Consider the following 56,242-nt stretch of genomic DNA (forward strand, 5'->3'; position numbering starts at 1 on the left):
GGCACAGCGCAGTGGCCAGTTGCTCGACTCCGCACCGCAGCCACGCTGGGCGGCGATCACCTGGCTGATGTACCACAGCGCCAGCATGGGGCCGCTGCTCGGCCAGCGCGTGCACTTCGAGTGCTTCGAAGCCACGCCCAACCCGGCTGCGCTCAAGCGCTACCGCAGCCTTACCGAAAGCACTTTCGCGGTCCTCGACCAGCAACTTGCCAGCCACCCATGGCTGGCCGGCGACCACTACTCAATCGCGGACATCGCGACTTTCGCCTGGCTGCACATCGCCGCCCTGGTGGGCTTCGACTTCAGCCCGCACCGCCACCTGACGCGGTGGTACCAGCAGGTGGAGCAGCGCCCCGCCGTGCAACGCGGCATCCGCCTGCCTGCCCCGGCCACCGGCCCATGAATGCCCACAACCCAGGAACAGCCATGAACGCTAAAACCGCCACCTGCGGCGCCAACGCCAACGCCTTCGCCCACCACCCCGGCTACCGGCGCATGTTTGCCCCAGATCACCTGACCCTGGGCATCTTCATGCCGCAGCGCTTCTATGACGGCGACCTGCAGGCCCTGGCCGGGCAGGCGCGGCTGGTCGGCGAAATCGACCGCCTGGGCTTTGCCGCCGCCTGGGTGCGCGATGTGCCGTTGTTTGACCCGGCCTTCGGTGATGCCGGTCAGGTATTCGACCCGTTCACCTATCTGGCTTACCTGGCCGCGCACACCCGGCAGATCGCCCTAGTGACCGGCAGCGCGATCTTTGCCTTGCGCCACCCGATCGACCTGGCCAAGGCCGCCACCACCGTCGATACCTTGTCGGGCGGGCGCTTGGTGCTTGGCATTGCCTCGGGCGACCGGCCCGTGGAGTTTCCGGCGTATGGCCTGGACCACGGCAGCCGCGGCGAGCGCTTTGCGCACAGCGTGGACTACTTCCGCCAACTGTTGGCCGAGCACCCAGGGCCTATTCAGTCGCCGTTGGGCCAGCTCAGTAACGCCCGGCTGTTGCCCAGGCCTGTGTCAGGGCGCATCCCCCTGGTGGTGACCGGCTCGTCGCGCCAGACCCTGCAGTGGCTGGGCGAGCACGCCGATGGCTGGCTGACCTACCCCGACGCCACCCATAACATCCTGGGGCCACGCCGCCTGGCCGAGAAAATCCGCGCCTGGCGCGAAGCGATCCCGGGCGGGGGGTTCCGCCCGCACATGACCAATGAATGGATCGACTTGGACGACGACCCCAAATTCCCGCGTACGCCGCAGCAAGGCGGCTATGTACTGCGCACCGGGCGCAACGGGCTGATCGACTTGCTTGGCGAGTGGCGCGAGGCTGGGGTCAATCATGCGGCCTTGGGCGTGCAGATGGCGCGGCGCCCGGCCCGGGAAATCATTCAGGAACTGGCCGAAGAGGTAGTGCCGCTGTTTCCGGCGCTGGCCGGGCCTGCGCCGCAGTCGCAAGACTGGTAAAGCGTGCCAGGCAACGCAAATGTGCAGCGGACGGTGTGGGGCTTGCCCGCGAAGCAGGCGCCGCGGTGGATGGCACGGGCTTCGCCCGTGTTCGCGGGCAAGCCCGCTCCCACCCGAACGGTGTAGCCTCCAAGGCTATCGCCGCACCTGTGGAAGCAACTGTCTCGCGCAATTTATAAAAATTGACTCATTACGTGGGAGCGGGCTTGCCCCGCGAACACCGGCGAAGCCGGTGCCATACAACGCGTAGCCCCATTCGCGGGACAAGTCGGATCGCCGCACCGCCGCTTCCCACCCGAACGGTGTAGCCTCCAAGGCTAGCGCCGCACCTGTGGGCTTGTTCAAATGTCTGGGGGCAACCCATGCTCTGGGAGATCACCCAGCCCTTTGGGCCGCGTTGTCGAGCAGAGAACAAAGTTCGTAAGCGAGTTGCTGACCCTGTGGGAGCGGGTTTACCCGCGAACACGGGCGAAGCCCGTGCCATCCAAGGTGGTGCCTGCTTCGCGGGTAAATCCATTCCTACAGAAATCACGCTGCGCCTTGAGCCTGCGCTGTACTTTCAGGCTTTGGTAGCGGTTGCTCTCGCCATGGCGTGACCGTCCGGATCATCGCGTTGTTGCAAGATGAAGACCCGCATACCACTACAAGACAGTTGCTCCCACACGGGCACTGCTAGAACAGTGAAATGTGAGGTTTTCTACAGAAGCGGGCTTGCCTGTGGCATTGCCGCGAGCCACTGCATCATCAACTGTGCCAGCACTTGAGGCTGTTCAAGCGGGATCATATGACCGGAGCCTTGAATGATCTCGAGGCGTGCGCCCGGGATCTGACTGCATAAGGCTTCAGCCTCTTCAACTTGCCTCAGCGCGTCCTGCGCTGCCGCAATCACAAGTGTCGGGCACTGGATCTGATGAGGCCCCACATCCGCTCTGGTCAGCAGCGACTGTGTGGCAAATACCGCATGCCCCATGCGTGCCCCCATCTCACGAATCCTGCCAGTCAGGGCGTTATCCGCAGCACGCTGCGGATGCACCGACTGCCTGATGGCAGTCAGGCTCAAACCGCGAAACTGCCCGTGAGCCGACGCATCGACCGCCGCTTGCTTGGCTTTCTGCCGCTCGGGCGAATCTTCACGCAGGGAGGTAGCGATCAGTATCAGGGCAGCCACACGATCTGGGCACTGCTGCACGATTGATCTCGCCACATAGCCCCCAAGGGAAAAACCAACGAGGACGAAACGAGGCGGCGCACTTGCCACGACACGGCGGGCGATCTGCGCAAGGGTTTGCCCCTCGAGCAGGTTGGCCCGGTGGACCTCACACGTAGCGGGCAGGCTCTCGACCACTTCATCCCAGAGCGTTTCGTCCAGCATGAAGCCTGGGATCAACACCAGGGGGAGCGCGTTTTCAGGGGGCATGTTCTTCACCAGGCAAATCCAAACTGCAGCATACGGGCCAACGCTGATCAGTTACACAGCGGGTCGCGCAACGCATCGGCAATGTGTGTGTATAACGCATCGGCGGCGCGTGAACCTGCGGAGTCTCGACTGCGGGTCAGTACCACCTCCGCCACCGGCAGGTCCGGCAGGCCGTGCCGCAGGTCGAGCACCTTGAGGTGCGCCGGCAAGCTACAGCGGGTGACCACCGCCACCGCCAGGCCACTGTCCATCGCCGTCAATTGGCCGCTGACGTTGGGGCTGTTGTAGACCACGCGATACTCCCGGCCCAACCCGGTGATGGCGGCGAGTATCGATGTGCGCAAGCGATCGCTGAGCCCGTGCACAGCGATCGGCAGCGGGCTGCGCTTCCACGCCTCATGCTGCTCGGCGCCGCCCCATACCAGCGCTTCCCTGAACAGCAGTTCGCCGCGCGATGGCGCGTCACGGGTCAACAGCGCCAGGTCGATCTGGCCACGGTCAACCTTTGCCCACAGGGTGGCTGAGTCCTCGCAGGCCAGGGTGACCTCGACCTCGCCAAAGCGGGTCATGAAACTGCGCAAGGCCGGCATCAGGTAGGTCACGGCATAGTCATCCGGCACACCCAGGGTGACGCGCCCGGACACCGCACCGCCGTGCATCGCGTCTACCATCGTCGAGTGAGCCTCGAGCAACTTGCGCGCGTGGCCGAGCAGGTCGTAGCCGGCGGGGGTCAACGACAGCTGCCGAGGCTCGCGCTTGAACATCGGCCGGCCGAGGCTGTCCTCGAGCTTTTTCAGCTGCATGCTCACTGCCGACTGGGAGCGAGCGACCTGACGCGCGGCTGCCGTCATCGACCCGCTGTCCACCACGGCCAGAAACGTACGCAACCAGTCGATCTGTAAATCCTTGGACTGCATGGTGGCGCGCTACCATTCGATAATCGAATGCCTTGTATAACAGATATTCGCTTTTCTGGAGTATCCCTGTGCCAGCACACTTGTCGCTACAACGACAGCATCAGCACAGCAGTGAGTACGTCCCATGCCCCACCTGCACACCCGAAGCGAAATCTTGCGAGGCGCCAAAGATGCGCTCCCCGTCATGTTCGCGGTCGCGCCCTACGCCATGGTCCTTGGCGCACAAGCCTCTCAGGTCGGCCTGTCTTTGGCTGAAGTGGGCGCGATGACGGGCCTCAACTTCGCCGGGGGTTCGGAGTTCGCCGCTATCAAATTGTGGGCGGCGGTCCCGCCAATGCTGACGATCGTGCTCATCACCCTGCTGATCAACAGCCGGCACATCGTCATGGGCGCCGCCTTGGCGCCGTTTCTGCAGCACCTGCCTAAACGCAAGGTGATTCCTGCGTTGTTCTTCATGGCCGACGAAGGGTGGGCGATCAGCTACGCCGACACCCTGCGCCGTTCGCAGGGCCAGCAACTGCCAGCGTTCAGTTGGCCGTACTACTGGGGCGCCTGCCTGCCCTTCTACCCCGTCTGGGTCGGTTTTGCCTTGATCGGCGCGGCAATCGGCCCGGCGCTCGGCAATATTGAAGCTTATGGCTTTGCCATGGCCTTTCCTGCGGTGTTCATCGTGCTGCTCAGGGGCATGTGGAAGGGGCCGCGGCTGGCGTGCGCGTGGCTGGTCAGCCTGCTGGTGGCGATTCTGGTGTACCTGACGGTGCCGGGGGCCTGGTTCGTGTTTGCTGGCGTGATCGCGGGCATGCTGTTTACCTACCTGCGGGAGGTCATGCAATGATCAGCGCGGCGGCTTTGCTGACAATACTGGGCATGGCCTCTGCCACCTATGCAACACGGCTGGCAGGTTACCTGTTGCTGCGCAAGCGCAAGCTCGGGCCGCGTGCCCGCGCCGTCATGGAGGCAGCACCGGGCTGCGTGCTGATTTCGGTGATCGCCCCACACTTTGTCTCGCCTCATCCTGAAGAGTTGATTGCGCTGGGCATCACGCTGGTTGCCGCATGGCGCTTGCCGATGCTGTTCACCGTCGCGATTGGCGTGGCGTCGTTGGCGGTACTGCGATTGTATTGGCAGTGAGAACCTGGATCTTGCCCTTCTGCGCGACAAGGACGCTGCATGCTCGTCAACTCGGTCCGCCTAAGCCCCTCCTGCGCCAGCTTCGAGTGACTGATCTGCTTAAGGCAATGCTTGCATCACCTCGGCAACCATCTTCTGCGTACTGTTCGTACCGTCAACCCGCAACACTTCAGACTTCTGCTCTGCCAACCACGCCTCGTGCCACGCTCGGTTGCGCCCCGAGAAGTTAGGGTCGTCATACTGCGAGGCCCATTCGCGGAAGGCCGTGTGGATCCCGTGCATGTCGCCACCCGGTGCAATCCGATCGCCAAAGCGCTCTTTTTCACGCGCGGCCAGCCGTTCAAGGCGAATGGGCGTGGGGGTGACGACGAACACGGTCAGGTCGACGTGCGCAAGCAGCGCATCGCCCCACACCATGCAGGAACCGGTCAGTACCCAATCTTGGTCACCGAGCTTTTGCTGGATCACTTTCACGCGGTCAGGGACAGGCCGCTTGGTCGTGAAAGGTGGGTCGGTGGGCATCCAGTAAGCATCATCGACATCGACATGCCGCGCACCCAGCACGGTCGCGAGGTTTTGACCCAAGGTGGTCACACCGGCACAGGAAGCACCCGTAATGTAGATTCGCAATTGTTCCTCCATGAATGCACGTCGAATTCGGGGCCGCACTATACACCCAACCTGCGCAAGACGCTGAAGCCGACGGCTGGCATCGGGTCAGCGTCAGGAACAAATGGCAGCCTCAACGCTCCATGACATAAGTACCCGGCGCAGGGCAAAGCGGCCGGTACTTGCGCGAGCCCAGCTTCTTTGGCGCCACCAGGCTTTCGCCGGAACGCTGCCCAATCCATTCGCGCCAATGCGGCCACCAACTGCCTTGCTGGCGCTCCCCGGCGTGCTGCAGCCAGGTTTCCGGCGCCTCGGCGGCGGCGGGCGCCGCGTAGTAGAACGACTTGGGGTTGCCGGGTGGGTTTACCAGGCTTTGCAAGTGGCCGGCATTGGACAGCACGTAGGTCGTGTCCTCGCCGAACAGCCGGGCGGTGCCGTAGCAGCCTTGCCAGGGGGTGATGTGGTCGGTAGTGCCGCCCACCACATAGGCGCCCACCGTTACCTGGGTCATGTCGATCAACTCGCCGGCAATCTCCAGGGTGCCGGGGATGCTGTAGGGGTTTTGCTGGATGAGGTCGAGGTAGTCAGCGTGCAGCTGAGCGGGGAGCCGCGTGGTGTCGTTGTTCCAGGCGAGAATGTCGAATGCCGGCGGCGGGTTGCCCAGCAGGTAGTTGTTGACCCAGTAGTTCCAGATCAGGTCGTTCGGGCGCATCCAGGCGAACATGCGGCCCATGTCCTGGCCACTGAGCACACCCTTGCGCCGGGAGCTGGCCTTGGCCGCGCGCAGGGCGGACGGCGTGGTGAACATACCCAAGGTGGTGTCGTTAAGCGCCGACGCCGTGTCGAGTACGCACACGGCCCAGCTGGTATTGGCCACCTTGTGGCCCTCGCCACGGGCCGCCAGCCAGCCCAGGTAGGCCGCCAGGGTGATGCCGCCCGAGCAGGAGCCCCACATGTTTACATCCGGGCTACGGGTAATTCGACGCGCCACGTCCACCGCCTGATCGAGGCACAGCGCATAATCGGACAAGCCCCAGTCGCAGTGCTCGCGGGTGGGGTTGCGCCAACTGATGACGAACAGGCTCACGCCGCTGTCCTGTATCCACTTGACCAGGCTTTTTTCCGGCGACAGGTCGATGGCGTAGTACTTGTTGATTTGCGGCGGCGACATGACCAAGGGCCGGGCAAAGACCTTTTCGGTGGTGGGCGCGAACTGCAGCAGCTCGAACATTTCACAGCGAAACACCACCTCGCCCTTGGCCGTGGCGATGTTTTCACCCACCGTGAATGGCGTACTGTCGACCTGCCTCGGGAGGCCGCGGTTGTTCAGCATGTCCTGGCCGAAGTGGCGGATGCCCCTGGCCATGCTCATGCCGCCTGTGTCCACCAGTTTGCGCAGCGCCGCGGGGTTGGTCAGCGGGGAGTTGCTCGGTGCCAAGGCATCGGCCAGCTGTGCTGCGACGAAGCGGGCGCGGCTTTTTTCCAGCGGGGCCAGGTCGGTGGCCTCGATGAAGCGGGTCAGCTCTGCCTGGCCAGCCAGGTAACTCTGCAACAGTGCGCGCAGAAAAGCGTTGGATTGCCAGGCCGGGTCGGCGAAGCGCTTGTCCTTCGGGTCTGGCGCGATGCTGGTGTTGCCTGCGACGATGCCGCGCAGCGCCTTCAGGTAGCCCCCCACATGGGCACCCGCCTTGAGCGGCGAGGTGCCTACGGCCTTGAGCAGGTAGCCGGCTGAACTGGCCAGGTCGGCCGGGCGCAGGCTGACCAGGGGGTTGCCTGCCAGTGGCTGGCTGGGGGTGACGGTCTCGTTCGTTTGCGTGGATCTGCTCATGGCGGCTCTTGATTCCGGGCACGGTTGTGTTGTGCTCCGACTCTAAGGCAGCCGTGGCTGCGGCCACTTCTCATCGCACGACAGCGGTTTTTCACTTCATGACGAGGGAGCGATCTGACCGAAAGCACCGGCAAACTCGGTGCCATCCACGCTATGGTCAACACGACTCCCCGAAAGAGCAATCACGGCTAGGCACCTCGATGCCTGGACACAGGATGCTAGCGCTCACCGCACCTTCCAGAGGCTCCGTTCGTTGACTGACTCACAGCACAGCCCTACCTACGCAAAACGGTTCGAAGCCGTGCTTGCCTACATCGACAACCATCTCGAAGATGACCTGTCGGTGAATGCACTGAGTCGCATCGCCAACTTCTCGGCGTTTCACTTTCATCGGCAGTTCACGGCGTTCATGGGCGTTCCGGTTTCACGCTATGTGCAACTGATGCGGCTTCGACGCGCGGCGCACCAATTGGTCGCCTCGCCCGCAACGTCCGTGCTGGAGGCCGCATTCGGCGCTGGTTTCGAAAGCCCCGAAGCCTTTTCCAGAGCCTTCAAGCGTGCCTTCGGCATGGCGCCGAGCGTGTTCGCCAAGGCCCCGAACTGGCAGGCCTGGAGTGCGGTATTCGTTGTTCCCCATCGTTCCAGGAGTATCACCATGCAGATCCGTATCGTGGATTTCACCGAAACCCGCGTAGCCGCGCTCGAACACCGAGGTGCGCCCGCCCTGGTCGGCGAAAGCGTCGCGCGTTTTCGCCAATGGCGCATGCACAGCGGCCAATCGCCAGTGGCCAGCAGCCGCACCTTCGGCATCCCCTTCGACAACCCCGACACCACACCGTTGCAAGCCTTCCGCTTCGCCGTTTGCGGCGAGATGGACGAGGCTGTGCAGCCCAACGATTTCGGCGTGCACGAACGGCTTATCCCGGCAGGGCGCTGCGCGGTGATTCGGCATACCGGTTCGCCTGACTACATTGGCGAAACCATCTACCCGCTTTATCGTGACTGGTTGCCGTCGAGCAACGAAGAGCTGCGCGACCATCCGCTGTTCTTCCATTACCTGAGCGCGTACCCGGAAACGCCCTTGGAGCAATGGCAAACGGATATCTACGTCCCGCTGAAGTAGGCCGTGCCCTGCCCGCCCGGTGCCGGGCCACCGAGCCCCCACGCATGAGCCTCTTCGATAAAGTGCAGCACTGCACGCGAACGCTCGTCAATCCGTGAAATCAGCGAAAGTTCACTGACCATTTCCGCTTGCGCCAGGGGCACGATGCGGATGCCCGGCATGGTCAGCCGGGTCATGGTTTCGGGCACGATGCTCAGGCCGATGCCGGCGGCCACCAGCCCGGGAATACTCATCAGCGACGGCACATACATGATGTTCTGCGGGTGCAACTGGTGCTGCCGGCACGCCTGGAGGGTGTGGGAGGTCAGGCCGATGCCGGTGCTGTCCTGGAGAAACACGAACTTTTCGTGGCGCAGGGTCGACAGATCCCCGCTGAAGCGATCGGCCAATTCATGGTTGTCCGGGATGAGCAGGACGAGCCTGGACTGGCTGAATGGATGGGTGCGCAGACGGTCCGGCAGGTGGTCCTTGAACACCCGGGCAAAGGCCAGGTCGAGTTTGTGGTCGAGCAACATGTCGAACTGCGCGCGAATACCGGCGTCGACCAGCGACACCTTGACCTCGGGGAACGTGCTGAAGTAATGCCGGAGCAATTGCGGCAAATTGGCTTCGAACAATGCCGAGTGGTAACCGATGTTGATTTCGCCCACCTCCCCCCGCTTGGCACGCCGGGCCGCAGCCATTGCCCGTTCGCTGGCCTCGATGGACTGCCGCGCGTGAGGCAGGAACGCCTCGCCAGCAGCGGTCAACGCCACGCCGCGGTTCTCCCGCCGGAACAGCGTCAGCCCGAGCTCAGACTCAAGCGTTCGCATCAATTGGCTCAGTGCCGGTTGTGCAATGCCCAGTTGCTCTGCCGCCCGGCTGAAATGCTGCAGGTCAGCGGCGACAACAAAGGCTCTCAGGTGACGCAGTTCCATAATCGCTACCCATAAGGCTGGCTTATCTATTTATCGTGATTTCGATAATTATTCTGCAAGCAGGATGCGCTAACGTCTATTCACTTCGACGATTCCTTTCCACTGCATAGCCCGAGCGGAATCGTGTGGGTATTCCGACACCATAAAAACAATGACGAGCCCCTTATGAGCACAATCAGTGACGCGCCTCATGATTCGCGCATGCCTCGCAAAGCGGTGACCGCCGCGACCATTGGCACAGCCCTGGAATGGTTCGACTTCACGTTGTATGGCGCGATGTCCGCGACCATTCTGCCCAAGTTGTTTTTCCCGGCCATGGAACCCACCGCAGGCCTGCTCGCTTCGCTGGCAACGTTCGGTGTCGGCCTGGCCGCGCGGCCCTTGGGCGCCATTACCTGTGGCTACCTCGGTGACAAACTCGGCCGCCGCAACTTGATGCTGGCCACCGTTACCATGATGGGCCTGGCTTCGGTACTGATGGGGTTGTTGCCCACCTACGGCCAGGTGGGTATCTGGGCGCCGATCCTGCTGGTGCTGCTGCGGATCATTCAAGGCTTCGCACTGGGTGGCGAGTCCACTGGCGCGCAACTGATGGCGCTGGAACACGCCTCCCCCGACCGTCGCGGGCGCTATTCCGGCATGCTCGGCCTGTGCTCACCCCTTAGCCAGATTTTGGCCAACGGCGTATTGATGGGCCTGGCAGCGACGCTTTCAAGCGAGCAATTCGAAAGCTTCGGCTGGCGAATCCCGTTCCTGATGAGCTTCGTCCTGGTAATCGTCGCGATTTTCATCCGCCTGAAAGTCGATGAAACCCCGGCCTTCGTGGCCTTGAAGAAGGCCCCGCTCAAACAGGAAAAGAGCCCACTCACATCAGCCGTGAGCAGCCATTACAAAACCATCCTGCGACTGATGCTGTTCTTCTGCTCACCCGCTGCGCTGTTCTACTTGATCGTGATTTTCTCCCTCAGCTACCTGACCAAGCACCTCGGTTTTAGCCAATCGACAGGGTTCATGTCGCTGATGGTGGCTAACATGTGCGCGATTTTCGGTGCGCTTGCCGGTGGTTATCTGTCCGATCGTTGGGGGCGTAAAAAGGCGCTGGCATTGGGTTCGTGCATGACGTTGCTGATTCTGTTCGTCTACTTCCCAATCCTCAACACCCTGAACGTCCCCGCCATCATGGCAATCATGGGGCTGTTCCTGGGCTTCACCCAGTTCCAAAGCGGCATCCAGCCTGTGGCCTTCGCCGAAGCGTTTCCTACCCAGGTCCGCTACTCGGGCTCGGCACTGGCCTACACAGGCGCCAATCTGGTGATCGGTGGCCCAATGCCGATGATCGCCGTGTGGCTGATGAGCCAGTCGAACAACTCGCCATGGCCGCTGGTGACGCTGTGCGCGGTGATCAACCTGATCTCGCTGGCGATGATCATCACCGGCCGGGAAACCCGCGGCATCGACCTGAACGCCGTCGCCGAAGACGACGCCGTCGAAGCCCGCGCTACCACCCTTCTTTCCAAATAACGCAGCAGGACAATCATGAATCGCACCGTTTTCATCCTTAACGGCCCTAACTTGAACCTGCTGGGTCGCCGTGAGCCGCACATCTACGGCCACACCACGCTTGAGCAAATCCGCCAACGCAGTGAAAGCCTGGCGCTGGAACTTGACCTGATATGCGACTTTCGCCAAACCAACCACGAAGGCGTCATGGTCGACTGGATTCAAGAAGCCTTCGAACAAGGCGCTGCAGTAATCATCAACCCGGCCGGCCTTTCGTTTCACTCGATTCCAGTACTGGATGCGCTGAAATTACTCGACACACCGCTGGTCGAACTGCACCTGTCGAACATTCATGCACGGGACGAACTGCACCGCCACTCGATCATGTCTGGCGTGGTCAATACAGTGATCTGTGGCATGGGCGCTGACGGGTATCCCCTCGCAATCCGAGCTATTGATGCTTTACTGCGGCGTCGGGCAGCCAATAATTAACCGCCCTTCACCGGACGCTGACTGGCTGGCCCTTCGGCAACTTCGGAACGTCGCGCTTACACCCTGAACCGCCCTACCAGCGCTGTCATTTCCCCCACCAGGCCCGACAGCGCCTGGCTCGCCGCACGGGTTTGCTGCGCCCCGGTCGCCGACTGGTTCGACAACTCGCGAATGTTCAGCAGGTTCCGGTCCACTTCCCGCGCGACCTGGGCCTGCTCCTCCGCCGCACTGGCGATCACCAGGTTGCGCTCGTTGATCTCGCCGATGGCGCTGTAGATACCTTCCAGCACCTGCCCCGACGCCAGAGTAATGTCCAGGGTCGACTGGGCCCGGCTGGTGCTGGCCTGCATTGAGGCAACCGCGGCTTCGGTACCTTGCTGCACGCGCCCGATCATCTGTTCAATTTCCTGGGTCGATGCTTGTGTGCGGTAGGCGAGCGTACGCACCTCGTCCGCTACCACCGCAAAACCACGCCCGGCCTCACCGGCGCGGGCGGCCTCGATGGCGGCGTTGAGCGCCAGCAGGTTAGTCTGCTCGGACACCGAACGGATCACTTCCAGCACCTTGCCGATGTCCCGCACCTGCCCCACCAGCTGCTCCAGGTGCCCACTGCTGGCCTGGATCTCATGGGTCATGGTCTCGGTACCGTCGATGTTCTCGTTGACTTGCCGGCGGCTTTTTTCGGCCAGTTGATTCGATGCCTGCGTGGTCTCGGACGTGGAGACAGCATTACGTGCGACCTCCTCGACCGCTGTGGTCATTTCGGTGACGGCAGTGGCAGCCTGCTCCAGCTCCTGGCCCTGCTGGCGCAGGTTATTGGCGCTTTCCTCGGTAACGGTGTTCAGCGCCGTCGCCGCGTCAGCCAGCTGTTGTGTGCAGCTGCTGAGCTTGCCGAGGGTTTCGCGCTGGCTCTGCTGCATGCGCTCCAGTTCGTGGAACAGCTGGCCGATTTCGTTGCGCCGCTGCACCACCACCGGCACGCTCAGGTCGCCGCCGGCGATGCGCTGAAAGTGCTGGCCAGCTTCACGCAATGGGTGCAACACACGTTGTGCGATGAACGCCCAGCACAGCGCCGCCAGCAGCAACGTCACACCCAGCAGCCCCAGGCTCAGCAGTTGTGCGCGCTCCAGACGGCGGTCGGACTCGAGCATGATCTGCTGGCTGCGCTCGCTCAAGGTGGCTACCAGTTGCTGACGCAGCCCCTGCAGGCGGCCCATGGCATTGCCGGCATCGGTGTTGACCTTGAAGTACTGCTCCAGCGAGCGCTGCCGCACCGCCTCACGCTGCCCCGCCACCGCCTTGGCGTAGTCGGCGAAGGTGGCCTGCAGTTCCTTGGCCGCCGCATGCAGCGCCGGCTCGCGGGCGTTGCCGACGAACTCATCGACCAGTTTCTGGCTCTTGTCGTTCAATTCGACCGACAGCGCCATGCGCTTGTTCGCACTCTCGTCATGACCGCCCAATTGCTCGATGAAACCCGAGGACACGTTGGCGCTGGCGCGGATCGCCATGAGCAACGCATTGTTCAACCGGTCCGACTGGTGCGCGGTCTGGTCCAGTTCGCTGATCTGCTCATCGCTGCCCACCGCCGCGCGCCAGGCGCTGACGGTGGAGAACAGCAAGGTCAGGCTGAACAGCGACAGCACCCAGAACATTCCGGTGCGGATCTTCAGGTCGGCAAACATACGGGCAGTACTCCTCATGGTCCTGTTGGCACCCCTTCTCATCGGGATTTCGATGGCGGGTGAGCAGGTATCGGAGTGCCCGCTGCGGGCTTGAGTGGCCCTGAGGCGCTTGTGTGCGGTAACCGCACGATTGTTGCCGGCGCCTTGCATGTGGCGGCGCATACGTGCAAGGGTAAAAAAGGAACGTCAGTCATCAGAAAAGGAAGATAAGCACCTTATGCTTGGAATCACACGTATCCATCGCTACGTGCGCCCATTGCCTGCAAGCCAAGCAGCAGCCAGTGGGCGTGACGTCAACGTCAAACCAGGCGCCCGCCTGGCCGCGAAGCTTGCCACCCTCCTCTGCACACCCCGCGCCGTCCCGCCCTACCTCTGGGTCAACCCCGAGCGCCCCCCTGTCGATCGCATGCCCCCTACCTGACCGCCCACACGCCGTCATCGCACCGGCCTCGCCATTCAGTGGCTGAAGGCGGGATGTCTCACGCAAAAAAAGGGGCAACACCCAATGATCATGTTTCAGGGCAAGAAAATTCACAGCGCCATCTTCGACATGGATGGCACGATGTTCGACACCGAGCGCCTGCGTTTCAGGACGCTGAAGCAAGCTTCACTGGAAATCTTCGGCACCGCCTTGAGCGAGCAAACGCTGATCGGCTCGCTGGGCCTGAGCGCGAAAAAGGCCGAGGCCCTCGCCAAGGCTCACAACGGCGATGACTTCCCCTATGCGCAGATCCGCCAGCGCGCCGATGAGCTCGAACTGGCGTACGTGCGCAACCATGGCGTGCCGATCAAAGCCGGCCTGCTCGAGGTGCTGGAGCGCCTGCGCAAGTCCGGCCTGACCCTGGCGGTCGCCACGTCCAGCCGCCGCGCCATCGCCGAGGAGTACCTGATCAACGCCAACGTGCTCAAGTACTTCGACATCACCGTTTGCGGCGACGAAGTCAGCCAAGGCAAACCCCACCCAGAAATCTTCCTGCACGCCGCCCGCGCGCTCAATTGCCAACCCGGCCAGTGCTTCATGGTCGAGGACTCGGAAAATGGCCTGCTCTCAGCGATCCGCGCCGGGGGCCAGGCAATCCTGATCGAGGACATCAAGCCGCCCGCGCCCGAGGTCAAGGCCGGCGCGCTCATGGCCTACCGTGGCATGCACGCGTTCCTCGCCGACTTGAGCGAGTGCGTGCCCGACTTGGGCATGCCGGCGCTCGACGAGGCGTTCCCTGCCTCACTGAACCAGTTCCGCGTCGGCATCCACGGCTTCGGCGCCATCGGGGGCGGCTACCTGACCCAGGTGCTGTCCCATTGGGACGGCTACACACGCCCCTGCGAAATCATTGCCGCGACCCGTTCGCGCATGCTCCGCGAATCGGTCGCTGCGTTCGGCCGCTACAGCGTGCGCTACGGCGCCACCGCGTTCGACCAGACCATCGACAATGTGCGCATGATCGACATGGACGACGAAGAGGCGGTAATCGAGATGTACAACGCCGCCGAAGTCGTCGGCATGAGCCTGCCCGAGCAGGCCATCGCGCATCAGGCCAAGGTCATTGCCAAGGGTTTGCTGCGGCGCTTCGAACGCAGGGGGCGGGAGCTGACCGTACTGATCGTGTTGAACAAGATCGGCGGTGCGGCGTTCGTCCGGCGCCAGGTGCAGGCGCAGTTGGCGCTGCTGTGCACGCCACAGGTGTGCAAGCAGGTGCTGGAAAAGACCCATTTTGCCGAAACGGTGGTCAGCCGCATCGTTTCCAAGATCAGCAATGACGCGCTGGTTCGGCAGTTACGCATCAAGTCGCAGATCTTCAAGAACAGCCTGGAGGATGAGCCAGCGGTCACCCGCAAACCCGCCACGCCAGCCCCTGAATACGAACGGCTTATCGGGCACTTCAGGCCCTTTGCACAATCCAGCAGTGCCATGAGCCAGTTGCACCTGATCCTGTTCAACAGCGAGCCCGACATGCCGCTGTACGTGGAGCGTGGCAGTGATTTGCTGGAGCGGCTGCGCCAGGTAAAAACGGTCGCAGACATTACCCAGATCCAGATCATCAAGAACCGCTTATGGAATGGGCCACACGCAATCATCGCCTGGTATGCGAGCCTGCTGGGGCACACCTGGGTCGGCCAGGGCATGGGGGACGCCCGCGTCAGTGCGCTGGCGCAGCGCCTGATTCATCAGGAAGTGGCGCCAGCGTTGATGGCCGAATACCCGCAGATGTCAGAGGTTGTCAGCAGCTTTGCCAATGCGTTTCTCGAACGGTGCAAAACCTCGTTCAAGGACCCTTGCGTGCGGGTTGGGCGCGACCCCATGCGTAAATTGCAGCGTAACGAGCGCATCCTCAGCAGCATCGACCTGGCCCGCAAGCATGGCATTCAAACGCCTGCGCTGGCGTTTGGGGCGGCGCTGGCCATTCACTATGCGCTGCACGGCAACGCTAGCAAGGATCGCGAAGCCCAGTTGATCAAGGCGCTGTACACGGCCAGCGGCGAACGTGTCGAAGCGGTGCTCACCCATGACGGGGAGTATCAGGGCAAGCCTTATCCGGGGCTGGACCCGGTCAGGGATGCCGAGCTGGTCGAAAGCATTTCGGCCAACTTCCGGCTGTTGCTGGAACGGGACAGGGCTGACTGGGCACTGCCCGCTGCGTTGGCGCGGGGGTCGTCCGAGTGTGGTAGGGCGTCGGCCAAGCATTGGCTACCGGTTGCTTGAAGCGGTTTGGTAAGGGCGGTGTGTCGATGTGTTCGCCCTGACATCGTCAGCGCCTGGGAAATCGAGCGCCGCCCGCGCGGCGCATCGCGAGCTCTGCTCGCTCCTACGTTTATTTCGGGCCAATCATGCCTGGGGGATTGGCGCGCGAACGGGCGCATGACGCGATGGTGCGTCGTACAAACCCGGCGGTCGCGCGCGCGTGTCACAGGCGTTACTGGCCAAAAACAAACGTAGGAGCGAGCAGAGCTCGCGATGCGCCGCGCGGGCGGCGCTCGAACTCACAGGCGCCGCAAATGTCGAGGTGAACGACTGACTGACTCAACACTGACCACCGCCAGCACTAGGTCGCAAACCGTCGACCGGGAATGACCGCTTTCGACCCTTTGCAGTCGTTCGGGGTGTCTACCAAACCAAGGGCGATTCATACTGCCGGGTGGATAGGTGCTCTGAGGCGTGTAGCCGGCTTGGGAAAAGACAATCCTCGCTGTGCAGATGGGCTTGATGTATCCAGGCCTGTAGGGCCAGCCGAGTTTGCTCTGTAATCTCAAACTGCACGGGGCGCTGAGTTTTCTGCTGCATCAGAACCACTCTGCTAAGGACGTGCACCATGTCGACACACACCGCACGGCAAAGTGCTTGTGGCTGGGTTTGTCGAAGGCCACCTGCACCTGGAAAAAGCCAACGTGATGCAGCGCAAGGCCAACCGTTCCGGCACCTTGAAGGAAGCGATCGCTGTCACCGCCGAACTGAAGCCCACACTGACCCGTGAGGATATCCGCGAACGTTCGATCCAGGTGCTGCGCGCACTGGTTCAGGCCGGTACCACGCATGTGCGTGCCCATGCCGAGTTCGACCCGCCCAAGGCTTCACCGGGCTCGAAGTGGTGCTGGAGTTGCGCGAGCAATTCCGCGAGGTGATCGACATCCAGGTCGTGGCGTTTCCGCAAGAAGGCATTCTCAAGCTGCCTGGCATGCAGGCCATGATGGCCCAGGCAATGGAGATGGGGGCCGATGTGGTGGGCGGCATTCCCTACAACGACGTGTCGCCGCTGGAGCACATAGATTTCGTCTTTGACTTGGCCAAGCGCTACGGCAAAGACATCGACTTGCACCAGGACTTCGCCGATGACGCCGAGCACATGACCATCGAGTACGTGGCACGTCGAACCATTGCCGAAGGCTACCACGGGCGCGTCTGCGTTGGGCATCTGACCAGCCTGGCCGCCGCCTCGCCAGCGCGACGGGCACAGGTGATTGCGTTGCTACGTGAGGCCGACATCAGCGTGATGTGCCTGCCCGCCACCGACCTGCACCTGGGGGCTCGGGGTGACAGTCACAATGTCAGACGCACCCTGACACCGGTGCGTGCACTGCGCGACGGCGGTGTCACGGTTTGCCTGGCCACCAACAACATCCGCAATGCATTCACACCGTATGGCACTGGCGACCTGTTACACATTGCGCAACTGGCCATTCCCGCCTGCCACTTGGGCGGCGTGGATGATCAGGCCACCGTGTTGTCGATGCTCACGACAAACCCTGCCAAAGCCATGGGGTTGAAACGCCACGGTTTGGCGGTGGGCAATGATGCCGACCTGGTGATGGTCGATTGCCGGGCTGTGGCCGATGTCATTCTCGACCTGCCGACACGGCTGATGGTGCTCAAGCGCGGCAAGGTGGTTGCCACGGCTGAGCATCGTAGGTCAGTCGCATTTTGAGGCCATCTTGAAGAATTCGTAATCAAGCGGGCTCATTTATCCCCGTGGAGAAGAGCACTGGCTGCGTCTCAGGAAGGTGGCATTGGATCGAGAGCGGCCACTGGCAAGGTGGTAGACGTTTCGTTTCTACAGCCAACGCCTGACCTGTTTGCAGTACTGCGCAAACTCCCTCCCGAAAAGGCTGGCAAGGGCCCGCTCCTCCGGCCCGATCTGGAAGCGGTTCATGTAGATCACGAAGCCCAGCACGCCCAGCAGCGCTGGCGGCCAGGCGAGAAAGATCGACCAGGCTATCAGCACTGTGGCGAATCCTAAGTACATGGGGTTGCGGGTGTACCTGTAAACGCCCGAGCTGACCAGGGCCGAAGCCGTTTCAGGCTTCAGCGGGTTGACTGTGGTACGTGCGTGACGGAAGGAAAGCACGCCGGCCAGGCAAACCGCTACGCCTGCCAGCAATACCAACAGCGCAAGGCCAATGCGCCATTCGAGAGTCAGCTCCAGTGTTCCCGGCAAGTGTCGAGCTGCGAACCACGCCAACAGGCCGAACAGGGTAGCGACCAGCGGCGGAGGAATACGGTTGTCCATGATGAATGCCCGGTAGAGAGAAACTGGCTACCAGCGTGAGGGTTGTAGCCACTTCAGGGTCAAGCCGCTTGTGTACGATAGAGACCTCAGGGGCTCATATAACTTTCACCGCGCGCCCAATGAACTTCACCGGGCCCGTTGGAGCACCGGTCGGGGAGCCGCCCGCTTTCTCAAGGGTCAGCTCGAACAGCTGATTCGGCTCAAGCGCAGGCAAGCGCGTCAGCGGCACGCGGTACTGTTCGCCCGGTTTGACCAACCCCAGCGAAACAGGTGCGCGCCACTGCTCGCCCTTGGTCCAGAACTGCAGGGTCATGCCTTCGGGCACATCGTCCACGCCAAGCGGGATCAGTTCGATCATGCTCGCATCGTTGGCTTGCACTACCCACCCCGGGGCCTGCCCCGACGGCGCTACCAGCACCACCATGTAGGTGGTTACAGGCGGTGTCTTGGTCAGCAGCGCCAAGGCCAGAAGCAAGCTCGCGGCCAACCCCGCAGCGCTCAAGCCCTGCCAGAGTCCAAGCCGCTGCCACCAGCCAGCGCGTGGTTGCCCGGACGGTTGAGCCTCTTCAAGGCTGCGCTCGATCCGGCCCCACAAGCGGTGGCTTGGCGTGATGGGTTCAGCCTGCGTGGTCAGTTCGAGCAGGCGGGCCTCCCAGGCATCCACTGCGGCGCGTACGGCCGGCTCCGTTTTCAACCGGTCCTGCATGGCAGCACGCTGCTCGCCACTCAAGGTACCCAGCACGTACTCGGCTGCCAGGTCGTCCAGGTCCTCGGCGCTGTCATCACCTGGGGTACGCTTCATGTCATGCACTCCCGCAGGGCCTTCAGGCTTCGCTTGATCCATGCCTTCACGGTGCCTAGCGGCGCACCCAGCAGCGCTGCGATTTCGGCATTGCTGCAACCGTCCACATACGCGTGCAGGATGCAACGCTGGGGGGCGGGTTGCAGTTGCTCAAGGCAGCGATAGATTTTCGCCGAGCCTGACCACAATTGCAGGTCGTCCAGCTCCGGGGCCAGGGTTACAGCCGCGATCATGCCAGTCTCGTCCAGGTCGGTTTCCCAGCGGCCGTCACGCACGAAGTTCAGTGCCAGGTGACGGGTAATGCTGTAGACCCAGCCCCGGGCTGAACCGCGCGACGGGTCATAGCTGGCAGCACGTGTCCAGATACGCACAAAGGCATCGTGAACGATATCCTCCGCGCTCGCCTGATCGCGCGCGATGCGCCGTGCGACGCCCAGCAAACGCGCCCCCTCATGCTCATAGAGCGCCTGCAAGGCACGGCGGTCTCCTTGGGCACAAGCGGCAAGACAGCCCTCGAAATCAAATGGAACAACGGGCGAATTCAAAATGGGGTCGTTCCTTCATCATGAAACCTGGACGGTGCCCTGCCTTACCGGCCTGGGGCACGTCCAGCAGCGTAGATGATCAATCGCTGGCCTGCCGCTCAAGCCCTCGTCACTTGGCCGACCAGAACACGTAGTCCGCCTGGTACTTGACTACTTGTTGCGCGCCTTTGCTCTGCGCCGTGCAGTCCATGGCAGGCGCTACGCCACCGCGCGTCGCCAGGCGCTGGATGTAGCTGACCCCTTGCATCGCGCCCTTGCCCTCGGCAGGGTTGGCCTTGACCAGTTGATACGGGATATCGCCTTTGGCCGCCGGGGCGACGGCAAGCTGGGTGCCGGTCACTTTCGAACCGTCCTTGGCCTGCCAGGTGGCCGGAGGACCAAAGTAGTCACCTACAGGTTTGCCGCTGCGATCATTGAGCACCGCCTTGGGCCCGACGAAAAACCACTCCGTCTGGCCTGGCGCATTGGCCTTGTCGCGGCATTGGTAGGTGATCTCACCGACACCGACGGTTTCCAGCATGATGGCGTGGCCGTCGGGTACCTTGACGGCGTCCGGGACGCCCGACTGGGCATGGGCGGGTGCAGACGCAAGTACAAGGCAGGCGGCGAGCAGGGAGAAAGCGGGCTTGATGATCATGGGGCGAACTCCGTGGGGTCATGGGTCAGGCAATCACCGACTGCCTGATAAGAACTACCCATCGAGAGCCCTTCTGGATGCACTGGCGCAAAAATATTTTTGCATGCTCGTAATCGATACCGTGCTGACGCCGAAGCAGGCGTGCAGGCTTGCAACGGTCCACTCATCAGGCCGAGGCGGTTACGCTGGCGTTTTCCACCTGCACGGAAGCGCCAGTGAAAGAGGCATACCAAGGAAGCTGCTTGTGCGCAGCGGTCAGTTACCTGCTGCTTACCCCGCCAAAGGCCGTGAGCCACTGCCATTGCAGCCAGTGCCGCAAAGGGCACGGGGCAGCATTCGCTTCTTACGGCAGTGTTCCTCGCAGCATGCTGCGCATCCTTCGCGGCGCCACCAGTATCAAGGCCTATGCGTCCTCGCCGCTGGTAGCGCGGGAGTTTTGCGTGGAGTGCGGCTCGACCCTGTTCTGGTCACGCACCCAAGGTGAGTTTGCCGACTGGATATCGATAGCGCTGGGCACGCTTGATACGCCTGTCCTGCCCAAGCAGCAGAAACACCTTCACCTCGATTCTGCTGCCTCGTGGTACGCGCCCTGCAGCGCAGTGCCTCAAACTGACTGAGATTGCAAAGCATCCTGATACCCCTATAATTGCGATCAATTCTTATCCGCACTTTATAATCAGGAAGATCCAGGTGCCCTACCCCCAGCCGCCCGCATCAGCCCGGCATGATGAGATGCACGCCCTGTACCGCGACCACAGCCAATGGCTGCAAGGCTGGATTCGCAGGCGCCTGGGTAATGCAGACCGGGCGGCCGATATTACCCAGGACACCTTTCTGCGCCTGATCAGCAGCGCGCTACGCCAGCCATTGGCAGAGCCTCGCAGCTTTCTGGCCACCGTGGCGCGGCGAGTGATGATCGACCAGCTGCGCCGACGCAACCTTGAGCAGGCCTACCTGGAGTTCCTCGCCAGCCAGCCGGTACTCGAAGAGTGCTCGCCCGAACAACGCCTGCTGATGCTGGAAACCCTGATGCAACTGAACGCCATGCTCGACGGGCTGGGCCAGAAAGTGCGTGACACCTTTCTGTACGTGCAACTCGATGGCCTGACCTACCCAGAGGTCGCCCAGCGCCTCGGTGTGTCGGTCAGTTCGGTGACGAAGTACATGGCCAAGGCCACCGAACGTTGCCTGCTGTTCGCTTTTGATGCGCAACTGTGAACCCCGCCGACCAGCGCCAGGCCCTGCGCGAAGCGGCACACTGGCATGCGCGCTTTCTCGCAGCGCCTGACTGCGCCGAAAACCGGGCACAGTGGCAAGCCTGGCTTGACGAAGCGCCTTTGCACGGTTGGGCCTGGGGGCGCCTGGAGCAATTGCAGGCAGGCCTTGCGGGCGTGCATGGCCCGCTGGCACGGCATACCCTTGCCGCAGGACAGATCGGGACGGGACGGCGTAAGGTGCTCAAGACGCTGGTGCTCGGTGTGGGGCTGGCCGGGGTAGCCTGGACAGGCTATCGCAACGCCCCCATCTGGTTGGCCGATGTGCGTACCGCGACCGGCGAACGCCGCAGCCTGACCCTGCAGGATGGCACGCGGTTGACGCTCAATACAGCCTCTGTGGTCGATATCCGGTACAGCGCAGAGCAGCGCCTGATCGTCCTGGTCGAAGGCGAAATCGCCGTACACACCGCCGCTGACTCTCGCCCGCTGCGGGTGCGCACGGTACATGGCGACATGCGCGCCCTGGGCACTGATTTCACCGTGCGCCTGCATGCCGACTGCACCGAGCTGTCCGTTATCGAACACGCCGTTGCGGTGCACAACGCCGCGAGCGCCCATGAGGTGCGGGTTGAAGCAGGCATGGCCCTGGCCTTCGACAACGGGCTGCTGCCAGAGCCACGCCCAGCCGAAATGGCTCGCACGGCATGGCGCGATGGCCAACTGGTGCTCGACGGCTGGCCGCTGCGCCGCGCCCTGGCCGAACTGCAGCGCTACCGCCCCGGCGTGCTGAGTTGCAGTGACGACGTGGCCGGGCTGCGTCTGGCTGGGGTGTATCCACTGGACGACACCGACCGCGCCCTGGTGGCGATTGCCGAGGCGCTGCAGCTGAAAGTCAGCACCTGGACTCGCTACTGGGTCAGGCTGATGCCTGCCACGTCGTGATGTCAGGTGAAAATATTTCTCAACCGCATTGTCGGATTGGCCTCTCTCGTTCGAGCTCTCCTGCAAACCGCCCAAACAGGCATTTGAAGGAGCTGTCATGCCTAGAACAACAAGCTGCCCATACCCACGCCGAAAACACCTCACCTCCCTGCTGCTTGGCAGCGCCATCGCAGTGCATGCCGGGCTGCTGGCCCCGCTGCTGTCGACGGGCGCCCAGGCCCACGCCGAACAGGCCAGCCGCGTCTACGATATCGCCCCAGGGCCGTTGATGACGACCCTGAACCGCTTCGCCCGCGAGGCCGGGGTGCTGCTGTCGTTCGATGCGGCGCTGACCCAGGGACGGCAGAGCAGCGGGCTGCGCGGTGGCTACAGTATCGAACAGGGGTTTGCCCAACTGCTGGCCGGCACCGGGCTACAGGCTTTGCTGGTGGGCAACAACTATGTGCTGGTGAGCCAGGTTGATGCAGGTTCGGCGCTGCAACTGGGCGCAACCAGCATCACGGGTGAAGGTTTGGGCCTGACCACCGAGGGAAGCGGCTCTTACACCACCGGCGAAACTGCCGCCGCCACACGCCTGAACCTGAGCCTGCGCAAAACCCCGCAGTCGATCAGCGTGGTCACCCGCCAGCAGATGGACGACCAGAACCTGCAAAGTGTTTCCGAAGTCCTGAAGCAAACGCCCGGTGTCACGGTCAACCAGGAAAGCTCCGAAGCCTTTACCTTCTATTCGCGCGGTTTCAAGCTGGATAACTACCAGTTCGATGGTGTGCCCAGCCTGTCCTCCGACGGCGGCTCATTGCGCGACAACTACAGCATCGGCAACAGCCTGGTCTATGACCGGGTCGAAGTGCTCAAGGGCGCAACCGGCCTGGTCAACGGCGCCGGCAACCCTTCGGGGGTCATCAACCTGGTGCGCAAGCGCCCCACTGCCGAACTACAGGGCCATATCGGCGCAGGCGCCGGGTCCTGGGACAAATACCAGGCCGACTTCGACCTTGCCGGCCCGTTGACCGACAGCGGTAATGTCCGTGGCCGCATGGTGGCTGGCACCCAATCCCAGCACAGTTACGTCGAGTACCTGACCGGCGAGCAGAACACCTTCTATGGCGTGCTGGAAGCCGACCTCAGCGAGAGCACCCTGTTCACGCTTGGCTACGACGTGCAGAAAAACTACGACAACGGCAGCACCACCGGCGCACTGCCCGCGTTCTTCCTCGATGGCCGTACGGTCAAGTTCGACCGTGACACCAACGCCGCCGACCGCTGGACCTGGCGCAACCAGGAAACCCAGCGTGCCTTTGCAGAACTTGCCCATACCTTCGATAACGACTGGGTACTCAAGGGCGTGCTCAGCAGCCGTGATTACCGCTCGCGCGAGCTGATCTCGGGCATCAGCAGCGAGGCCATCCAGGCAGACGGCAGCATTTCCCATGGCTTTATCGGCGGCAACATCGACCCCGATACCGGCGCCGTGAACAACAACGGCACCGCGAGCAAATTCAACACCACCAGCAAGGAAAAAGGCCTGGACCTGTATGCTCGCGGCCCGTTCTCGCTGGGCGGACGCGTGCATGAAGCCGTGTTCGGCTACAGCATCGCCCACACCAAATCCACCTCCAAGCGTGATGATGGCGTGACCAATGGCGTCATCGACGACGTATTCCAGTGGGACGGCTACGGCGATACCCCGACCAACTTTGAATGGTGGTCCACCTTTGATATCGAAGCGCGGCAGAAGGTTGGCTTCGCGGCCACCATTCTCAAACCCACCGACGCGCTGGCAGTTATCCTGGGGGCACGGATCGTCGACTACAAATGGGACATCGACACGATCAACGCCATCGGTCGCCGCCTCCCGGCCAGCGCCACCAACTCCAGTGAAATCGTGCCTTACGCCGGCGTCACCTACGACCTGGACCAGTACCACACCGTGTATGCCAGTTACACCGACGTGTTCAAGCCGCAGGCCTACAGCCTCGGTACGGACGGCAAGCCCATCGACCCGCTCACCGGCGCCAGCTATGAGATCGGTATCAAAGGCGCCTACTTCGAAAACCGCCTGAATGCCAGCCTGGCCCTGTTCGAGCTGAAGCAGGACAACTTCGCAGTGCTCACCGGCGGCACCACGCCAAGTGGCGGCGGCGCCTACCGGGCAGCGCAAGGCGTCACCACGCGCGGCGTCGAGCTGGAAATGAACGGCGAACTGATGAAGGACCTGCAAGTGATGGCGGGCTACACCTTCGCCGAATCCCACGATGCGGATGACCAGCGCGTGGCGACCAACCAACCGCAACATCTGCTCAAGCTGGCGACCAACTACCGCCTGCAGGGCGAATGGCGCAAGTTCACCGTGGGCGGTAATGCGTATTGGCAGAGTTCGACCTTCTTCAAGCCAAGCGATGAGGACTGGTACGCGATCGACGACCCGGCTGCCAAGTTCGAACAGAAGTCCTACGCGCTGGTGGGGCTGGTAGGTGGCTATGACTTCACCCGCAACCTGAAGGCTACCCTTAACGTCAACAACCTGTTCGACAAGCATTACTACAGTGGCATTGGCAACTACGGCACGGTTTTCTATGGGGCGCCGCGTAACCTGATGGTCAATGTGAAGTACAGCTTCTAGGATATTCCCAAGCACCAGACCGAAGCCCCCGGCACCACGACGCCGGGGGACCGTGCCCATGATGGGTTCACTGCGCGTAAAGGGTCACGACAATTTCCAACAGAGCAATCACGGCTAGGCACCCCAATGCCTGAACAGCGGATGCTAGCGCTCACCGCACCTTCCGGAGACTCCGCTCGTTGACTGACTCACAGCACTGCCCTGCCTACGCGAAACGGTTCGAAGCCGTGCTTGCCTACATCGACAGCCACCTTGAAGGTGACCTGTCGGTGAACGCCTTGAGCCGCATCGCCAACTTCTCGGCGTTTCACTTCCATCGGCAGTTCACGGCATACATGGGTATCTGTTCATGCCCATGGTCGCCTGGTTGGTGCAATCGGTTTTTCTCAATGTGCAATTCCCTGCCATACCGTTCTGGGGCTGGATGTTGGTCAACATTGGCCTGACCACGCTGGTGAACGTCCTGGGGCTTAGCCTTGCCGACCGGACAAACAAATTGCTGACAGGGTTGGGCATCGCCCTTGTGTTGCTGTTTGTGGTGCTGTGCGTTGTCCACCTGGCCCATCAGTCTCCGGTAGCCCTGACCGCGCCACTCTGGAACCCCAGTAGCACCTTCCTAGGTGTGTCAGCAGCGGCGGCCGTGGCGGCCTATTCCTATCTGGGTTTCGATGCAGTCACTACAATGGCCGAGGAAACGCGCGACGCGAAGCGCAACATCCCGCGCGCCGTGGTGCTGGTGATGGCAACGGCAGGCCTGCTGTTTGCGTTGGTGGCGTACATCATGCAGCTGGTCCATCCCGGCGGCGTATTCGAAGATGCCCAGATTGCTGCTTATCTCATGTCCGTCGAAGTGGGCGGGCAGATATTTGCGGATTGGCTGAACCTCGGTTTGATCATCTCCGGGTTTGCTTCGGGCCTCATCGTGCAACTCAGTACCAGCCGCCTGCTTTACTTCATGGGCCGGGCCGACATACTGCCCAAGAAGTTCTTCGGCACGCTCAGCCCGAAGACCCAGGCTCCGGTGTTCAACCTGCTGTTCACCGCCGTAATCGGACTGCTGGGTTTGAACCTCACGCTCGAAATGGCGACCTCCTTCATCAACTTCGGTGCCTTCCTTGGGTTCACCGCAGTGAACCTGTGCGTCATCTGCTACTTCTACCGCGCTCGTCGGCGCCAGAGCCTCGGGCTTGTGAGTTATCTGTTGTTTCCACTGCTGGGCATGTGCGTAAACCTGTATCTGGTGAGCCAGCTGAGTGCGACCGCGATCGTCATTGGGCTCTGTTGGCTTACCCTCGGCGTGATCTATCTCACCTGGCTGACACATGTTTCGAAAAATCCATGAAGGAAGTGTTTCATCCGTTCGGTATCAAGATGACCGGACATGATGGACATATTCAAGATCCATTGCACGCAGCGTTGAGAGACCGAGGCTACATCCACAACAAGGTCAGGAAAAAGCCAATCATGGGTTTCCTATGTACAGACCACTTTGAGCCACTGACTGTCCACCATGGGTCGAAAACGGTCGCCAATGCATATCCGCCCCCCATCGCCCCTCATCAGCCAGCCGCCGCCGCTCTGCACAGCGCCTTTCATCGATCTCACTGATGACTACTATCAAGCCGCGCGCCTGTGTAGTTGCCCATCCCCACCCGTATAATCGCCTCCAATTTCCCCCCTCCTCCTCGTCTTTCAGGCGACTTCCCCCTTGGAACCCAGCACCATGCCAAGCGACAGCCAGGCCCCTAGCGGCCTTCCCGAACATAATCAACAAAGCGTCAAACAGCAGTGGCTGGCGATTCTTTCGGTCGCGGTGGGTGCCTTCGCCCTGGTGACCAGCGAGTTTCTCCCAGTAGGCGTACTCAACGATGTCGCCAGCGACCTGGGCATCAGCGCCGGCCAGGCCGGGCTGATGGTTACCCTGCCCGGCATCATGGCCGCCCTCGCCGCCCCCTTGTTGTCTGTAGGCATTGGCGCCTTGGACCGTCGTTACCTGCTGATCGGCCTGACGCTGATCATGATCATCGCCAACGCGGTGGTGGCCTACGCCAGCGACTTCAACCTGCTGCTGTTCGGCCGTGTGCTGCTAGGCATCAGCATCGGTGGCTTCTGGGCGACGGCCATTGCCCTCAGCGGCCGCCTGGCGCCCAAGGGTGTGGGCGTTGCGCAGGCCACGTCGATCATCATGGTCGGTGTGACCCTAGCCACTGTCCTGGGGGTGCCCGTGGGCACCTGGTTGAGTGGCCTGATGGGCTGGCGCATGACGTTTCTGGTGACCGCGTTGGTGGGCGTGCCGGTGCTGCTGGCGCAGGTCCTGCTGTTGCCGCGGCTTAACCCAGACAAGGCCATTCGCATCAGTGACCTGCCGGCGCTGTTCATCAATCCGCAGGCGCGGGTTGGCTTGATCGCGGTATTGCTGATTGGCCTGGCGCACTTTGCCGCCTACACCTATGTCGCGCCTTTCTTCAAGCAAAGCGCTGGCTTCGATGGGCCGACCATTGGTTCGCTGCTGCTGCTCTATGGCGTTGCGGGTGTCATCGGCAACATTTTCGCCGGCTTCGCCGCCAACCGAAGCGTACGTCATACCCTGATGCTGGTCGCCCTGATGATAGGCGTCAGCACCGCGCTGTTCCCCTACTTTGCCACCGGTATGACCGGCGCGGCGATGCTGATCGCACTGTGGGGCTTCGCCTTCGGCGCCTTCCCGGCGTGCGCCAGTATCTGGATGTTTGTCGTAGCACCCAAGGATGTCGAACGCGGCATGCCACTGTTCGTCGCTATGTTCCAGGTGATCATTGCCTTGGGCTCGTTCTTCGGTGGGCAGATCGTCGACCAGTTGGGCACCGCAGTATTGCTGAGCTTGGCCACGGCACTGGTGGGTTGTGGTTTTGCGACGGTGCTGGTGCTGGGGCGTAACGTGAGTAACCGATTGGCGGTTCAACCCTGCTGATAGGGGCGCAAGCTGCCAACGGCCTTTGGCAGCTTGCGCCTTTGTGTGCCGCACTCGTATACAGGTCTTTTTGGGCAGGCAGCAGACGCCGCGGCCGCAGGGCGACGGCGGTGCGTCGCTGGCGCCCTTCAATCATGAGGTAAAATAAAGTTCATCTCAAAAATAATGAGATTGCCTCATATTCCTTTACGCCTGAAAATCCCCCTATCGTTTTTTGCGCCGGCTCGCAGGTTACCTGGCGAAGCCCACACTGCGTAAACGCACCGGAAAGCTCTGGTGCACTGAACAATTAAGGGATTAAGGCACCGCACCAACATGAACAACACGCTTGCTTTTGCTATCAAGAGCGTCTGTTTCGATGAGCACTACCAGCCCTCGGACAACACGCGCATCACCACCAACTTTGCCAACCTGGCGAGAGGCACCAGCCGCCAAGCGAATTTACGCAACACCTTGAAGATGATCGACAATCACTTCAATGCACTGGCGCATTGGGACAACCCCACCGGCGATCGTTACACAGTAGCGCTGGAGATCATTTCTGTTGAGATGAACCTCGATGCTGAAAGCGGTGACCCGGCCCTGCCGCTGATCGAACTACTTAAAACGACCGTCATTGATAAAAAAACCAACACGCGTATCGATGGCATTGTCGGCAATAACTTCTCGTCCTACGTGCGCGATTATGATTTCAGCGTGCGCTTGCTGGCCCACAACAAAGGCCGGCCCACCTTCAGCACGCCAGAGGATTTCGGCGACCTGCATGGAAAACTGTTCCAGTGCTTCGTGAACTCAGCGGCCTACACAGCGCATTTCAACAAGCCACCGGTTATTTGCCTGAGCGTTTCGAGCAGCAAAACCTATCAGCGCACTGAAAACCAGCACCCTGTACTGGGGGTCGAGTACCAGCAAGACGCGTATTCGCTGACGGATGAGTACTTCAAGAAAATGGGCTTGAAGGTTCGCTACTTCATGCCGCCAAACAGCGTTGCGCCGCTGGCTTTTTACTTCGCCGGCGACCTGCTGGGTGATTACAGCAACCTTGAACTCATCAGCACCATCAGCACGATGGACACCTTCCAGAAGATTTACCGCCCCGAGATTTACAACGCGAACGCGGTCGCTGGAAGGTCCTATCAGCCCAGCTTGCAGCACCAGGACTATTCATTGACGCGCATTGTCTATGATCGCGAAGAGCGCAGCCGACTGGCGATTGAACAAGGTCGGTTCGCCGAAGAGCACTTCATCAAACCCTACCACGCCGTACTTGAGCAGTGGTCCGCCAATTACGCTCATTGACGCTTCCCACGTTCAAGGTCTTTTACTATGAAAAAGCTGTTACCCACTTCAACCGCCGGCAGTTTGCCTAAACCGTCCTGGCTCGCACAACCTGAGACACTTTGGTCGCCTTGGAAGCTGCAAGATGAGGCCCTGATCGAGGGCAAACACGATGCCTTGCGTTTGTCATTGCACGAGCAGCAAGTTGCAGGCATTGACATTGTCAGCGATGGTGAGCAAACGCGACAGCACTTTGTCACGACGTTTATTGAGCACCTCAGCGGTGTCGATTTCGAGAAGCGTGAAACCGTTAGAATTCGCGATCGCTATGACGCCAGCGTGCCGACGGTTGTCGGGGCTGTGGCTCGCCAGAAACCGGTGTTTGTCGAGGATGCCAAGTTCTTGCGTCAGCAAACCAAGCAACCCATAAAATGGGCACTGCCAGGCCCCATGACCATGATTGATACGCTGTACGACAGTCACTATAAAAGCCGTGAAAAGCTGGCCTGGGAATTTGCCAAAATTCTCAACCAGGAGGCCAAGGAGTTAGAAGCCGCTGGGGTCGACATCATCCAGTTCGATGAACCTGCATTCAATGTCTTCTTTGATGAGGTGAACGACTGGGGGGTGGCCACCCTGGAGAGGGCCATTGAAGGGCTTAAATGCGAAACGGCCGTGCATATCTGCTACGGGTATGGCATCAAGGCCAACACCGACTGGAAAAAAACCCTCGGGTCAGAATGGCGGCAGTATGAAGAAGCCTTCCCCAAGCTGCAAAAATCCAGCATCGACATCGTTTCGCTGGAATGCCACAACTCCCGCGTGCCGATGGACCTGATTGAACTGATTCGCGGTAAAAAGGTGATGGTTGGCGCCATTGATGTGGCAACCCATACCATTGAAACACCCGAGGAAGTCGCCAACACCCTGCGCAAGGCCCTTCAGTTTGTCGACATCGACAAGCTCTACCCGTGCACCAACTGCGGCATGGCGCCGTTACCGCGTCACGTTGCCAGGGGGAAATTGAGTGCGTTGACTGCAGGCGCTGAAATCGTCCGCAGAGAGTATGCGAACGCATAGTGAACTCACGGTATACGTGGTTTACGGGGGGCCGCTTCAGGCCCTCCTTGGCACACTCGATCAGCACTTACTGCTCAGGGTCTTTATGTCACTTCCCACTGCTGCAATCGAACCGTCGCGGTTTCGCGAAGCCCTCGGGCACTACGCCTCCGGCATCACGGTGATTACATCGCACCTTGACGATGAACCGATTGGCTTCACCTGCCAGTCGTTCTACAGCGTGTCGATGAGCCCGCCGCTGGTGTCGTTCAGCGTAATGTGCAGTTCTGCCAGCTACCCCAAAATTCGCCAGGCAGGTCGATTTGCGGTCAATATCCTGTCGGGTGAACAAGCCAAGGTGTCCAACCAGTTCGCCCGACGCGGCACGGACAAGTGGCACGGGATCGACTGGAAGAAATCACCGCTCGGTAATCCGGTCATTGCCGGCAGCCTGCACTGGCTTGATTGCGAAATTCACGCCGAGCACGTCGCAGGTGACCACCTGATCGTGATCGGTGAAGTGAAAGCGCTAAACCCGCAAGCCGCTGCTACCACGCAGCCATTACTGTATTTCAAAGGCGAGTATTGCCACCTCCCCACAGCAGCCGCCTGAAAAGGGTTGACTGCGCTGCAACCCGCAGCGTCGATTCAACTTCCCGCTCTGTGTTCTTCCCAGCCTTGGCCAATCCCTCTACAATCGAGAGTGTTTCGTATTTGCATCCTCCGCCGGCTGGGAGAGGGAATGTCCACAATGCCACCCGACGCAGTACCTCATGAGCATCTGCATGCGCTGTACCGTGACCACAACGTGTGGTTGCGTAGCTGGTTGCGCCATCGGCTGAACAACTCAGCGGATGCTGCGGACCTGGCTCAGGACACCTTTGTGCGCGTGCTGCTGGCCCGCACCGCCAGCAGCCTGAAGGAGCCTCGGCACTACCTGGCGACCATCGCCCGCGGCTTGGTCATCGATTTGTACCGGCGGCGCAGCCTGGAACAGGCCTACCTCGAAGCCTTGCAACTGCGCCCCGAAGCGTACGCCCCTTCGGCAGAAACCCGTGCACAGATCCTGGATAGCCTGCTCGCCATCGATCGCTTGCTCGATGGCCTAGGCACGCGTACCCGGCAAATTTTCCTGGCGGTGCAACTGGACGGGCTGTCCTACGAGAAAGCCGCTGAACGCTGTGGGGTATCGGTGAGCACCGTGCGCAAGCACCTGGCCCGCGGCCTGATGCATTGCCTGCTGCTGGACGAGGTATGAAGCGCGCCCTGGCCCAGGCGGTGGACTGGTATGTGCGCCTTAACGAAAGCACGGTCAGCCCTGCCACCCACAGCCAGTGGCAAGCCTGGCTGGCGGCGGACCCGCAGCACGCACAAGCCTGGGCCCGGCTTGAACACTTGCAGCAGCGCTTGGCCCAAGCCCCTGCGGCGGGAGGTGCGGCGACCCTTGAACAAGCCCGGCAACAGCGCCGTGCGGCGGTCAAGATGCTGGCGCTGTTGCTCGGGGTCGGCGTGGTCGGTTGGCAGGGTTATCAGCTTTCGCCTTGGCAGGCGGACTACGCCACGCGCGTGGGGCAACGCCGCCACCTGACGCTGGCTGACGGCAGCCGCTTGGTGCTGGACACCGACACCCAAGTGAACCTGCATTTCGATGGCCAGCAGCGGCTGATCGTGCTGAAGCAGGGCGAAATTCTGGTGGAAACGGCCAAGGATGCACGCCCACTGAGCGTGCAATCGGCCGAGGGCCGAATCCTCGCCCTCGGCACGCGCTTTGCCGTGCGCCAGGGGCACGGCAGCACCCGGGTCACGGTCGAGGCGCACGCCGTGGAGGTCCAACCAAGGCTGGCGCAGGCACAGGTGATGCGTGCCGAAGCGGGGCAAACCCTGACCTTTACCGCAGACCGAATCGGGCCACTGCACCCCGCCGCCGCGCAAAGTTCAGCCTGGGCGCGAGGCATGCTGGTGGTGGTCGACTGGCGCCTGGACGACGTGCTCGCCGAGCTTTCACGCTACCGCCCCGGCTACCTCGGTTGCGCGCCCGAGGTCGCCGGTTTGCGGCTGTCCGGCACCTTCCTGCTGGATGACAGCGAGGCGGTGCTGGCCAATCTGCAGGACTCCCTGCCCGTGCAAATCCGGCGCCTGACCCGTTACTGGGTGCGGATCGAGGCGGGTGTCGCATGAAACAAACTTTTTCGCGTGAGGGGTAACAGATTTCAATTTCTGCTTCGGCTCTAGCTGCACATGCGTAAAAAACGCAGCCATTGCCAACCCCAACAGGAAGTTGTTCATGTTCGTACCCCCCTCCCGACTCGCCTGCGGTATTCACCGCGCAGCGCTCACCCTGAGCCTGGCCGGCTCGCTGCTGGTGCTGCCCGCTGCCTGGGCGCAAGCACAGCGCTATGACATCCCGGCTGGCAGCCTGGCCGAGGCCCTCAGCCAATTCGCTGCCGCCAGCGGGGTCATGATCACTTTCAGCGCCGAAGATACCGCGGGCCTCGGCTCACCAGGCCTGCAGGGGGATTTCGAGCTGCACCAGGGATTTGCCCACTTGCTCCAGGGCAGCGGCCTGCGGCTTGTGCAGGCGGGGAACAAACGGTACGTGCTGGCCAAGGCCGAGCGCGGCGCCGCCTTGGAACTGGGCGCCACCAGCATCAACGCCGCAGGCCTGGGGGCCACCACCGAGGGCACTGGCTCGTACACCACAGGCCAGAGCAACACGGCCACCAAACTGCCGTTGACCCTTCGCGAAACCCCGCAGTCGATCAGCGTGGTTACCCGTCAGCGTATGGATGACCAGGGGCTGAACGACATCACCGAGGTGTTGCAGCAGACGCCGGGATTATCGGTGCAGAGCCTTGGCAGTGAGCGTTTCAACATTTATTCACGTGGCTACTCGGTTGATAACTACCAGTTCGACGGCATCCCCACCACGCTGGATATCGCAACCCAGATGTCGGCGCAGAGCCTGGCCGACATGGCCATCTACGACCGTGTCGAAGTGCTGCGTGGCGCCACTGGGCTAATGACCGGCGCGGGCGACCCTTCTGCCACGATCAACCTCGTGCGCAAACGTCCTACGGCCGAATTCAAGGGCCACATCACGGCTGGCGTGGGTTCGTGGGACAAGTACCGTAGCGAAGTCGACCTGTCCGGCCCGTTGACGCCCACCGGTAACGTGCGTGGGCGGATGGTCGCGGCTTACCAGCAGAACAACAGCTTCATGGACCATTATTCCCAGGAAAAGCAGATTTTCTACGGGGTCCTCGAAGCCGACCTGACCGACACCACGTTGCTGACGGTGGGTGCCGACTACCAGAAAAACAACCCGCAAGGCTCGTCTTCGGTGGCGTTCCCGCTGTTCCACAGCAATGGCGAGCAAACGTCGTTCTCGCGCTCCACCAACAGCGCCGCGCGCTGGAGCCACAACCCGCAAGATGCCCTCAACACCTTCGCAAGCCTCGAGCAGAAACTGGCGTATGACTGGACCCTGAAGGCGTCGGTCAACCAGATGTATATCAAGCGTGACGACTACAAACTGGCCACCGCCAGTTGGGGCTTCCCCGACGAGAGCACCGGCGCAGGTGTACGCCTGTATGGTGGCGCAGGCAGCACCTGGCAGAAACAGACCGGCCTGGATGTGCAAGCCCAAGGCCCGTTCCAGCTGTTCGGCCGCCAGCATGAGTTGATCGTCGGCTACAACTATTCACGTTACGAAAACCGCCATACGCCCACCCGGGGTACCCGCATCGAAGGCACCTTCGTCAACGTCTACGACTGGGACAACTACACAGACAAACCGGTAATGGGTGGCGGCAAGCTTTACGATGGCGACACCGTCATTCACCAGACCGGCACCTACATTGCCACCCGCCTGCGCCCGACCGATGAACTGTCGGTTATCCTGGGTGCGCGAGTCAGCAAGTACGACTACGACTACGACCTGACCTACCCGGCGACGCCCCTCAGCAACCGCACGACCGACTACAAGGAAAACGGCGTTGTTACCCCTTACGCCGGTGTGGTCTATGACCTCAACGACATCCACTCGGTGTATGCCAGCTGGACCAGCATCTACAAACCACAGAGCCTGCGTGACGCCGACGGCTCAAACCTCGAGCCGCGTGAAGGCGACAACTACGAGGTGGGCCTGAAGAGTGAATTTTTCGACGGTCGCCTGAATACCAGCATCGCAGCCTATGAGGTCAAGCAGGACAACCTGGCCGTGCTCGACGAAGGCAAGACCGTCAACAATGATGGTATGACTGCCGCGTACAAAGCCGTGAGCGGCGCCACCACCCGTGGCTTTGAAGTCGAGGCCAACGGCGAGTTGATGCCCGGCTGGAACGTCTCGGCCAGCTATAACCACGGCATCACCAAGGACCGGGATGGCGAGCGCTTGAACACCGAAGCCCCGGCCAACATGGTGAAGCTGTGGAGCACCTACCGACTACCGGGCGACTTCGACCGCCTGACCGTCGGCGGCGGTGCCAACTGGCAGAGCGGCACCCACATCACCGTCACGCCAAGCATCGCATTGGGCACGGTCAAAGCCAAACAATCGCAGTTCACCGTGGTCAACCTGATGGCCCGCTATCAACTGACCGACCAACTTTCCACGACGCTCAACATCAACAACCTGTTCGACAAGAAATACATCAGTGCGTTGGATACCACGTTCTACAGCGGCTATTACGGCGAGCCGCGCAACGTGATGTTGAATACCCGATACGATTTCTGAGCAGCCTCATGGCCTGAAATAAGGGGCCGCTGCGCGCCGAGTGTGTGATTTTTGCTGCTGAGCCTGCGTCTGAAACGCTACCCCTCGCTGTCGAATGGGGAGTGATAACAGGGCCTTCCATGCAAACGCTGTTGAACGAGATTCTCGACGAAGTGCGCCCCTTGATCGGCAAGGGCAAAGTGGCTGACTACATTCCTGCGCTGGCCGACGTGCCAGCGCAGCAATTGGGCATCGCAGTCTATGGCAACGATGGCAGTTATCACTGCGCGGGTGATGCCCTGGTGCCATTCTCGGTGCAGAGCATTTCCAAGGTATTCAGCCTGGTCCAGGCAATTGGCCATTCCGGTGAAGCCATTTGGGAGCGGCTTGGGCATGAGCCTTCAGGCCAGCCATTCAACTCGCTGGTGCAGCTGGAGTTCGAGCGCGGGCGCCCACGCAACCCCTTTATCAATGCCGGTGCGTTGGTCATCTGCGATATCAACCAATCGCGCTTCGCAGCCCCCACGTTGTCGATGCGCGATTTCGTGCGACGGCTCTCGGCCAACCCCCATATTGCGATCGATACCCGCGTCGCGGATTCGGAGTATCAATTCCGCGCGCGCAACGCGGCCATGGCTTACCTCATGCAGTCCTTTGGCAACTTCCATAACGACGTCGAGACGGTGTTACGCAGTTACTTCAGTTACTGCGCGCTGCAGATGAGCTGCCTCGATCTGGCCCGCGCCTTCTGCTTTTTGGCCAACGACGGGTTCTGCAAGCACAGCGGCGAGCAAATCCTGAGCCGACGCCAGACCCAGCAGGTGAACTCGATCATGGCCACCAGCGGGTTGTATGACGAAGCCGGGAATTTCGCCTACCGCGTGGGGTTGCCAGGCAAGAGTGGCGTGGGTGGCGGGATTGTAGCAATCGTGCCGGGCCAATTTACCGTATGCGTGTGGTCGCCGGAGCTGAATGCCGCGGGCAACTCCTACGCGGGCATGGCGGCGCTCGAGTTGTTGAGTTCACGTATCGGGTGGTCGGTGTTCTGACGCATTACGTGGGAGCGGGCTTGCCCCGCGAACACCGGCGAAGCCGGTGCCATGCACCGCGTAGCCCCATTCGCGGGGCAAGCCCGCTCCCACAAAACTATTCCGACAGAGCCTAGTGTGCGTGCGCCCAAGCACTGGGCCTGCGCGAAGACGCTCCCGGACGCTTCTTGATGTCTTAAATCATGACTATATGCGTCGTTTAAGACATATCAATTTCTCTGCATCATGGCTCCACACCCAATCAACGGAGCTGGACCATGACCCAGGAATACAAAGGCACCGCCCTGATCACAGGCGCATCTTCCGGCATCGGCGCGATCTACGCCGAACGCCTGGCTCAACGTGGCTACGACCTGGTTCTGGTCGCCCGCAATCGTGATCGCCTCAATGCCCTCGCCAGCCGTATTACCAACGAGACCCAGCAGAGCGTGGAAGTCTTCCAGGCGGACCTGGCCAGCTCAGCGGACTTGGCGCGCGTCGAGCGCAAATTGCGCGAGGACGCCAGCATCAACCTGTTGGTTAATAACGCCGGCATCGGCACACACACCATCTTGATGGAAAGCGATGTCGAGCGCATGGCCGAGATGATCACGCTCAACGTCACCGCACTGACACGGCTCACCTACGCCGCTGCTCCGGGCTTCGTCGCTCGCAAACAGGGCGCAGTCATCAATATTTCCTCCATCGTCAGCCTGGCCCCCGAATTACTGAATGGTGTGTACGGCGCAAGCAAAGCCTACGTAACGGCCTTCACTCAGTCGCTGCACAAGGAGCTGGCAGAACATGGCGTCAGAGTTCAAGCGGTGCTGCCAGGCGCCACAGCGACCGACTTCTGGGAGATCGGGGGGCTGCCTGTCGAAAACCTTGATCCCAACATCGTGATGTCAGCCAGCGACCTGGTGGATGGCGCCCTTCAAGACTTCGACAACAGCGTCCTGATCTCCATCCCTTCCATGCACGACCTGCAGCATTTCGAACGCTACGAAAGCAGCCGCAAAGCGCTGTTCGGGCATCTTTCCAGCAACACACTCGCACCGCGTTACGGCGTTTGATCAAACAACTTGAGCGTGGCGAAAGTCTTCTTCGGATTAGCTAGTTTTTGAGGTACACAAAGGGCGTTAGCCTGGCATCACTCTCTGACCTGTAAAGGACAACGTCACATGAAAGCCATAGTTTTCCAAGAAGCTGGTTTGCCCATTCACGATGCTCGTTCCCTGTTCGAAACAGACCTGCCCACGCCCACGCCTGGAGCTCGCGATCTGCTTGTCGAGGTTAAGGCTATTGCAGTGAACCCGGTAGATACGAAGGTACGAGCTCGCAGTTCCAGCCAAGCGGTTCAGGTGCTGGGTTGGGATACCGTCGGCATCGTCCGTGAAGTGGGCAGTGATGTGTCACTGTTCAACGTGGGTGACGAAGTATTTTACGCCGGCGCAATCGATCGCCCGGGCAGCTACAGCGAATTTCACCTGGTCGATGAGCGCATCGTCGGCCACAAGCCGCGTAGCTTGGACAATGCCAGTGCCGCAGCTTTGCCGCTGACCTCCATCACTGCCTGGGAGCTGCTGTTCGACCGACTGGGCGTGCAGGAAAACGGGGGTGAAGGCCAAAGCCTGCTGGTGATCGGCGCCGGTGGCGGCGTTGGCTCGATACTGGTTCAGCTGGCTCGCAAACTGACTCAACTGACCGTCATCGGTACAGCGTCGCGGCCAGAGACCCAGTCTTGGTTGCAAGAACTGGGCGCCCACCATGTGATTGATCACTCCGCCTCAATCCCACTGCAACTCGAAAACCTGAAACTCAACCCGGTCGACTACGTCATCAGCCTGACCCATACCGATACCTACCTGCCGCAGCTCGTTGAAGTGCTTCGCCCACAAGGCAAACTGGCGCTGATCGATGACCCCGCACAACTGGATGTCATGCCGCTCAAGCGCAAATCGCTTTCGCTGCACTGGGAACTCATGTTCACGCGATCGCTTTATCACACTGCAGACATGATCAAACAGCATGAGTTGCTGAACAGAATTTCGGTGCTGGTCGATAACGGCGTGATCCAGACCACCATCGGGGAACACTTCGGCAAAATCAGCTCGGACAACCTGAAGCGCGCCCATGCTCTGATCGAGAGCGGCAAAGCCAAAGGCAAGATCGTTCTCGAAGGTTTCTAACCCGCTGGTACATTCGCGACTCAGGCGCCAAAGACTGGGCGCCGCCCTTGATGCATGGCCACCCCCATGATTCGCATGTTGCTAGGGCCTGGGCTGTCCGCACCTCTTACGTAGACGGTCAGCACGAGCAACAGGTGGTTGAAGTCGAATGACAGGTGCACGCTCTCCCAAATATGAATCCGATCAATACCCATTGATCGGATTCGACAAATGGCTACACAAAACGGTTGAAACAGTAGCGGTAACAAAACGTCGGGGATTTCTGGGCAAGCGGACATCTGTAACCGGGGCCGCTTCGCGGCCCATCGCCGGCAAGCGCGGCTCCCACAGGTACAGCGCATGCCTGAAGGCTGGTGATATTCCGGTGAGAGCCGGCTTGCCGGCGATGAGGCCTGCACTGACAACAGAGCTTTGGATCAGTGTCCGCCTTGGGTCGATTGCGGCCAGTCATGACCGTCTGCTACGACCCATTGCGGTCGTTCACGAGCGACGTGGGCTGCAGTTTCCGTTTCCCGGGCTGACAGTTCAGTTTGCGGCGTTGTTCATCTGCTGAAGTTCAAGTTGCTTGGCAGCACTGGCCTCAAGGTTTGCACGCTCTTCATCCAGGTACCGATAAATGCTTTGCAGGTTGGCGATCTTCTGCTTGATCTCTGCCATCTTTTTTTCAATTAGCCTGGCGCCGTCAGCACAGTCAATCAGCTGGTTCCGCTGCGCATTCAGAATCTCGCCAATTTCCCCAAGGGAAAACCCCATGCTTTGCGCGCGCTGGATAAAGTCCAGATCGTGCAGCGTTTGCTCGGTGTAAACGCGATAGTTGTTGGTTTGCCGCAGCGGTGAGATCAGGCCAAGTTGCTCGTAGTAACGCAGCGTATGGCGGCTGGCGCCGCTGCGCGCCTCAAGTTCGCCGATTTTCATGACAATACCGCTTGACCCTAGAGTTGGGTCGATAGTTTACGCTTTGTTTCTCACCTTCAACAAGGAACAGGGAAATGAGCGTGGAGTGCTTTGTTACAGGCGGAACGGGCTTTGTTGGCCAACATTTGGTGGCGAACTTAAGTGCAAAAGGTCACACCATCAGGGTGTTGATGCGTCGCCCAGAGCAATTGGCTGCACTGCGCGAGCACGTCGCTAATTTGGGCGGGTGCGCCAGCCGGGTGTTTGCCGTAGCGGGCGATTTGGAACGGGACAACCTCGGGCTGAGTCCTGCTGACCGTGAAGTGCTAAGGCACGCCAGCGTCATATTCCATCTAGGCGCCCACTTCGCATGGGGGCTGTCAGTGGAGCATTCTCGTGCGGTAAATGTGGAAGGTGCAAAGCGCGTGGCGCTTCTGGCGGCAGAGCAAAAAAGCCGTTTAGTCATGATCGGCGGCTTCATGCTGAAAAATCATGAGCACCTGCAACGCATCGGAATTGATCCTCGTCGTCCGGAGTTGACGAATTGGTCTGCCGTCTATCGACGTGTGGGTGGTTACGAGGGCAGCAAGCTGGAGGCGCATTTTGCGACCCTGGCGCTCATGTCTGCCAAGGGTGGGGAGATTACCGTTGTCCACCCTGCGACGGTCTGTGGCCACAGCCGCACGGGGCATATTCTTGAGGGGCAGCCACTGGTGGCGCTGATACGCAACCTTGTGCAGGGAAAGCTCACTGCTGTACCCGGTACCGCCAAGCACTGGCTGCCACTGGTGACCGTCGATTATCTGGCTGAGCTGGTGGCAGTTTGTGCGTTTGACCCAGCCATGGTAGGCCAGGAATTGCTGGCACTTGATGACCAAACCCCAAACCTGCGAGAACTCCTGATGCAGGTTGCACAACCGTTGAGCTTAAAGTCTCCCAAGCATCACATTCCCCTCCCATTGTTGAAGCTGCTATTGGCTATTCCCCCCGTCGCGTCGTTCTTGCACACAAAACCCGAAGCCTTGGACTTTATCCAGACCACACGTTTTGATACAACGGCGGTCGAGCAATTTGCAAAACGGCATAAAATTGCCAAACCGGATATCCGTCAGTCATTGCAGCACACGGCAGCGTTCGTCAATTCCTATTGCATCGCCAAAAGCTAGGCACCTGACTTCTCCTCCTCAACATTTATGCCGTCGATGCTGGCGGAATTCTATCGAACGACAACTCAGCGACAGGGAGCGTCAGCCATGCAATCAACTTTCGGCAAAGGCGCCATATTTGCACTTTCCGCTGCAGCACTGAACGCAACAATCGGTGTACTCAGCAAAGTACTCATGAGTAATGGCTTCACCGCCAGCAGTGTCGCTGTGATCAAGACCGTACTGGGGTGCATGCTTCTTTCGATCTTACTGTTTTTCCTCAAGCGCCCTGCGGTGTCGACCCAATGGGCTCAGGCGGCTATCTGTGCATTCCTTGGCATCTTTGTGCTGTTCCATTTCGAAACGTCCGCCTATAGACACTACGCTGCGGCAGGTGTGGTAGTAGTGCTGATGGCCAGTGCCTCAATTTCGTCGATCATCCTAGGGCGCATTTTTCTCAAGGATGCCATCACTGCGAACGCTACCCTAGGCGCCGCTTTGGCTATCGCTGGGATTTCGGTGATCTTCGGTGGCGACCTGCAGCAGGGCTTTAGCCTGCAAGGTGCTGCGCTCGCCTCCATTGCCGGCTCCGGCTATGGGGCTTTTTCGGTTGCCATGAAGCGTATGGGAGTATCGGGAGGGCTGCACTTCACCCGTCAGTTGTTGTTCTTTGGCAGCCTGTATCTGCTGATGCCAGCTGCCGCCGATGGTTTCGCGATCGGCGAGTTGTCGCCGCTGGCGATCGCGGCGCTGCTGGCGCTGGCCACGCTGCCGACAATCCTCGGCTTCTTCTGCACCACCAAAGCCATCGAGTACCTGAAGCCATCCCAAGTGCAGGCACTGGAGCTGACGGAGCCACTGTTCGCCGCGCTGCTGGCATTTGTAGCGCTTAACGAAGTGCCGCCCCACAGCCTGTACGCGGGAGCGGCACTGATCATCGTCGGCCTGTGCTTCTCCAATGAACTGATTCGCTTGGGCGGCAAAGCATCCGCCCCTTCCACTTAGTAAACTATTTCGGGCTGCTGATTACGTGAGTGGCGCGAGTGTCTTGAACCGACCGTTTCTGGCCGGTTCCTGCCCTTCGTTGCTCATTAAAATTGATCCTGTCTTAGGGCGCGATCCAACCCGCCTGCCAATGCTCGCCTTGCAAAATGAAGCGTGCCCGTTGGTGGATGTCCTGGGTAAGATCGAGCCACTCTATTTGTCGTAGGTGGACAGCCAGTACAGCGAAATTTTTGAAACCCTCCCTGTTCGTTTCATAGGCTACAGAAGGTGAAGAAATCGACTCGCCGGGTATGCGCCCATGGCGAAAGAGCGCTTGAGTTCTTCCCCGTGCCTGCTCCCAGTGCTTGGCAAGGAGCGACACATCAGACACAGGTTCACCTAGGCCTTCAAGCCGAAGCTGACGCTTGCCAGACGGGTCGACGGCGGTAATACCGACTCTAGGTTCGGCCAGTATCTCTGCAAGCTTCGCCGACCGCTTGTCCACATAAAAGATGATCGACTTCGTAGACTCATCCGCATGGCGCAAGACAACGGTGCTTACCTTAGGTTGCCCTTCAGCATTGACCGTGGCCAGTTGCATCAAGCGAAAGGGATTTGGACTACCGCCAACCGGTATAGCTAAATTTGACCATACCTCAGCCAATATCAGATCAAGCATGGCAATCGCCCAAAATGAAAAAGGGCCGCGTACGGCGTGCGGCCCGGAGGCACTCAGACGCTGCGTGTAACGCCGCCATCGACCTTGATGTTCTGGCCAGTAATGTAGGCTGCCCCTTCGCTCGCCAGGAAGGCGACAGTGGCGGCAATCTCCTCACTGGTGCCATAGCGTTTAAGCGGCACACCTTCTCGACGCTGTTCGGTAGCAGGGAGACTGTCGATCCAACCAGGCAGCACGTTATTAATGCGAATGTTGTCAGCGGCGTACTTGTCCGCATAGATTTTGCTGAACGACGCCAAACCGGCACGGAACACTGCCGAGGTAGGGAAGAGTTCGCTTGGTTCGAACGCCCATGCAGTAGAAATGTTGATGATTGCACCGCCTTTCTGGCGCTGCATGTACGGGGTCACCAGCCGCGCCGGGCGAATGACGTTGAGCAGGTAGGTCTCCATACCCTGGTGCCAGTCTTCGTCGCTGATTTCAAGAATGGGTGCCCGCGGACCATGGCCGGCGCTGTTAACCAACACATCGATACGGCCCCATTTCTGAATGACTGCGTCGACTAGGCGCTGCAGGTCTTCATTTGACTGGTTACTGCCGGTTACACCAATACCGCCTAGCTCTTGCGCCAGGGCCTCGCCTTTGCCAGACGAAGAGAGAATACCGACCTTGAAGCCGTCGGCAGCCAATCTACGTGCTGCCGCCGCTCCCATGCCGCTACCACCGGCAGTGACAATTGCTACTTTTTCTACTGACATACATCCCCCTAAGTGAGGCGTTGACGGGTTGTTGGTGAAATGAGACTAGCACCGCTCAGCACGTCTCAGAGAGACAACAACCCTTCTTCCTGCCAGTAGATAATCTATAGCCTCGCCTGTTCAAGTAGCCACGTTCGGACGGTTTCCAGGGCCGCCGGCTGGTGAGCGTTTCGCGGCCAGACCAGATAATAGGCTTTGTCCAAGCTCATTTGATGCGCCATCGCCAGCGCTAACCTTCCTGCCTCTAGGTCTGCTTTGACGAAGTGGTAGCTGGCCAATGCCAGCCCTTGTCCTGCTGCTGCAGCCTCGATCGCAAGTACCGTTTGGTTGAACCGCACATTTTTAGAGGGTTGGCGGATGGGGCTCTGGAAGGCCTGATCTATGAACTCAGGCCAGAAACTGTGAGCGTCATGCAGCAGGGTGTATTCCTGCAGTTTTTCCACGCTCTCTGGCCGACCCAGTTGTTCAAGCAATACCGGGCTAGCTACCGCAACTATACGTTCAGTCAGAAAAAGCTCGGCATTGAGCATATTCTCGAAAGGTGCACGTCCGTAGCGGACAGCGATGTCAGCTCCACCAGGCCGAAATTGCGAAATGCGGTCAGTGGCAAGTACTTGCAGATCGATCTGAGGGTGCGCAACTGAGAACGAGGACAGCCGAGGGATTAGCCACTTCGCCGCAAAAGTAGGCGTGACGCTGACCGTCAGCTCCAGCCCCACTGGTTTGAGGGCTTGCGTGGCCGTAGTGATCAAGGCGAATGCCTCACGAACTGCCAAGCTGTAGCCCTTCCCGGGTTCCGTTAAGCGCAGCCCTCTCGGCAACCGCTCAAACAACTTCAACTCCAGGCTCGTCTCAAGCCCTCGTATCTGCTGTGCCACAGCGGCCTGAGTGACACCTAGCTCGTCGGCGGCCAGCCGAAAATTCAGATGACGGGCAACCACCTCGAATACCCTGAGCGCGTTAAGGGGAGGCAACAAGGTATGTCCGTTCATAGTATTTTTTCTAATGACAGCGAAGGATTTAATGCCGCTTTGGGAGGATGATAGGCGCTGCCTATAACGCCCACGGACTACATCTAGTCCTCTTTCGTCCACTCCAAAGTGCCAGGGAACCTCGCTACGAAGCGCGTGCCGGCCTCAGGCGTAGAGGTTACTGATAACGTCCCGTTGTGACCCGTTACGATTTGGGATGCGATATACAAACCGAGCCCCAGCCCCTCCCCGCGGCCACCGGCTGCCGACCTTTTAAACGGTTGAAACAGTAGCGGTAACAAAACGTCGGGGATTTCTGGGCCATGGTTCATCACTGACAGCACTATATGATTTTCTTGCATGCTTGCGGTCACCTCTATCGGAAGATCACGCGCCCCATGAGCCACTGCATTGCCCAAGAGGTTTGAAAGCAACTGCCCCATTCTCCCAGCATCACAGAAGACCCCAGGTGAAATGATCACCTCTTGACGGATGTTGACGTTGGGATGACTCGTCATGATTTCATTGATGACGGCACTAAAAACGTCACCCAGGTTGTCCACTAACGTCCGTTTGACCGGAATGCCTCCCCCCAGCTTTCCTCGAGAAAAATCCAGGACATCTTCAATCAAGTTGTTCATCCGCTGCGAGCTTTGTCGTATTGCAGTGGCAAGCTGCTGCTCGCGACCGGCAGGAAGCTTAGCCTCCAGTAGATCGGCGCTCATTCTGATAGCGCACAGTGGCGAACGGAGGTCATGCCCCAGTACGGCAATGAACTGCTCCCGGACAACGCCTGTCTCAGCTGCACTTGCCAGTTCAATCGTTTTGGTCTCAAGGTCCGCCAAAACGTCGAGTTGAACAGCTATTAACTGGGCGAACAGCGTTAGCGTTTTGCACACCGCCTCTTCATCAAAATGGGCCGGAACCTCATCGATAGCACAGAGCGTTCCGAAGAAGTCTCCGTTTGTCCTGGTGATAGGAATGGAGACGTAGCTTTCTAAGCCGTATGTCTGAGGGGTGTGGTGGGTTGAGTACACCGGATGCTCACTGGCATTCCTGAATATAACGGGTTTGCGGTGCTGACGAATTTCGTGGCAAATCGTCGTTTCCAGCACCAACTCACCGCCAGGTATGAGCCCAAAATCAATAGAATCATCGACAGCGCAAGCCACCCATTTTGTCTCGGTGACACGCGCAATTGCCGCAAAGCGCATGCCGGTAACATGCTTCACCATATTGAGAATAAGCGGGACGGCCTCGATCTTGGCAATCGTACTGATGTCGTGTGAAAGGTCAGACGGATAAGGCATCAAGATCGCCGATTGGGTGAATGGCAAATTGGAATTAAAGCGTAAGCCCCTGCGTTTGACAATGAGCCGGGAAAAGCGTCGGGGCCAAAAGCGGACGAATCATCAAACCGGCAGGATGCGCGTCCAGTAACGGGTAAGTTGCTGGATTCGGATGGGTAACGAGCGGGCAATCGTGTTCAATGTCAGCTCGATATTACCAAGCGAATACGAGCCCGACACCCGCAAATGGCTGACCTCGGGCGCGCAGCCAAGATAGCCGGGGCAATAGCGCTGCAACTCATTGATCAGTAGGTCCAGCCTCCAGCCTTCCACTACCAGCCGCCCCTGGGCCCAGGCCTCTTCGGCTGTTTTCAACGCCTGCGTGCCCAACAGTCGCTGACGATCAAACGTCACCGATTGCCCTTCCTCGATCACGACCTCATCGGTGGTCTGCTCAGGGCGTACCGCAACGGCATGCTGGTAGACGCTAAGACGCGTCAGCCCGTCTAACTGGCGCACGGCGAAACGAGTGCCCAATGCGCGCAGCTCCCCCTGGGCACTGCGCACCAGGAACGGACGGGAGTCCTTGCCGGTGGTTACGTGGATCTCACCCTCCCGAAGGATCAGCAAGCGCGTGCTGGCATTGAACATTACATCCAGCGCGGTATCGGTATCCAACACCAGCAAGGTGCCGTCAGCAAGCGCCTCTTGGCGCTGTTCTCCGGTGCGGGTTTTGAGATCGGCCATCCATTTTGGCGCAACGTCATAGCCTTGCCATGCCAATGAACTCGCGCCGGCGCCGAGCAACAACCCTTTGAGAAGGGTGCGGCGATTCGGCCCGCTCTCGCGTAACGTGGACTTTTCCATGACCGCCCAGGCCAACTGCTGCGGCATGCTGCCAAGGCGCGCCTGCAATTCGGTCAACTGCTGCCATGCCCATTCATGCTCCGCACTTCGGCAGTGCCAGCGCTGCCACTGTGCGCGCAGCGCCGGGTCGTCAGGGTTCGCGGACAGGTGTGCGAACCACTGCGCAGCGTGGCGAAGCGCTTGGCGCTGGGCGTCCTTGGTCACCAGGGATTGTCCAAGAGATACAAGAGGCAGCGTTCGGTGGCTCGGGCCATATATTTGGTCACTGAGCTGGCGGACACCTGTAATTGTTCCGCGATCTGAGGGTAGGTCAGCCCTTGCACTTGCGACATCAGGAACGCCGTTTTCGCCTTCACGCCCAGGCCGTCAAGCATGCGATCCAGCTCCAGCAGTGTCTGGAGCAAGGACAGCTGTTCCTCGGCAGAAATCTCGAACGACTCAGGCTGCGCGGCGAGCACTTCGAGGTAGGCACGCTCCACCGACTGACGGCGAAAACTGTCGATCATTACCCGCTTGGCGATAGTTACCAGAAAATGCCGTGGCTCATTGAGCGTGGCCGCCAGGGGTTCACGGCGCTCGGCGAGCAGCACGCGAAGAAAGGTGTCCTGGGCGAAGTCTGCCGCCGCCTGCGAACACCCGGTACGCTTGCGCAGCCAGCTGATAAGCCAGGGTTGATGGTCGTTGTAGAGCGTCGCGATAGGGTTGCCAGACGGCATGTCGAAGCCAAGCAGAGAATAAGAATTAATCTCAATATAGTGAAATGGTGGCCTGAGGGCAATCGACTTTTGGGCCAAAAAACAGGCCAAAAAAAATAATTTCAAAACGCGTTGTCACTTTACGCTCGGCAGCGCGACTCCTTTTGCAGACACCTCATAAAATGCCAACAATCGCATCAGGAGAAAGCATGCAGCATCCCCTTCCAGGCTTCTGCACCGCCACGTTGAACACCCCAAGCGCCCTATGCCTTGCCCTAATGGGTGCATCGTTGTTGATGGCCACTCCAGCAATTACCCGTGCGGCTGAAAGCCAGGTAACAGCCCGTACCCTGCACCAGCAGGAATTTGTTATCGAAGCCGGGTCTCTTGCCACTGTGCTGAACAGCTTTGCCACCAAAGCAGGCGTTGTCTTGTCGTTCGACAACGGCCTGACCGAAGGCAAGCAGAGCCGGGGCATCAACGGCCGCTACAGTATCGATCAGGGCTTTTCTGTGTTGCTGAGCGGGTCTGGATTGCAGGCAGTTGCCGGTGGGGATAACAGCTATGTGGTACTGCCGGCTGCACCGTCGGGCTCATTGCAACTGGGCGTGACCAACGTGACAGGCTCGGGGCTGGGCGCCATCACCGAGGGGTCGAGGTCCTACACGACAGGTAGCACCAACACAGCGACGCGGATGAATCTCTCGCTGCGCGAAACGCCGCAGTCGGTCAGCGTCGTCACACGTCAGCAAATGGACGATCAAAACATGCAATCCCTGGAAGACGTTGCCAGGGCTGCGACGGGAATCAACACCACCAAGGATTTTGGTACCGAACGCTCACGCTATTTCTCCCGCGGTTTCCAGGTCAACGACCTGCAATACGACGGCGTACCGACCAGCATTTCCGAAAGCTACTCGATGGACGTGACCTCTGTTAACAACATGGCCATCTACGACCGGGTAGAGTTTGTTCGCGGCGCAAACGGCTTGATGCAGGGTGCGGGAAACCCCTCGGCGGCCATCAACCTGGTGCGCAAGCGGCCAACGGATACCTATAAGCTCAAAGCAGAAATCGGCGGCGGCTCCTGGGATAATTATCATAGTCAGATCGACGTAAGCGGGCCGTTGAACGAACAGGGCACGCTGCGTGGCAGGACCGTACTGTTATACAACGCCGGCAATAGTTTCGTAGACCGTGCCGACAAAGAGAACCAGCTGTTCTACGCCATTGGCGAAGCCGACGTGAGTGAAGATACGACCGTGACTCTCGGCACCGTCTTTCAAAAGGATTATCACGGCGGTTATGACTGGGGCGGCTTGCCCACTCAACTCGATGGCAGCTTCTATCCACTGTCGCGCTCGGCGTCCTTTGCGCCAAGCTGGGCCCACCTGAACAAAATCAATCGCACGGTATTCGCTGACATCAAGCATACGTTCAACGATGACTGGAAACTCACCGTCAATACTAACCTGATGTGGTCGAATGCCGATTTCCTCGGGCTCTACGGCAACAATATTGGTAACGACCAGTTCCGCCTGTCCACCAACGACACAACATACGACGACGAACAAATAAGCCTTGATGCCGCGCTGAACGGCGCTTTCTACCTGCTCGGCCAGCGCCACGAACTGGTGTTTGGCGCTAACGCGCGCAAAGACCGGTTCATCAACGAGTCGCGTTACAACAACAACCCAAGCGTCGTCGATATTCTGGGTTTCGCCCCTTCACACGTGGTCGCGCCCACCTATAGCTACGAACGCATCCAGTACCGCAACGTACGCAAGGACAAAGGGCTTTATGCCGCCACCCGGTTGAACCCCAGCGACGACCTGCATGTGATAGTGGGCAGCCGTTTCAGCTGGGTTGACTACGCGTCTGCTGACTATGACGACCGTTTCAAGGAAAACGGAAAAGTCATTCCTTATGCGGGCGTCGTGTATGACCTGACTGACAATGCCTCGGTTTACGCCAGCTACACCGAGATTTATCAGGTTCAAAGCAACTACGACATCAACAACACACTGCTCAACCCTATCACCGGCAGCAACTACGAAATCGGCCTAAAGAACGAGTTCTACGACGGGCTGCTCAATACGTCGGTGGCGGTATTTCAGGTTGACCAAAGCCATTTACCTCAGGCGGTTGCTGGCGCAGACCGTATTTGCGGGCAAGGGCATAGCTCAACGTGCTACGAGGAAGGCGGCAAGGTGCGCAACCGAGGTTTTGAAGTAGAGGCTTCTGGCGAGATTCTCCCCGGTTGGAACGCCGTGCTCGGCTACACCTACAGTCACCCTGAATATGTCGGCGGAACCCGCAAAGGTACCGACTACGCCACCGAAACCTCCCCGCGCCGATTAGTCAAACTGGCCACCAACTACCGTTTGCCCGGCGAATTGGACAACTGGCGCGTGGGCGGCAGCCTCTATCATCAGAGCAAAGTCTACCTGGGCAACGTGGAGCAAGGTGCATACAGCCTGGTCGATCTGAACGCCAATTACCAGATCAACAAGAACCTGAGTGCACAACTGAACCTGAACAACGTGTTTGACAAGCATTATTACGCTGCCGTCTTTAACTCGAACCTGGGCAACTATTACGGTGAGCCGCGTAACTTCGCTGTTACGCTACGGTACGAAAACTGACGTGGCCTGGTCTCGCCGCAGCCATGTGATGTGCGGCGAGATTGCAGACCTGTACTGAACAGCAGTGGATGGCAGGTTTGGGTCGATAGCGGTCACTGGCGAATGGCTGCAATCGAACCCAAGCTGCCAGTTGGGGGGCTTTGAATCCCCCCTAAAGCGCTTCCTGAAAATCAGTTACCACTTACCAGAATGTGCCACGGAGGGTCAGCATGTGATTGCGCTCGTCGCCATACCAGTTACCCGACGCCGAAGAGCCTAACGTTGCGTAGTAGGTCTTGTCGAAGATGTTGTTGGCGTTGTAGGCCAAGGTCCAGTGATCATCGATCCTGTACTCGACCAACGCATTCCACACCGCGTAACCACCCTGACGGTAGTCATAGGCTTCGTTGCGCAACACGTTACCGGCGCTGTCGATCACACTGGCGGTCCCGCTGACCAGGTTGGCACTCTGCACGGTCACGCCACCACCGACCTTGAAGTCATGGAACTGGCCCGGCATCTGGTAGGTGCTCCACAGCTTGAACTGGTGCTTGGGGGTGATACTGCTGAACGCCGTGTTGTCCTGGCGGTTGCGGTTGTTGTTGTAGGTGTAGCCGGCCAGCACGTTCCAGTCCGGCAGGATCTCACCGGTCAGCTCCATGTCGATGCCCTTGCTGACCACTTCGCCCTGGGTAAGGTAGCAGCAGTTGCCACCGAACAGCACGTTGGTGAGCTGGTAGGCCGGATCGACCACCGCCTCGTTGTTTCGCTTGGTGTAGTACAGCGCAAACGAAGCATTCACTGCGCCATTGAACAGCTCGCCCTTGATCCCGGTTTCGTAGGTCTTGCCCTTCATCGCCTCGATCGAGCTGCCTGGCAGCGGGCCCTGCAGCTTGTTCTGCTGTGGTTTGTAGATCTCGGAATAGCTGACGTAGGTCGACCACTCGTCATTCAGGTCGTAAACCAGACCGCCATAGGGCACCAGCTTGGTGGGTTCACGTGTGTCGATGTCCGACTCGACGGTCCAAACACCATTGCTGCGGGCGCGGTACAACTGCTCGAACTTATAACGCTGGGCTCGGGCGCCGACGATCAGGTGCAGCGGGTCAGCCAGTTGCAGACGAAGTGTCGAGTACAAGCCGTATTGGGTTTGAGTGTTGGGGTTATAGTCACGGTAGAAGTCCTTGTTGGTCGGCGGCATCACCCACGGTGTAGAGCTTGGGTTGAACACGTTGATCGGGCCGCCGGACCCGGACGACTGCAGGGTGCCTTCCCATTGGCTGGTGATTTTCTGGTAGTCGATGCCCATGAGAAATTCATGCTGCAGGTCGAATGCCCGGAATTTGCCGGCGATGTTGGCATCCCAAAGCTTCTGGTCGCTGCGGTATTGGTTGACGTTGCCGCTCCAGGCCGGGCCATCAAGGGTGACCGGGTTGACCGAGCCGAAGTTGAATGCACTCTTGCTGAAACCCGAGTCCAGTGTTTGGGTGTAGGTGACGTTGGCTTTCCAGTCGTCATTGAATGTGTGGTCGACCTTGGCGAACACTTCCTGAGAGCGGCCATCCAGATAGGCCCAGTTCTCGGTCAGGCTGGTGCTGCGCGATAGGCCCAGGTCGGCACCGGTGCTGTAGCGCGGCAGGCCAGTGCCGGAGCCGGTCTCGTGAATGCGCTCAGAGCGGCCGCCGACGGTCAGCATGGTGTCTGGAGTGATGTCGGCCTCCAGAATGCCATATACGATCGGCTTTTCAGTGGCACGGTCGTCGAGCATGTACTGACGGTCGGTGTAGGCGGCGACCAGGCGACCACGCAGCTTGCCATCGATGCCCAACGGCCCGGTGACGTCGAACTGGGTGCGGTAGTTGTCCCAGCTGCCAGCCGACATGTCGACCTTGAGTTGATAGGTGTCCAGCGGTCGCTTGCGCACCAGGTTGATCATGCCACCCGGGTCACCGGTGCCACCGAACAGGGCGGACGAGCCACGCAGCACTTCAACGTGGTCGAACTCGACCATGTCGTAGTTCTTGTTCGAGTAGAAGCTGCCTGACGTGGTCCCCAGGGCCATCGGTGCAGCACCGTCAATCTGGATGTTCTCCACCTTGAAGCCGCGCGAATAGAAGTCCGAAAGGCGGAAGTTGTTGTTCTTCACCGTGATGCCGGGGGTAATCTTCATGGCATCGGCAAGGTCGGTCATACGCTGTTCTTCGATGACCTGGTTGGTGATCACCGACACCGATTGTGGTGTCTGCCGCAGGCTTGTCGGGGTCTTGGAGCCGATACTGACCTTCTCGGTGGTGTATGAGCCGGTATTCTCGGTCATCATGCCCATGCCCTGGCCTTCGATGAGGGTACTGCCCAGTTCCAATGCAGGTCCGCCGTCATTCGTCAGCGGTTGTAAGGACCAGTTGCCATCGACGGCCTGCGTTGCTGTCAAACCAGTGCCCTCCAGCAGCAAGTGAAGTGCCATTTCATCAGACATCTCGCCGTTGACGGCTTGTGCCTGTTTGCCTTCGACCATGTTCGGTGTGTACGGCAGGCTGATGCCGGATCGCTCGGCAAAGCGGTTTAACGCCTGGCCCAGCGGTGCTGCGGGCAAGTCGTAGCGCTGTGCAGGTTGCTGCGCCTGAGCCATTTGGCAGAGGCTCGACATCGTGCCAATGAAGATGGCCTGGGCAAGCAAGGCGGGACGATAACGGGATTGCAGATCCATCGAGTTGCGGCTCCTGAAAAATGCGGGCTTTTTCTTCTTGTCGAAGGAGCCTGCTAAATCCCGTAAACAACCCGGCAGTTTTTTTCAGGCGGGAACGATGCGCACCCACAGCGACGTACGCCAGACCAGGCGTACAGGCAGCGTGTGGGTCAGGGTGCGCAGGGCATTGTCGGTATCGTCTAGCTGAAATACGCCAGAGATCTTCAGCCCGGCCACGGCCGGGTCGCAGCCCACCCAGCCCGCACGTTGGCGCCCTAGTTGATCGAGCACGGCCTGCAAGGGCATGTCCCGGGCGATCAACACACCGCGGACCCAGGCGGAGCCTTCGAATGTCGGCCGTTCGACAAGTCGGGAGCCGGCACTGTCGATCCGCCATTGTTGCCCGGCTTGCGCTCGCGCTGGCGCCTGGCCCGGAAGCTGAACAGCAACGCTGCCTTGGTCAACGGTCAACCGTGTGTAGCCGTGTTCTTGGCAAAGGTTGAACGCTGCGTTCGTTGTCTCGTAGCGCCCTTGCGCCGTCGTCACGCAAAGCGGGCGCTGCAACGCGTCGAGGGCCGTTTGTACGTACGCCTGCCCTTCCCGCAGTAAGATCCGGCGCCCGCGCGAATCGAGCCTTACATCCATGGCACTCCTGCTGTCGAGTTGCACCGTACTGCCGTCGGCCAGTGCGAAGCGGCGTCGCTCGCCGGTGCTGGTGCTGTAGTCGGCGAAGCTGCGGCGCCAAGGCGACTGCTGCAGGGCACCACCCGCCATGCCCAAGCCAAAAATGCCCAATCCGAGCGTCTTGATCGCCGTGCGGCGCCCCTGATTAGCCAGCGTACTAATTGCGACACCGGACGGTAGCTCGCGCGCGAGCGGGAAACAGGCTTGAGCCTCTTGCAGGGCTTGCCAGCGCGCCTCATGCCTCGGATCCGCCTGGCGCCAGGCCAAGCACGCTGCACTCACGCTCGGAGCATGTTGCGAGGACTCGAGTTTCACCAGCCAGTCGATGGCTTGGTCGAGCACCTTGTCTGTCATGGTTCGAGTGTAAGCTGGTAACAGTGACGAATAGCCTTGGCCATGTACTTCTCTACGCTGCTCAGGCTGACCCCCAGGCGGGCTGCGATATCTTGGTAGCTGAGGCCCTCCAGGCGCGACAGCAGAAACGCCATGCGTACCTTCGGTGCAAGGCCGTCAAGCAAGGCGTCGATCTGCATCAGCGTCTGCAACAGCATCAATTGTCGCTCAGCAGAGGGCGCTTCAGCCTCCGGCAACTGCGCCAACGCCTGTAGATAGGCCGCCTCAAGCTTCTGCCGGCGATAGCGGTCGATCAACAGCCCTTTCGCTACACTGCTCAACCAAGCCCTGGGTTGGCGCAATCCAGCAAGCTGCTGCGGGCGCAGAATGGCATGCAGGAAGGTGTCCTGTGCAACGTCAGACGCATGATCACCGAAGTGATGCCGGCGTTGCAGCCAACTGAGCAACCAGAGGTGATGATCACGGTAAAGACCGGCGATGCGCTCGCGTGTTTCAGGTGCGATAGCTGGGGAAGGCAACACGATCGTTCCTCGCGTCCATGATCAGAATGGAATGCATCTGCTAATCATTCGCAATGGTACAGGGTTCCAAGGGGGACTCTCAAGGGGCTGATCAACCACCGACCACAGCACGCTTTTGTGCACGCACATGTTCGGCCTCAGCGCGCCCCGCTTCTCGCCTCACCCCCTCCGGCATTTGCACGATCGATCCCCAGGCCTGAGCCATTAGACGGCCACCGGCCTTTGAGCATGGGCAGCGTCGCATGCCGTGCTGACGGTGTTCGCCCAGAGCATGATGGGAACCGTTGAACCCGCCTAACCTGCCACCCTTTCAAAGGCGTAATCCTTGAAAACTAACCACCCGATCCCATGGGAGCACTGTACATGCCTATCGACTTCAGGCCCGCTCAAGCCTCGGATGCGCACGATATTGCGCGCTTCTTTCAACTGACATCGGAGGGCATGGCCGATTACATATGGAGCAAGCTTGCCGCACCCGGGGAAGCATTACTGAGTGTCGGCACATCTCGCTATGCCAGGGAACAGGGCGACTTTTCCTATAAGAACTGCCTGATGGCCATTTTCGAAGGGCGCGTCATCGGCATGATGCATAGCTATGCCTTGCGCGAGACCCCTGACAGGCCTGTCGAGACAGACCCGGTCCTCGCGCCTTATGCCGACATGGAAATACCCGGCACCTTATACATATCCAGCCTGGCCCTGGATGAGGCCTGGCGCAGCCAAGGGCTGGGCGTCCAGTTTCTTCGCCATGCTCAGCAACGCGCTGAGGACTCTGGCCTGGATGGGCTATGCCTGATCGATTATGCAGAAAACCACGGTGCACGCCGCTTCTACGAACGTCACGGTTTTCAAATTGTTAAAACCTGCCAGATCGTTCCGCACCCGATGCTGAGCGTAACCGGTGAAGCCTATTTGATGTATCGCCCTACCCACAACGTGCTCGAGAAAAAACCATGAACAAGAAACTGACCGTGTTCCGCGAACTGGATATCCAACCGGTGCGCGACCTTCCCTTTTTTGAAGAGGTCGTGGAAGGCACCCCTCATACGCTGACGTCCAAGTACTATCACGATGAACAGCAAGGCCGCATTTCCGGAGAATGGGAAGCCAGCACCGGCGCGTGGCGCATCGACTACAAAGTGTGGGAGTTCTGCCATGTCCTGAGTGGACGCTGCGTCATCGAGCTAGAGGGCAGCGCCCCCGTCACACTGGCCGCTGGCGACACGTTCATTATCGAACCGGGCGCCAAGGGCAAATGGACCGTGCTGGAAGAGATGAAAAAGAACTTCGTGATCCTCCTGCCCGCGAACTAGGCACCGGGTAGCGTTTCATCGAGCGCAGCGCAAAGCCAGTTTGCATGCTTGCCTGCTGGCGGCGCTCGAATGTTCTTTGGCAGGCCACAACAGCCCTATTCAGTGTCTGCTTTGGGTCGATTGCGGTCAGTCGCGACCGGCTGCTATCGACCCAAAGCGGCCAGTCGTATCTTAGGTGATTTGTGGGAGCGGGCTTGCCCGCGAAGCAGGCGACGTGATGGATGGCACGGGCTTCGCTCGTGTTCGCGGGCAAGCCCGCTCCCACAGTGATCGCGCAAACTTTTAGAGTTTGAATAGGACAGTTGCTTCCACAGGGTTCGTGCCGGCCTCGGAAAATGAGCAATAGCGGTACTTTCGCAATGGCAGCCATGGGTCGATTGCAGCCGTTAGCCAGTGACCGCTTTCGACCCGAAGCTGCCGCTCATCGGCGATCAAATTGCGATCCAACTGTCTAGCCGGCGAGTGAAACCACTAAGTCAAATGCTGTAATAGGAATGTATGCCAAGGCGATGCTCGAATAATGCTCGCGAGACCTGGCGATGAACGCGCAGAGTGGAAGGGCAATCATGATCACGTCCAATACGCCCCATAGCGCTATTGGCGATGCCTTGAAAAAGCTTACGTTTACGACAAGCCCGAGGAATAAATAAGCAGACAGGAACAACAGCGCGTAACGGCCATCCTGTTCGAAGTAAACCTGAAGGCCATTCTGCTCATCCTCACTGCGACTGGGGAGCAACAGCGCAGAGGCTATAAAAAGAGAAAGCGCTAACAGAACGAGCAGGAGAAACTCCAAAAATGTGAACGTAACTTTTATGGCCGGCAGAGCGTTTACAGCCCACCAGAAGTCAAGTTGCGTAGTGAACAGCATCGTGGCCCAGGCGAGCGGTACCCAATCAGGCTTCGCCGCGCGGCGAATGCGGAATACCGTCAATACCCCCAGTAGAAGCCGAGTGACGGAGAGCCCGAGTATCATCGAGAGTATCGTGGCAACGATCGGAAAATTGCTCATGGTACACCCAGGCTTTGGATATTCTGGTTTTAGCACACCATCCGACAGTAGGCCGGTTATATCGCGCCCTGATGAATAAACGATTGCCCTAGGGCAGCCTTTCATGCGTCCCATGAGGATACAGTCCCACAGCCTGCCCTCTGTGATTGATGAACAAATCTCATGAACCCTTGCCAATTTAACCGTCTAGTCCCCACTCGGTAGCTCGCTTACTGTTCTCCCAACACCAAATGTCGGGAGATCCAGATGCACAAGCGCACACTCGGAAACAGTTCACTTGAAGTGTCAGCCCTGGGCTTGGGTTGCATGGGCTTAAGCCATGGCTACGGCCCGGCGACTGACACACAACAGGCCATTGCGCTGATCCGATCGGCGGTTGACCGGGGCGTCACGTTCTTCGATACCGCCGAGGTTTACGGCCCCTACCTGAACGAACAGGTGGTGGGCGAAGCCCTGGCACCGGTGCGCGATGAAGTGGTCATCGCCACCAAGTTCGGCTTCACCTTCGGCGACGACAATAAACAGCAGATTCTCAACAGCCGCCCCGAGCACATCCGGGTCGCGGTCGAGGGTTCGTTGCGTCGACTGCAGACCGACTACATCGATCTGCTTTACCAGCACCGCGTCGATCCGGACGTGCCGATCGAGGACGTCGCCGGCGTGGTGAAGGACTTGATTGGCGAAGGCAAGGTCAAGCACTTCGGCCTGTCG

52 protein-coding genes and 2 pseudogenes (2 of these 54 cut by a window edge) are annotated in these 56,242 nt (G+C 60.0%); 32 read left to right on the forward strand and 22 right to left on the reverse strand.

The features are described 5' to 3' along the window. Together AC5PZ0_RS19750 and AC5PZ0_RS19755 are read left to right on the forward strand one after the other, a co-directional pair. Nucleotides 1-403 carry the 3' portion of a glutathione S-transferase family protein gene (locus AC5PZ0_RS19750; RefSeq protein ID WP_493855567.1) on the forward strand. It extends 233 nt beyond the left edge of the window, so 403 of the gene's 636 nt are visible here — the last part of the coding sequence; its start codon lies off the left edge, out of view; its stop codon occupies nt 401-403. A 23-nt stretch (nt 404-426) separates the two neighbouring features. Then, nucleotides 427-1,455, forward strand: a complete 1,029-nt coding sequence (locus tag AC5PZ0_RS19755) for an LLM class oxidoreductase (protein ID WP_493855568.1) — start codon at nt 427-429, stop codon at nt 1,453-1,455. Nucleotides 1,456-2,152: 697 nt separating this feature from the next. Here the strand turns inward: AC5PZ0_RS19755 and AC5PZ0_RS19760 are convergent. Together AC5PZ0_RS19760 and AC5PZ0_RS19765 are read right to left on the reverse strand one after the other, a co-directional pair. Beyond that, the gene (locus AC5PZ0_RS19760) at nt 2,153-2,872 is read right to left on the reverse strand and encodes an alpha/beta fold hydrolase (RefSeq protein ID WP_493855569.1); all 720 of its coding nucleotides are present in this window, start codon (nt 2,870-2,872) and stop codon (nt 2,153-2,155) included. 47 nt (nt 2,873-2,919) lie between these two features. Then, nucleotides 2,920-3,789 carry a LysR family transcriptional regulator gene (locus AC5PZ0_RS19765; RefSeq protein WP_033694336.1) on the reverse strand — a complete coding sequence of 290 codons (870 nt, stop codon included), beginning with the start codon at nt 3,787-3,789 and terminating at the stop codon, nt 2,920-2,922. 124 nt (nt 3,790-3,913) lie between these two features. Here AC5PZ0_RS19765 and AC5PZ0_RS19770 point away from each other — a divergent pair, with 124 nt between their 5' ends. Beyond that, nucleotides 3,914-4,624 (forward strand): AzlC family ABC transporter permease, encoded by a 711-nt coding sequence (locus AC5PZ0_RS19770; protein ID WP_258702907.1) that lies wholly within the window; start codon nt 3,914-3,916, stop codon nt 4,622-4,624. Further along, nucleotides 4,621-4,920: an AzlD family protein gene (locus AC5PZ0_RS19775; RefSeq protein ID WP_493855570.1), complete on the forward strand. Its 300-nt coding sequence runs from the start codon at nt 4,621-4,623 to the stop codon at nt 4,918-4,920. The genes AC5PZ0_RS19770 and AC5PZ0_RS19775 overlap by 4 nt, the downstream gene beginning before the upstream one ends. Before the next feature lie 99 nt (nt 4,921-5,019). Here AC5PZ0_RS19775 and AC5PZ0_RS19780 read toward each other — a convergent pair whose 3' ends face one another. Together AC5PZ0_RS19780 and AC5PZ0_RS19785 are read right to left on the reverse strand one after the other, a co-directional pair. Continuing rightward, nucleotides 5,020-5,550, reverse strand: a complete 531-nt coding sequence (locus AC5PZ0_RS19780; protein ID WP_099429692.1) for a P-loop NTPase family protein — start codon at nt 5,548-5,550, stop codon at nt 5,020-5,022. A 112-nt stretch (nt 5,551-5,662) separates the two neighbouring features. Next, nucleotides 5,663-7,357 carry an alpha/beta fold hydrolase gene (locus AC5PZ0_RS19785; protein ID WP_493855571.1) on the reverse strand — a complete coding sequence of 565 codons (1,695 nt, stop codon included), beginning with the start codon at nt 7,355-7,357 and terminating at the stop codon, nt 5,663-5,665. Between the two features lie 253 nt (nt 7,358-7,610). On the opposite strand from AC5PZ0_RS19785, the gene AC5PZ0_RS19790 reads away from it, so the two are divergent. Further along, nucleotides 7,611-8,480, forward strand: coding sequence for an AraC family transcriptional regulator (locus AC5PZ0_RS19790; protein WP_493855572.1), 870 nt, complete (start codon nt 7,611-7,613; stop codon nt 8,478-8,480). Here AC5PZ0_RS19790 and AC5PZ0_RS19795 read toward each other — a convergent pair. Further along, nucleotides 8,462-9,397, reverse strand: a complete 936-nt coding sequence (locus AC5PZ0_RS19795) for a LysR family transcriptional regulator (RefSeq protein WP_099429695.1) — start codon at nt 9,395-9,397, stop codon at nt 8,462-8,464. The genes AC5PZ0_RS19790 and AC5PZ0_RS19795 overlap by 19 nt on opposite strands. A gap of 165 nt (nt 9,398-9,562) precedes the next feature. Between AC5PZ0_RS19795 and AC5PZ0_RS19800 the strand changes: the two genes are divergently transcribed. Both AC5PZ0_RS19800 and AC5PZ0_RS19805 read left to right on the forward strand, forming a co-directional pair. Beyond that, the gene (locus AC5PZ0_RS19800) at nt 9,563-10,918 is read left to right on the forward strand and encodes an MFS transporter (RefSeq protein ID WP_493855573.1); all 1,356 of its coding nucleotides are present in this window, start codon (nt 9,563-9,565) and stop codon (nt 10,916-10,918) included. Nucleotides 10,919-10,933: 15 nt separating this feature from the next. Next, the gene (locus tag AC5PZ0_RS19805) at nt 10,934-11,389 is read left to right on the forward strand and encodes a type II 3-dehydroquinate dehydratase (protein ID WP_186682475.1); all 456 of its coding nucleotides are present in this window, start codon (nt 10,934-10,936) and stop codon (nt 11,387-11,389) included. A gap of 56 nt (nt 11,390-11,445) precedes the next feature. On the opposite strand, the gene AC5PZ0_RS19810 is transcribed toward AC5PZ0_RS19805, so the two are convergent. Continuing rightward, a complete protein-coding gene (locus AC5PZ0_RS19810) occupies nt 11,446-13,071 on the reverse strand; it encodes a methyl-accepting chemotaxis protein (protein ID WP_493855574.1) in 1,626 nt (541 codons plus the stop codon). 505 nt (nt 13,072-13,576) lie between these two features. Here AC5PZ0_RS19810 and mtlD point away from each other — a divergent pair. Continuing rightward, on the forward strand, nt 13,577-15,772 hold the full coding sequence (gene mtlD / locus AC5PZ0_RS19815; protein ID WP_493855575.1) for a bifunctional mannitol-1-phosphate dehydrogenase/phosphatase: 2,196 nt from the start codon (nt 13,577-13,579) through the stop codon (nt 15,770-15,772). Nucleotides 15,773-16,195: 423 nt separating this feature from the next. Here the strand turns inward: mtlD and AC5PZ0_RS19820 are convergent. Next, nucleotides 16,196-16,372, reverse strand: a pseudogene (locus AC5PZ0_RS19820) (integrase); the annotation flags it as partial. Nucleotides 16,373-16,410: 38 nt separating this feature from the next. Here AC5PZ0_RS19820 and AC5PZ0_RS19825 point away from each other — a divergent pair. Together AC5PZ0_RS19825 and AC5PZ0_RS19830 are read left to right on the forward strand one after the other, a co-directional pair. Then, a complete protein-coding gene (locus AC5PZ0_RS19825) occupies nt 16,411-16,689 on the forward strand; it encodes a hypothetical protein (protein WP_238216957.1) in 279 nt (92 codons plus the stop codon). Further along, complete coding sequence (locus AC5PZ0_RS19830) at nt 16,665-17,489, forward strand: amidohydrolase family protein (RefSeq protein WP_493855576.1); 825 nt, start codon at nt 16,665-16,667, stop codon at nt 17,487-17,489. The genes AC5PZ0_RS19825 and AC5PZ0_RS19830 overlap by 25 nt, the downstream gene beginning before the upstream one ends. A gap of 126 nt (nt 17,490-17,615) precedes the next feature. Here the strand turns inward: AC5PZ0_RS19830 and AC5PZ0_RS19835 are convergent, their stop codons facing one another. From AC5PZ0_RS19835 to AC5PZ0_RS19850, 4 genes are all read right to left on the reverse strand, one after another. Next, nucleotides 17,616-18,071 carry a methyltransferase family protein gene (locus AC5PZ0_RS19835; protein ID WP_027596318.1) on the reverse strand — a complete coding sequence of 152 codons (456 nt, stop codon included), beginning with the start codon at nt 18,069-18,071 and terminating at the stop codon, nt 17,616-17,618. Between the two features lie 94 nt (nt 18,072-18,165). After that, nucleotides 18,166-18,873: an anti-sigma factor gene (locus AC5PZ0_RS19840; RefSeq protein ID WP_027596317.1), complete on the reverse strand. Its 708-nt coding sequence runs from the start codon at nt 18,871-18,873 to the stop codon at nt 18,166-18,168. Continuing rightward, nucleotides 18,870-19,418 (reverse strand): sigma-70 family RNA polymerase sigma factor, encoded by a 549-nt coding sequence (locus AC5PZ0_RS19845; protein ID WP_027596316.1) that lies wholly within the window; start codon nt 19,416-19,418, stop codon nt 18,870-18,872. The genes AC5PZ0_RS19840 and AC5PZ0_RS19845 overlap by 4 nt, the downstream gene beginning before the upstream one ends. A 109-nt stretch (nt 19,419-19,527) precedes the next feature. Further along, entirely contained in the window at nt 19,528-20,055 is a 528-nt protein-coding gene (locus tag AC5PZ0_RS19850) for a DUF3455 domain-containing protein (protein ID WP_099429701.1), read from the reverse strand. A gap of 215 nt (nt 20,056-20,270) precedes the next feature. Here AC5PZ0_RS19850 and AC5PZ0_RS19855 point away from each other — a divergent pair, with 215 nt between their 5' ends. The 16 genes and pseudogenes from AC5PZ0_RS19855 (at nt 20,271) to AC5PZ0_RS19930 (ending at nt 38,055) form a co-directional block, all read left to right on the forward strand. Further along, entirely contained in the window at nt 20,271-20,672 is a 402-nt protein-coding gene (locus AC5PZ0_RS19855; protein WP_099430924.1) for a GFA family protein, read from the forward strand. A gap of 115 nt (nt 20,673-20,787) precedes the next feature. Then, a complete protein-coding gene (locus AC5PZ0_RS19860) occupies nt 20,788-21,273 on the forward strand; it encodes a sigma-70 family RNA polymerase sigma factor (protein WP_033694335.1) in 486 nt (161 codons plus the stop codon). Continuing rightward, nucleotides 21,270-22,214 (forward strand): FecR domain-containing protein, encoded by a 945-nt coding sequence (locus AC5PZ0_RS19865; protein ID WP_027596313.1) that lies wholly within the window; start codon nt 21,270-21,272, stop codon nt 22,212-22,214. Before AC5PZ0_RS19860 ends, AC5PZ0_RS19865 begins: the two co-directional genes overlap by 4 nt. 97 nt (nt 22,215-22,311) lie before the next feature. Next, a complete protein-coding gene (locus AC5PZ0_RS19870) occupies nt 22,312-24,837 on the forward strand; it encodes a TonB-dependent siderophore receptor (RefSeq protein ID WP_027596312.1) in 2,526 nt (841 codons plus the stop codon). 179 nt (nt 24,838-25,016) lie between these two features. Further along, nucleotides 25,017-25,181 (forward strand): annotated as a pseudogene (locus tag AC5PZ0_RS19875) (AraC family transcriptional regulator); the annotation flags it as partial. 5 nt (nt 25,182-25,186) lie between these two features. Then, nucleotides 25,187-26,179: an APC family permease gene (locus AC5PZ0_RS19880; protein ID WP_493855577.1), complete on the forward strand. Its 993-nt coding sequence runs from the start codon at nt 25,187-25,189 to the stop codon at nt 26,177-26,179. A gap of 381 nt (nt 26,180-26,560) precedes the next feature. Then, nucleotides 26,561-27,787 carry an MFS transporter gene (locus tag AC5PZ0_RS19885; RefSeq protein WP_493855578.1) on the forward strand — a complete coding sequence of 409 codons (1,227 nt, stop codon included), beginning with the start codon at nt 26,561-26,563 and terminating at the stop codon, nt 27,785-27,787. 315 nt (nt 27,788-28,102) lie between these two features. Continuing rightward, on the forward strand, nt 28,103-29,086 hold the full coding sequence (locus AC5PZ0_RS19890; RefSeq protein ID WP_493855579.1) for a DUF1852 domain-containing protein: 984 nt from the start codon (nt 28,103-28,105) through the stop codon (nt 29,084-29,086). A gap of 27 nt (nt 29,087-29,113) precedes the next feature. Beyond that, nucleotides 29,114-30,145 carry a methionine synthase gene (locus AC5PZ0_RS19895; RefSeq protein ID WP_274888732.1) on the forward strand — a complete coding sequence of 344 codons (1,032 nt, stop codon included), beginning with the start codon at nt 29,114-29,116 and terminating at the stop codon, nt 30,143-30,145. Nucleotides 30,146-30,230: 85 nt separating this feature from the next. Then, the gene (locus tag AC5PZ0_RS19900; RefSeq protein WP_265969699.1) at nt 30,231-30,737 is read left to right on the forward strand and encodes a flavin reductase family protein; all 507 of its coding nucleotides are present in this window, start codon (nt 30,231-30,233) and stop codon (nt 30,735-30,737) included. A gap of 129 nt (nt 30,738-30,866) precedes the next feature. Further along, nucleotides 30,867-31,382 carry a sigma-70 family RNA polymerase sigma factor gene (locus AC5PZ0_RS19905; RefSeq protein WP_493855580.1) on the forward strand — a complete coding sequence of 172 codons (516 nt, stop codon included), beginning with the start codon at nt 30,867-30,869 and terminating at the stop codon, nt 31,380-31,382. Then, a complete protein-coding gene (locus tag AC5PZ0_RS19910) occupies nt 31,379-32,302 on the forward strand; it encodes a FecR domain-containing protein (protein WP_493855581.1) in 924 nt (307 codons plus the stop codon). Before AC5PZ0_RS19905 ends, AC5PZ0_RS19910 begins: the two co-directional genes overlap by 4 nt. Nucleotides 32,303-32,408: 106 nt before the next feature. Beyond that, the gene (locus AC5PZ0_RS19915) at nt 32,409-34,859 is read left to right on the forward strand and encodes a TonB-dependent siderophore receptor (protein ID WP_493855582.1); all 2,451 of its coding nucleotides are present in this window, start codon (nt 32,409-32,411) and stop codon (nt 34,857-34,859) included. Between the two features lie 119 nt (nt 34,860-34,978). Further along, the gene (glsB, locus tag AC5PZ0_RS19920) at nt 34,979-35,887 is read left to right on the forward strand and encodes a glutaminase B (RefSeq protein ID WP_027596305.1); all 909 of its coding nucleotides are present in this window, start codon (nt 34,979-34,981) and stop codon (nt 35,885-35,887) included. A gap of 257 nt (nt 35,888-36,144) precedes the next feature. Continuing rightward, entirely contained in the window at nt 36,145-36,939 is a 795-nt protein-coding gene (locus AC5PZ0_RS19925) for an SDR family NAD(P)-dependent oxidoreductase (RefSeq protein ID WP_493855583.1), read from the forward strand. 108 nt (nt 36,940-37,047) lie between these two features. Continuing rightward, entirely contained in the window at nt 37,048-38,055 is a 1,008-nt protein-coding gene (locus AC5PZ0_RS19930) for a zinc-binding alcohol dehydrogenase family protein (RefSeq protein ID WP_493855584.1), read from the forward strand. Nucleotides 38,056-38,580: 525 nt separating this feature from the next. Here AC5PZ0_RS19930 and AC5PZ0_RS19935 read toward each other — a convergent pair. Next, nucleotides 38,581-38,970: a MerR family transcriptional regulator gene (locus AC5PZ0_RS19935; protein WP_493855585.1), complete on the reverse strand. Its 390-nt coding sequence runs from the start codon at nt 38,968-38,970 to the stop codon at nt 38,581-38,583. Nucleotides 38,971-39,044: 74 nt separating this feature from the next. Here AC5PZ0_RS19935 and AC5PZ0_RS19940 point away from each other — a divergent pair, with 74 nt between their 5' ends. Together AC5PZ0_RS19940 and AC5PZ0_RS19945 are read left to right on the forward strand one after the other, a co-directional pair. Continuing rightward, nucleotides 39,045-40,115 carry an SDR family oxidoreductase gene (locus tag AC5PZ0_RS19940; RefSeq protein ID WP_493855586.1) on the forward strand — a complete coding sequence of 357 codons (1,071 nt, stop codon included), beginning with the start codon at nt 39,045-39,047 and terminating at the stop codon, nt 40,113-40,115. 87 nt (nt 40,116-40,202) lie between these two features. Beyond that, the gene (locus AC5PZ0_RS19945; RefSeq protein ID WP_493855587.1) at nt 40,203-41,099 is read left to right on the forward strand and encodes a DMT family transporter; all 897 of its coding nucleotides are present in this window, start codon (nt 40,203-40,205) and stop codon (nt 41,097-41,099) included. 103 nt (nt 41,100-41,202) lie between these two features. Here AC5PZ0_RS19945 and AC5PZ0_RS19950 read toward each other — a convergent pair whose 3' ends face one another. The 6 genes from AC5PZ0_RS19950 to AC5PZ0_RS19975 all read right to left on the reverse strand — a co-directional run bounded on the left by AC5PZ0_RS19950 (nt 41,203) and on the right by AC5PZ0_RS19975 (nt 46,358). Further along, a complete protein-coding gene (locus AC5PZ0_RS19950) occupies nt 41,203-41,757 on the reverse strand; it encodes a pyridoxamine 5'-phosphate oxidase family protein (RefSeq protein ID WP_493855588.1) in 555 nt (184 codons plus the stop codon). A 53-nt stretch (nt 41,758-41,810) separates the two neighbouring features. Next, nucleotides 41,811-42,515 carry an SDR family oxidoreductase gene (locus AC5PZ0_RS19955; RefSeq protein ID WP_027596294.1) on the reverse strand — a complete coding sequence of 235 codons (705 nt, stop codon included), beginning with the start codon at nt 42,513-42,515 and terminating at the stop codon, nt 41,811-41,813. A gap of 104 nt (nt 42,516-42,619) precedes the next feature. Then, on the reverse strand, nt 42,620-43,507 hold the full coding sequence (locus tag AC5PZ0_RS19960) for a LysR substrate-binding domain-containing protein (protein WP_099429718.1): 888 nt from the start codon (nt 43,505-43,507) through the stop codon (nt 42,620-42,622). Nucleotides 43,508-43,590: 83 nt separating this feature from the next. Next, on the reverse strand, nt 43,591-44,796 hold the full coding sequence (locus tag AC5PZ0_RS19965) for a GAF domain-containing sensor histidine kinase (RefSeq protein ID WP_274888739.1): 1,206 nt from the start codon (nt 44,794-44,796) through the stop codon (nt 43,591-43,593). Nucleotides 44,797-44,898: 102 nt separating this feature from the next. Then, on the reverse strand, nt 44,899-45,846 hold the full coding sequence (locus AC5PZ0_RS19970; protein ID WP_493855589.1) for a FecR domain-containing protein: 948 nt from the start codon (nt 45,844-45,846) through the stop codon (nt 44,899-44,901). After that, complete coding sequence (locus AC5PZ0_RS19975; RefSeq protein ID WP_027596290.1) at nt 45,843-46,358, reverse strand: sigma-70 family RNA polymerase sigma factor; 516 nt, start codon at nt 46,356-46,358, stop codon at nt 45,843-45,845. The genes AC5PZ0_RS19970 and AC5PZ0_RS19975 overlap by 4 nt, the downstream gene beginning before the upstream one ends. A gap of 188 nt (nt 46,359-46,546) precedes the next feature. Here AC5PZ0_RS19975 and AC5PZ0_RS19980 point away from each other — a divergent pair, with 188 nt between their 5' ends. Beyond that, entirely contained in the window at nt 46,547-48,982 is a 2,436-nt protein-coding gene (locus AC5PZ0_RS19980; RefSeq protein ID WP_493855590.1) for a TonB-dependent siderophore receptor, read from the forward strand. 181 nt (nt 48,983-49,163) lie between these two features. On the opposite strand, the gene AC5PZ0_RS19985 is transcribed toward AC5PZ0_RS19980, so the two are convergent. The 3 genes from AC5PZ0_RS19985 to AC5PZ0_RS19995 all read right to left on the reverse strand — a co-directional run bounded on the left by AC5PZ0_RS19985 (nt 49,164) and on the right by AC5PZ0_RS19995 (nt 53,206). Continuing rightward, nucleotides 49,164-51,668: a TonB-dependent siderophore receptor gene (locus tag AC5PZ0_RS19985; protein WP_265969504.1), complete on the reverse strand. Its 2,505-nt coding sequence runs from the start codon at nt 51,666-51,668 to the stop codon at nt 49,164-49,166. Nucleotides 51,669-51,752: 84 nt separating this feature from the next. Further along, nucleotides 51,753-52,685, reverse strand: a complete 933-nt coding sequence (locus AC5PZ0_RS19990) for a FecR family protein (RefSeq protein ID WP_493855591.1) — start codon at nt 52,683-52,685, stop codon at nt 51,753-51,755. After that, a complete protein-coding gene (locus AC5PZ0_RS19995) occupies nt 52,682-53,206 on the reverse strand; it encodes a sigma-70 family RNA polymerase sigma factor (RefSeq protein ID WP_454243463.1) in 525 nt (174 codons plus the stop codon). The genes AC5PZ0_RS19990 and AC5PZ0_RS19995 overlap by 4 nt, the downstream gene beginning before the upstream one ends. A 363-nt stretch (nt 53,207-53,569) precedes the next feature. Between AC5PZ0_RS19995 and AC5PZ0_RS20000 the strand changes: the two genes are divergently transcribed. Then, the gene (locus tag AC5PZ0_RS20000; protein WP_265969506.1) at nt 53,570-54,163 is read left to right on the forward strand and encodes a GNAT family N-acetyltransferase; all 594 of its coding nucleotides are present in this window, start codon (nt 53,570-53,572) and stop codon (nt 54,161-54,163) included. Continuing rightward, nucleotides 54,160-54,519 (forward strand): cupin domain-containing protein, encoded by a 360-nt coding sequence (locus AC5PZ0_RS20005; RefSeq protein WP_493855592.1) that lies wholly within the window; start codon nt 54,160-54,162, stop codon nt 54,517-54,519. Before AC5PZ0_RS20000 ends, AC5PZ0_RS20005 begins: the two co-directional genes overlap by 4 nt. 451 nt (nt 54,520-54,970) lie before the next feature. On the opposite strand, the gene AC5PZ0_RS20010 is transcribed toward AC5PZ0_RS20005, so the two are convergent. Beyond that, entirely contained in the window at nt 54,971-55,531 is a 561-nt protein-coding gene (locus tag AC5PZ0_RS20010; RefSeq protein ID WP_099429722.1) for a hypothetical protein, read from the reverse strand. A gap of 246 nt (nt 55,532-55,777) precedes the next feature. Here AC5PZ0_RS20010 and AC5PZ0_RS20015 point away from each other — a divergent pair, with 246 nt between their 5' ends. Beyond that, nucleotides 55,778-56,242, forward strand: partial view of an aldo/keto reductase gene (locus tag AC5PZ0_RS20015; protein WP_493855593.1) — the 5' end (the start) only. Its footprint extends 525 nt past the window's final position; the window shows 465 of its 990 coding nt (coding positions 1-465); the start codon lies at nt 55,778-55,780; its stop codon lies beyond the right edge, outside the window.

It is taken from the genome of Pseudomonas sp. 5.2, assembly GCF_059025405.1.

Excerpts from the sequence above, each read along its gene's own strand:
- AC5PZ0_RS19905 (WP_493855580.1), top strand. The coding sequence starts at position 30,867 with ATGTCCACAATGCCACCCGACGCAGTACCTCATGAGCATCTGCATGCG.
- AC5PZ0_RS19950 (WP_493855588.1), bottom strand. The coding sequence starts at position 41,757 with ATGCTTGATCTGATATTGGCTGAGGTATGGTCAAATTTAGCTATACCG.
- AC5PZ0_RS19785 (WP_493855571.1), bottom strand. The coding sequence starts at position 7,357 with ATGAGCAGATCCACGCAAACGAACGAGACCGTCACCCCCAGCCAGCCA.
- AC5PZ0_RS20010 (WP_099429722.1), bottom strand. The coding sequence starts at position 55,531 with ATGAGCAATTTTCCGATCGTTGCCACGATACTCTCGATGATACTCGGG.
- AC5PZ0_RS19800 (WP_493855573.1), top strand. The coding sequence starts at position 9,563 with ATGAGCACAATCAGTGACGCGCCTCATGATTCGCGCATGCCTCGCAAA.
- AC5PZ0_RS19870 (WP_027596312.1), top strand. The coding sequence starts at position 22,312 with ATGCCTAGAACAACAAGCTGCCCATACCCACGCCGAAAACACCTCACC.
- AC5PZ0_RS19775 (WP_493855570.1), top strand. The coding sequence starts at position 4,621 with ATGATCAGCGCGGCGGCTTTGCTGACAATACTGGGCATGGCCTCTGCC.
- AC5PZ0_RS19915 (WP_493855582.1), top strand. The coding sequence starts at position 32,409 with ATGTTCGTACCCCCCTCCCGACTCGCCTGCGGTATTCACCGCGCAGCG.
- AC5PZ0_RS19985 (WP_265969504.1), bottom strand. The coding sequence starts at position 51,668 with ATGGATCTGCAATCCCGTTATCGTCCCGCCTTGCTTGCCCAGGCCATC.
- AC5PZ0_RS19955 (WP_027596294.1), bottom strand. The coding sequence starts at position 42,515 with ATGTCAGTAGAAAAAGTAGCAATTGTCACTGCCGGTGGTAGCGGCATG.
- AC5PZ0_RS19925 (WP_493855583.1), top strand. The coding sequence starts at position 36,145 with ATGACCCAGGAATACAAAGGCACCGCCCTGATCACAGGCGCATCTTCC.
- AC5PZ0_RS19940 (WP_493855586.1), top strand. The coding sequence starts at position 39,045 with ATGAGCGTGGAGTGCTTTGTTACAGGCGGAACGGGCTTTGTTGGCCAA.
- AC5PZ0_RS19895 (WP_274888732.1), top strand. The coding sequence starts at position 29,114 with ATGAAAAAGCTGTTACCCACTTCAACCGCCGGCAGTTTGCCTAAACCG.
- AC5PZ0_RS19945 (WP_493855587.1), top strand. The coding sequence starts at position 40,203 with ATGCAATCAACTTTCGGCAAAGGCGCCATATTTGCACTTTCCGCTGCA.
- mtlD (WP_493855575.1), top strand. The coding sequence starts at position 13,577 with ATGATCATGTTTCAGGGCAAGAAAATTCACAGCGCCATCTTCGACATG.
- AC5PZ0_RS19760 (WP_493855569.1), bottom strand. The coding sequence starts at position 2,872 with ATGCCCCCTGAAAACGCGCTCCCCCTGGTGTTGATCCCAGGCTTCATG.
- AC5PZ0_RS19860 (WP_033694335.1), top strand. The coding sequence starts at position 20,788 with ATGCACGCCCTGTACCGCGACCACAGCCAATGGCTGCAAGGCTGGATT.
- AC5PZ0_RS19770 (WP_258702907.1), top strand. The coding sequence starts at position 3,914 with ATGCCCCACCTGCACACCCGAAGCGAAATCTTGCGAGGCGCCAAAGAT.
- AC5PZ0_RS19960 (WP_099429718.1), bottom strand. The coding sequence starts at position 43,507 with ATGAACGGACATACCTTGTTGCCTCCCCTTAACGCGCTCAGGGTATTC.
- AC5PZ0_RS19930 (WP_493855584.1), top strand. The coding sequence starts at position 37,048 with ATGAAAGCCATAGTTTTCCAAGAAGCTGGTTTGCCCATTCACGATGCT.
- AC5PZ0_RS20000 (WP_265969506.1), top strand. The coding sequence starts at position 53,570 with ATGCCTATCGACTTCAGGCCCGCTCAAGCCTCGGATGCGCACGATATT.
- AC5PZ0_RS19980 (WP_493855590.1), top strand. The coding sequence starts at position 46,547 with ATGCAGCATCCCCTTCCAGGCTTCTGCACCGCCACGTTGAACACCCCA.
- AC5PZ0_RS19755 (WP_493855568.1), top strand. The coding sequence starts at position 427 with ATGAACGCTAAAACCGCCACCTGCGGCGCCAACGCCAACGCCTTCGCC.
- AC5PZ0_RS19795 (WP_099429695.1), bottom strand. The coding sequence starts at position 9,397 with ATGGAACTGCGTCACCTGAGAGCCTTTGTTGTCGCCGCTGACCTGCAG.
- AC5PZ0_RS19765 (WP_033694336.1), bottom strand. The coding sequence starts at position 3,789 with ATGCAGTCCAAGGATTTACAGATCGACTGGTTGCGTACGTTTCTGGCC.
- AC5PZ0_RS19850 (WP_099429701.1), bottom strand. The coding sequence starts at position 20,055 with ATGATCATCAAGCCCGCTTTCTCCCTGCTCGCCGCCTGCCTTGTACTT.
- AC5PZ0_RS20005 (WP_493855592.1), top strand. The coding sequence starts at position 54,160 with ATGAACAAGAAACTGACCGTGTTCCGCGAACTGGATATCCAACCGGTG.
- AC5PZ0_RS19975 (WP_027596290.1), bottom strand. The coding sequence starts at position 46,358 with ATGCCGTCTGGCAACCCTATCGCGACGCTCTACAACGACCATCAACCC.
- AC5PZ0_RS19805 (WP_186682475.1), top strand. The coding sequence starts at position 10,934 with ATGAATCGCACCGTTTTCATCCTTAACGGCCCTAACTTGAACCTGCTG.
- AC5PZ0_RS19990 (WP_493855591.1), bottom strand. The coding sequence starts at position 52,685 with ATGACAGACAAGGTGCTCGACCAAGCCATCGACTGGCTGGTGAAACTC.
- AC5PZ0_RS19885 (WP_493855578.1), top strand. The coding sequence starts at position 26,561 with ATGCCAAGCGACAGCCAGGCCCCTAGCGGCCTTCCCGAACATAATCAA.
- glsB (WP_027596305.1), top strand. The coding sequence starts at position 34,979 with ATGCAAACGCTGTTGAACGAGATTCTCGACGAAGTGCGCCCCTTGATC.
- AC5PZ0_RS19965 (WP_274888739.1), bottom strand. The coding sequence starts at position 44,796 with ATGCCTTATCCGTCTGACCTTTCACACGACATCAGTACGATTGCCAAG.
- AC5PZ0_RS19890 (WP_493855579.1), top strand. The coding sequence starts at position 28,103 with ATGAACAACACGCTTGCTTTTGCTATCAAGAGCGTCTGTTTCGATGAG.
- AC5PZ0_RS19840 (WP_027596317.1), bottom strand. The coding sequence starts at position 18,873 with ATGAAGCGTACCCCAGGTGATGACAGCGCCGAGGACCTGGACGACCTG.
- AC5PZ0_RS19900 (WP_265969699.1), top strand. The coding sequence starts at position 30,231 with ATGTCACTTCCCACTGCTGCAATCGAACCGTCGCGGTTTCGCGAAGCC.
- AC5PZ0_RS19810 (WP_493855574.1), bottom strand. The coding sequence starts at position 13,071 with ATGTTTGCCGACCTGAAGATCCGCACCGGAATGTTCTGGGTGCTGTCG.
- AC5PZ0_RS19835 (WP_027596318.1), bottom strand. The coding sequence starts at position 18,071 with ATGGACAACCGTATTCCTCCGCCGCTGGTCGCTACCCTGTTCGGCCTG.
- AC5PZ0_RS19880 (WP_493855577.1), top strand. The coding sequence starts at position 25,187 with ATGCCCATGGTCGCCTGGTTGGTGCAATCGGTTTTTCTCAATGTGCAA.
- AC5PZ0_RS19910 (WP_493855581.1), top strand. The coding sequence starts at position 31,379 with ATGAAGCGCGCCCTGGCCCAGGCGGTGGACTGGTATGTGCGCCTTAAC.
- AC5PZ0_RS19935 (WP_493855585.1), bottom strand. The coding sequence starts at position 38,970 with ATGAAAATCGGCGAACTTGAGGCGCGCAGCGGCGCCAGCCGCCATACG.